The sequence below is a fragment of the Nonomuraea aurantiaca genome (genome assembly GCF_020215705.1).
Taxonomy (GTDB): Bacteria; Actinomycetota; Actinomycetes; order Streptosporangiales; family Streptosporangiaceae; genus Nonomuraea; species Nonomuraea aurantiaca.
On the sequence record NZ_JAIWNB010000048.1, the window covers coordinates 1 to 45,505 of the forward strand.

Annotated in this window: 48 protein-coding genes and 1 tRNA gene; 29 read left to right on the forward strand and 20 right to left on the reverse strand. The window is 69.0% G+C overall.

The annotated features are described in order from the left end of the window. The coding region (locus LDL49_RS52395; RefSeq protein ID WP_225302458.1) for an endo-1,4-beta-xylanase at positions 1 to 754 on the forward strand (754 nt) is incomplete at its 5' end. A gap of 33 nt (positions 755 to 787) precedes the next feature. After that, on the forward strand, positions 788 to 2,221 hold the full coding sequence (locus LDL49_RS52400) for a non-reducing end alpha-L-arabinofuranosidase family hydrolase (RefSeq protein ID WP_225302459.1): 1,434 nt from the start codon (positions 788 to 790) through the stop codon (positions 2,219 to 2,221). Positions 2,222 to 2,321: 100 nt separating this feature from the next. Here the strand turns inward: LDL49_RS52400 and LDL49_RS52405 are convergent, their stop codons facing one another. The 3 genes from LDL49_RS52405 to LDL49_RS58925 form a co-directional block, all read right to left on the reverse strand. Next, positions 2,322 to 4,292: a right-handed parallel beta-helix repeat-containing protein gene (locus LDL49_RS52405; protein ID WP_225302460.1), complete on the reverse strand. Its 1,971-nt coding sequence runs from the start codon at positions 4,290 to 4,292 to the stop codon at positions 2,322 to 2,324. Between the two features lie 317 nt (positions 4,293 to 4,609). Then, positions 4,610 to 5,719, reverse strand: a complete 1,110-nt coding sequence (locus LDL49_RS52410) for an alpha/beta hydrolase family protein (protein ID WP_225302461.1) — start codon at positions 5,717 to 5,719, stop codon at positions 4,610 to 4,612. A gap of 34 nt (positions 5,720 to 5,753) precedes the next feature. After that, positions 5,754 to 6,353 carry a DUF3887 domain-containing protein gene (locus LDL49_RS58925; RefSeq protein ID WP_225302462.1) on the reverse strand — a complete coding sequence of 200 codons (600 nt, stop codon included), beginning with the start codon at positions 6,351 to 6,353 and terminating at the stop codon, positions 5,754 to 5,756. 305 nt (positions 6,354 to 6,658) lie between these two features. Between LDL49_RS58925 and LDL49_RS52420 the strand changes: the two genes are divergently transcribed. The 7 genes from LDL49_RS52420 (at position 6,659) to LDL49_RS52450 (ending at position 13,142) form a co-directional block, all read left to right on the forward strand. Continuing rightward, on the forward strand, positions 6,659 to 6,871 hold the full coding sequence (locus LDL49_RS52420; protein WP_225302463.1) for a hypothetical protein: 213 nt from the start codon (positions 6,659 to 6,661) through the stop codon (positions 6,869 to 6,871). A 205-nt stretch (positions 6,872 to 7,076) separates the two neighbouring features. Further along, entirely contained in the window at positions 7,077 to 8,360 is a 1,284-nt protein-coding gene (gene wecB / locus LDL49_RS52425) for a non-hydrolyzing UDP-N-acetylglucosamine 2-epimerase (protein WP_308016300.1), read from the forward strand. Next, positions 8,357 to 10,192 carry a DUF2334 domain-containing protein gene (locus LDL49_RS52430; RefSeq protein WP_225302464.1) on the forward strand — a complete coding sequence of 612 codons (1,836 nt, stop codon included), beginning with the start codon at positions 8,357 to 8,359 and terminating at the stop codon, positions 10,190 to 10,192. Before wecB ends, LDL49_RS52430 begins: the two co-directional genes overlap by 4 nt. 42 nt (positions 10,193 to 10,234) lie before the next feature. Beyond that, positions 10,235 to 10,384 carry a hypothetical protein gene (locus tag LDL49_RS52435; RefSeq protein WP_225302465.1) on the forward strand — a complete coding sequence of 50 codons (150 nt, stop codon included), beginning with the start codon at positions 10,235 to 10,237 and terminating at the stop codon, positions 10,382 to 10,384. Beyond that, the gene (locus tag LDL49_RS52440; RefSeq protein WP_225302466.1) at positions 10,381 to 11,616 is read left to right on the forward strand and encodes a glycosyltransferase family 2 protein; all 1,236 of its coding nucleotides are present in this window, start codon (positions 10,381 to 10,383) and stop codon (positions 11,614 to 11,616) included. The genes LDL49_RS52435 and LDL49_RS52440 overlap by 4 nt, the downstream gene beginning before the upstream one ends. Next, a complete protein-coding gene (locus tag LDL49_RS52445) occupies positions 11,613 to 12,290 on the forward strand; it encodes a LamG domain-containing protein (protein ID WP_225302467.1) in 678 nt (225 codons plus the stop codon). The genes LDL49_RS52440 and LDL49_RS52445 overlap by 4 nt, the downstream gene beginning before the upstream one ends. 99 nt (positions 12,291 to 12,389) lie before the next feature. After that, complete coding sequence (locus LDL49_RS52450; RefSeq protein ID WP_225302468.1) at positions 12,390 to 13,142, forward strand: response regulator transcription factor; 753 nt, start codon at positions 12,390 to 12,392, stop codon at positions 13,140 to 13,142. A gap of 427 nt (positions 13,143 to 13,569) precedes the next feature. On the opposite strand, the gene LDL49_RS52455 is transcribed toward LDL49_RS52450, so the two are convergent. Both LDL49_RS52455 and LDL49_RS52460 read right to left on the reverse strand, forming a co-directional pair. Continuing rightward, a tRNA-Pro gene (locus LDL49_RS52455) sits at positions 13,570 to 13,643 on the reverse strand. A gap of 63 nt (positions 13,644 to 13,706) precedes the next feature. After that, a complete protein-coding gene (locus tag LDL49_RS52460; protein ID WP_225302469.1) occupies positions 13,707 to 14,600 on the reverse strand; it encodes a metallophosphoesterase in 894 nt (297 codons plus the stop codon). 99 nt (positions 14,601 to 14,699) lie between these two features. Here LDL49_RS52460 and LDL49_RS52465 point away from each other — a divergent pair, with 99 nt between their 5' ends. Next, a complete protein-coding gene (locus LDL49_RS52465; protein ID WP_225302470.1) occupies positions 14,700 to 15,155 on the forward strand; it encodes a GatB/YqeY domain-containing protein in 456 nt (151 codons plus the stop codon). A 48-nt stretch (positions 15,156 to 15,203) separates the two neighbouring features. Here the strand turns inward: LDL49_RS52465 and LDL49_RS52470 are convergent, their stop codons facing one another. Further along, a complete protein-coding gene (locus tag LDL49_RS52470; RefSeq protein WP_308016301.1) occupies positions 15,204 to 17,378 on the reverse strand; it encodes a transglycosylase domain-containing protein in 2,175 nt (724 codons plus the stop codon). A 277-nt stretch (positions 17,379 to 17,655) separates the two neighbouring features. On the opposite strand from LDL49_RS52470, the gene LDL49_RS52475 reads away from it, so the two are divergent. Next, complete coding sequence (locus tag LDL49_RS52475; protein ID WP_148036282.1) at positions 17,656 to 17,952, forward strand: WhiB family transcriptional regulator; 297 nt, start codon at positions 17,656 to 17,658, stop codon at positions 17,950 to 17,952. Positions 17,953 to 17,996: 44 nt separating this feature from the next. Here LDL49_RS52475 and bagB read toward each other — a convergent pair whose 3' ends face one another. Together bagB and bagA are read right to left on the reverse strand one after the other, a co-directional pair. Then, entirely contained in the window at positions 17,997 to 19,127 is a 1,131-nt protein-coding gene (bagB, locus tag LDL49_RS52480) for an ATPase BagB (RefSeq protein ID WP_225302471.1), read from the reverse strand. Then, positions 19,124 to 20,119, reverse strand: a complete 996-nt coding sequence (bagA, locus tag LDL49_RS52485; RefSeq protein WP_225302472.1) for an ATPase BagA — start codon at positions 20,117 to 20,119, stop codon at positions 19,124 to 19,126. The genes bagB and bagA overlap by 4 nt, the downstream gene beginning before the upstream one ends. Before the next feature lie 127 nt (positions 20,120 to 20,246). Between bagA and sp36 the strand changes: the two genes are divergently transcribed. The 4 genes from sp36 (at position 20,247) to LDL49_RS52505 (ending at position 22,523) form a co-directional block, all read left to right on the forward strand. After that, the gene (gene sp36 / locus LDL49_RS52490) at positions 20,247 to 20,402 is read left to right on the forward strand and encodes a Sp36 family protein (RefSeq protein ID WP_165959776.1); all 156 of its coding nucleotides are present in this window, start codon (positions 20,247 to 20,249) and stop codon (positions 20,400 to 20,402) included. Further along, the gene (locus LDL49_RS52495) at positions 20,399 to 20,857 is read left to right on the forward strand and encodes a RidA family protein (RefSeq protein ID WP_225302473.1); all 459 of its coding nucleotides are present in this window, start codon (positions 20,399 to 20,401) and stop codon (positions 20,855 to 20,857) included. Before sp36 ends, LDL49_RS52495 begins: the two co-directional genes overlap by 4 nt. A 68-nt stretch (positions 20,858 to 20,925) precedes the next feature. Further along, positions 20,926 to 21,729 carry an NUDIX hydrolase gene (locus LDL49_RS52500; protein WP_225302474.1) on the forward strand — a complete coding sequence of 268 codons (804 nt, stop codon included), beginning with the start codon at positions 20,926 to 20,928 and terminating at the stop codon, positions 21,727 to 21,729. Beyond that, entirely contained in the window at positions 21,726 to 22,523 is a 798-nt protein-coding gene (locus LDL49_RS52505) for an MBL fold metallo-hydrolase (RefSeq protein ID WP_225302475.1), read from the forward strand. The genes LDL49_RS52500 and LDL49_RS52505 overlap by 4 nt, the downstream gene beginning before the upstream one ends. Here LDL49_RS52505 and LDL49_RS52510 read toward each other — a convergent pair. After that, a complete protein-coding gene (locus LDL49_RS52510) occupies positions 22,505 to 23,185 on the reverse strand; it encodes a Crp/Fnr family transcriptional regulator (RefSeq protein ID WP_185069893.1) in 681 nt (226 codons plus the stop codon). The genes LDL49_RS52505 and LDL49_RS52510 overlap by 19 nt on opposite strands. Positions 23,186 to 23,241: 56 nt before the next feature. On the opposite strand from LDL49_RS52510, the gene nth reads away from it, so the two are divergent. Together nth and LDL49_RS52520 are read left to right on the forward strand one after the other, a co-directional pair. After that, a complete protein-coding gene (gene nth, locus LDL49_RS52515; protein ID WP_225302476.1) occupies positions 23,242 to 23,949 on the forward strand; it encodes an endonuclease III in 708 nt (235 codons plus the stop codon). Between the two features lie 39 nt (positions 23,950 to 23,988). Then, on the forward strand, positions 23,989 to 24,636 hold the full coding sequence (locus LDL49_RS52520) for an NUDIX hydrolase (protein WP_225302477.1): 648 nt from the start codon (positions 23,989 to 23,991) through the stop codon (positions 24,634 to 24,636). A gap of 34 nt (positions 24,637 to 24,670) precedes the next feature. Here LDL49_RS52520 and LDL49_RS52525 read toward each other — a convergent pair whose 3' ends face one another. Next, positions 24,671 to 25,204: a HEAT repeat domain-containing protein gene (locus LDL49_RS52525; protein WP_225302478.1), complete on the reverse strand. Its 534-nt coding sequence runs from the start codon at positions 25,202 to 25,204 to the stop codon at positions 24,671 to 24,673. Positions 25,205 to 25,284: 80 nt separating this feature from the next. On the opposite strand from LDL49_RS52525, the gene LDL49_RS52530 reads away from it, so the two are divergent. Next, positions 25,285 to 26,475, forward strand: a complete 1,191-nt coding sequence (locus tag LDL49_RS52530; protein ID WP_225302479.1) for a MarP family serine protease — start codon at positions 25,285 to 25,287, stop codon at positions 26,473 to 26,475. Positions 26,476 to 26,625: 150 nt separating this feature from the next. Here LDL49_RS52530 and LDL49_RS52535 read toward each other — a convergent pair whose 3' ends face one another. The 5 genes from LDL49_RS52535 to acs all read right to left on the reverse strand — a co-directional run bounded on the left by LDL49_RS52535 (position 26,626) and on the right by acs (position 31,893). After that, complete coding sequence (locus tag LDL49_RS52535; protein WP_225302480.1) at positions 26,626 to 27,069, reverse strand: DUF309 domain-containing protein; 444 nt, start codon at positions 27,067 to 27,069, stop codon at positions 26,626 to 26,628. After that, entirely contained in the window at positions 27,066 to 27,986 is a 921-nt protein-coding gene (locus tag LDL49_RS52540) for an alpha/beta fold hydrolase (protein WP_225302481.1), read from the reverse strand. The genes LDL49_RS52535 and LDL49_RS52540 overlap by 4 nt, the downstream gene beginning before the upstream one ends. Then, positions 27,976 to 28,392, reverse strand: coding sequence for a phage holin family protein (locus LDL49_RS52545; RefSeq protein WP_225302482.1), 417 nt, complete (start codon positions 28,390 to 28,392; stop codon positions 27,976 to 27,978). The genes LDL49_RS52540 and LDL49_RS52545 overlap by 11 nt, the downstream gene beginning before the upstream one ends. A 31-nt stretch (positions 28,393 to 28,423) precedes the next feature. Then, on the reverse strand, positions 28,424 to 29,635 hold the full coding sequence (gene nhaA / locus LDL49_RS52550) for a Na+/H+ antiporter NhaA (protein ID WP_225302483.1): 1,212 nt from the start codon (positions 29,633 to 29,635) through the stop codon (positions 28,424 to 28,426). A gap of 284 nt (positions 29,636 to 29,919) precedes the next feature. Continuing rightward, a complete protein-coding gene (gene acs / locus LDL49_RS52555) occupies positions 29,920 to 31,893 on the reverse strand; it encodes an acetate--CoA ligase (protein ID WP_225302484.1) in 1,974 nt (657 codons plus the stop codon). Positions 31,894 to 32,120: 227 nt separating this feature from the next. Between acs and LDL49_RS52560 the strand changes: the two genes are divergently transcribed. Beyond that, on the forward strand, positions 32,121 to 32,852 hold the full coding sequence (locus LDL49_RS52560; protein WP_225302485.1) for a Fic family protein: 732 nt from the start codon (positions 32,121 to 32,123) through the stop codon (positions 32,850 to 32,852). 981 nt (positions 32,853 to 33,833) lie between these two features. Continuing rightward, on the forward strand, positions 33,834 to 34,874 hold the full coding sequence (gene ssd, locus LDL49_RS52565; protein WP_225302486.1) for a septum site-determining protein Ssd: 1,041 nt from the start codon (positions 33,834 to 33,836) through the stop codon (positions 34,872 to 34,874). 106 nt (positions 34,875 to 34,980) lie between these two features. On the opposite strand, the gene LDL49_RS52570 is transcribed toward ssd, so the two are convergent. Further along, entirely contained in the window at positions 34,981 to 35,136 is a 156-nt protein-coding gene (locus LDL49_RS52570; protein ID WP_225302487.1) for a hypothetical protein, read from the reverse strand. A gap of 123 nt (positions 35,137 to 35,259) precedes the next feature. Here LDL49_RS52570 and LDL49_RS52575 point away from each other — a divergent pair, with 123 nt between their 5' ends. From LDL49_RS52575 to LDL49_RS52590, 4 genes are all read left to right on the forward strand, one after another. Continuing rightward, positions 35,260 to 36,420: a TadA family conjugal transfer-associated ATPase gene (locus tag LDL49_RS52575; RefSeq protein WP_225302488.1), complete on the forward strand. Its 1,161-nt coding sequence runs from the start codon at positions 35,260 to 35,262 to the stop codon at positions 36,418 to 36,420. 72 nt (positions 36,421 to 36,492) lie between these two features. Continuing rightward, on the forward strand, positions 36,493 to 37,203 hold the full coding sequence (locus LDL49_RS52580) for a type II secretion system F family protein (protein WP_225302489.1): 711 nt from the start codon (positions 36,493 to 36,495) through the stop codon (positions 37,201 to 37,203). A 140-nt stretch (positions 37,204 to 37,343) separates the two neighbouring features. Further along, positions 37,344 to 38,159, forward strand: coding sequence for a type II secretion system F family protein (locus tag LDL49_RS52585; RefSeq protein WP_225302490.1), 816 nt, complete (start codon positions 37,344 to 37,346; stop codon positions 38,157 to 38,159). Between the two features lie 180 nt (positions 38,160 to 38,339). Beyond that, a complete protein-coding gene (locus tag LDL49_RS52590; RefSeq protein WP_225302491.1) occupies positions 38,340 to 39,164 on the forward strand; it encodes an alpha/beta fold hydrolase in 825 nt (274 codons plus the stop codon). 64 nt (positions 39,165 to 39,228) lie between these two features. Here the strand turns inward: LDL49_RS52590 and LDL49_RS52595 are convergent, their stop codons facing one another. Beyond that, a complete protein-coding gene (locus LDL49_RS52595; RefSeq protein ID WP_225302492.1) occupies positions 39,229 to 39,804 on the reverse strand; it encodes a TetR/AcrR family transcriptional regulator in 576 nt (191 codons plus the stop codon). Here LDL49_RS52595 and LDL49_RS52600 point away from each other — a divergent pair. After that, on the forward strand, positions 39,803 to 40,891 hold the full coding sequence (locus LDL49_RS52600) for an FAD-dependent monooxygenase (protein WP_225302493.1): 1,089 nt from the start codon (positions 39,803 to 39,805) through the stop codon (positions 40,889 to 40,891). The genes LDL49_RS52595 and LDL49_RS52600 overlap by 2 nt on opposite strands. A 384-nt stretch (positions 40,892 to 41,275) precedes the next feature. Here the strand turns inward: LDL49_RS52600 and LDL49_RS52605 are convergent, their stop codons facing one another. Continuing rightward, positions 41,276 to 41,662 carry a tautomerase family protein gene (locus LDL49_RS52605; protein WP_225302494.1) on the reverse strand — a complete coding sequence of 129 codons (387 nt, stop codon included), beginning with the start codon at positions 41,660 to 41,662 and terminating at the stop codon, positions 41,276 to 41,278. 50 nt (positions 41,663 to 41,712) lie between these two features. Here LDL49_RS52605 and LDL49_RS52610 point away from each other — a divergent pair, with 50 nt between their 5' ends. After that, the gene (locus LDL49_RS52610) at positions 41,713 to 42,192 is read left to right on the forward strand and encodes a MarR family winged helix-turn-helix transcriptional regulator (RefSeq protein WP_225302495.1); all 480 of its coding nucleotides are present in this window, start codon (positions 41,713 to 41,715) and stop codon (positions 42,190 to 42,192) included. A 305-nt stretch (positions 42,193 to 42,497) separates the two neighbouring features. Next, positions 42,498 to 42,836, forward strand: a complete 339-nt coding sequence (locus tag LDL49_RS58930; protein WP_308016302.1) for a DUF4244 domain-containing protein — start codon at positions 42,498 to 42,500, stop codon at positions 42,834 to 42,836. Here LDL49_RS58930 and LDL49_RS52620 read toward each other — a convergent pair. Continuing rightward, positions 42,820 to 43,092, reverse strand: a complete 273-nt coding sequence (locus LDL49_RS52620) for a hypothetical protein (protein ID WP_225302501.1) — start codon at positions 43,090 to 43,092, stop codon at positions 42,820 to 42,822. The two genes, LDL49_RS58930 and LDL49_RS52620, sit on opposite strands and share 17 nt — an antisense overlap. On the opposite strand from LDL49_RS52620, the gene LDL49_RS52625 reads away from it, so the two are divergent. Further along, entirely contained in the window at positions 43,091 to 43,375 is a 285-nt protein-coding gene (locus tag LDL49_RS52625; protein WP_263656646.1) for a TadE family type IV pilus minor pilin, read from the forward strand. The genes LDL49_RS52620 and LDL49_RS52625 overlap by 2 nt on opposite strands. Further along, on the forward strand, positions 43,372 to 43,803 hold the full coding sequence (locus LDL49_RS59595) for an Rv3654c family TadE-like protein (RefSeq protein WP_225302497.1): 432 nt from the start codon (positions 43,372 to 43,374) through the stop codon (positions 43,801 to 43,803). The genes LDL49_RS52625 and LDL49_RS59595 overlap by 4 nt, the downstream gene beginning before the upstream one ends. 575 nt (positions 43,804 to 44,378) lie before the next feature. Here the strand turns inward: LDL49_RS59595 and LDL49_RS52635 are convergent. Then, positions 44,379 to 45,017 carry a class I SAM-dependent methyltransferase gene (locus LDL49_RS52635; RefSeq protein ID WP_225302498.1) on the reverse strand — a complete coding sequence of 213 codons (639 nt, stop codon included), beginning with the start codon at positions 45,015 to 45,017 and terminating at the stop codon, positions 44,379 to 44,381. Between the last annotated feature and the right edge of the window lie 488 nt (positions 45,018 to 45,505).

The window sequence follows — 45,505 nt, forward strand, 5'->3', positions numbered from 1 at the left end:
CATCGACAACTGGTCCTGGGCCAAGACGCAGGGCGTCTACAACATGGTCCGCGACTTCAAGCAGCGCGGCGTGCCGATCGACTGCGTCGGCCTGCAGTCGCACTTCAACAGCGGCAGCCCCTACAACAGCAACTACCGCACCACCATCTCCAGCTTCGCCGCCCTCGGGGTGGACGTGCAGATCACCGAGCTGGACATCCAGGGCGCCTCTGCGCAGACCTACGCCGCCGTGGTGAACGACTGCCTGGCGGTGTCCCGTTGCGCCGGCATCACGGTGTGGGGGGTGCGCGACCAGGACTCCTGGCGGTCGGGTGACACCCCGCTGCTGTTCAGCGGTGGCAACAAGAAGCCCGCCTACGACGCGGTCCTCAACGCCCTGAACACCGTCTCGCCGGACCCCACCCCGACGCCGACGCCGACGCCGACGCCGACGCCCACCCCGACTCCGACACCGATCCCGGACGGGTGCGCGGCGACGATCACCACGACCACCACCTGGCAGGGCGGCTTCCAGTCGACGGTGACCGTCCAGGCGGGCGGCGCGGCGATCAGCGAATGGACCGTGCGGTGGACCTGGCCCGGCGGGCAGAGCATCAGCAACCTGTGGAACGGCCAGCAGAGCGTGTCCGGCTCCAGCGTCACCGTACGCAACGCCGCCTATAACGGCTCCATCGCCGCCGGCGGCTCCACGACCTTCGGGTTCACCGCGAACGGCACCGCGGCCACCCCGACCGCCACCTGCACCAGCCCCTGACGGAGACCGGACATGATGATGAGGAGAATAAAGATGCGCCTGCCCTGGCCAGCGCACCCCTCCGCCGTCACGGCCGCGGCGCCGTCCCGGCGGGTCTCGCGCCGTGGCGTGGTGATCGGTGCCATCGCGGTCCTGCTGGCCGGAGCCGGCCTGCTGACCACGCAGCCCGCCCAGGCCGCCGTGGCCTGCCGGGTCGACTACACCATCAGTTCGAGCTGGCAGGGTGGCTTCGGTGCCGGCGTCACCATCAACAACCTCGGTGACGCGGTCGACGGCTGGCGGCTGACCTGGTCCTTCGGCGCCGGCCAGCAGATCACCCAGATCTGGAACGCCACCCAGACCCAGTCCGGCTCGTCGGTGACCGCCACCAACGTCTCCTACAACGCCTCCATCCCCTCCGGCGGCAGCACCAACTTCGGGTTCAACGGCTCGTGGACCGGCAGCAACCCGGTGCCCACGTCGTTCGCCCTGAACGGCGTGACCTGCGGCAACCCCGGCACCCCCACGCCCGACCCCACCCCCACACCGACTCCGACGCCCACACCGACGCCGACCGGCACGTGCGCACTTCCGTCGACGTACCGCTGGACATCTACGGGTCCGCTGGCGACCCCGAAGTCGGGATGGGTCTCGCTCAAGGACTTCACCAACGTCGTCTACAACGGCAGGCATCTCGTCTACGCGACCACGCACGACACGGGGACGAAGTGGGGTTCGATGAACTTCGGCCTCTTCACCAACTGGTCCGACATGGCCTCGGCCGGCCAGAACACGATGTCCTTCTCCACCGTCGCGCCGACGCTCTTCTACTTCGCCCCGAAGAACATCTGGGTGCTCGCCTACCAGTGGGGTGGGACCGCCTTCTCCTACCGGACCTCCAGCGACCCCACCAATCCGAATGGCTGGTCCTCGCAGCAGGTGCTCTTCTCCGGCAGCATCTCCGGCTCCGGAACAGGCCCCATCGACCAGACGCTCATCGGTGACAGCACGAACATGTATCTGTTCTTCGCCGGGGACAATGGCAAGATCTACCGGGCCAGTATGCCCATCGGGAATTTCCCGGGCAGTTTCGGCGCGACATCGACGACGATCATGAGCGATACGACGAACAATCTGTTCGAAGGAGTTCAGGTCTACCAGCTCCAGGGCCAGAACCGTTACCTCATGCTCGTCGAGGCGATGGGCGCGCAGGGTCGCTACTTCCGCTCGTTCACGGCCACCAGTCTGGGCGGTTCGTGGACACCGCAGGCCGCGACCGAGGGCAATCCCTTCGCCGGCAAGGCCAACAGCGGCGCCACCTGGACCAACGACATCAGCCACGGCGATCTCGTGCGCAGCAACCCCGATCAGACCATGACCGTCGATCCCTGCAATCTGCAGCTGCTCTACCAGGGACGTGCCCCCAGCTCGGGCGGCGACTACGGTCTCCTGCCCTACCGGCCGGGGGTGCTGACACTGCAGCGTTAATGACATGACGCTTTCAGAGCGGCTGCAACACGGGGGTCCGTGTCGCAGCCGCTCTTTCGCGCGTGGCGTCCCAGGAAGGCGTGTTCTTCAGGTCTTTTGCTCAAGCCCTGGGACGGAGAGCCACATCATCGATCTGGAACGCGGGCCCGGCGGTGCTCGCGTTCCAGACAAAGGTCCAGTCGACGCGGGTCGTGCCCGCGGGCGCGGTGAACGTGCCGGCCGCTTCGGTCCAGGCGGTCTTCTGAGCCAGGGAGATGGCGTCGGTACGCAGCACCGTGCCGGACTCGTCGCGCCAGCGCACATTCCACGTGACGGCAGGCATGGTCGCCACCGCCTCCCGGTACCACAGGGACACGTGGTAGCTCGTACCGGCGACCACACCGCTGTATCCGGGGAAGTTGTCGAGCGCCACCGCGCTGCCGGACGACTGGGTGCTGGTCATCTGCAGCGAGCCCGTGCCACCATGCGCGCCGCCGGTCTGGTGCGCCACGCCGGCCCCGTACCACGGGGTGTAGGGCGAGGTCGTCGAGCCGGACTCGAAGTCCTGCTCGGTGATCGCCGGCGGGACGGGCGTGCCGCCGTCGAACGTGCTGCCGGCGTCCTGGCCGTACTGGGGGCCGACCCACTGCCCGGGCGAGATGCGATTGCCCATGTCAGTGACCCTGAACTGCCACGGTCCTGTGTAGGTGTTGTCGTGCCAGGAGTTGTGCGACCCGTTGACGATCGACTGCTGGATCACGGCACCCTTGTACGGGGACCAGTCTGGGTAGGTGCCCCAGTTGGACAGCAGAGCCATGTGCCCGCAGTACTGCGTGGGGCAGCCGCCGTTGACGGCACTGGGGTTGAAGGCGAACGTGTTGTGGTGGACGTCGACGTTCTTCGTCCACCAGCGGCAGTTGGTGTAGAGCGGCTCGCCGGCGATGGCCGGAGCCGAGCACTGTGAGGTGTTGGTCGGCCCGACGATCAGCGTGCAGTCGCCGGTCGTCGAGGCTGGGCTGTTGCAGAACCGGTCGGCGTTCGCCCACGCGGTGATCCCGCCCCAGTTGTTCTCGAGCCGGTTGCCGGTAATCTCGATCTTGCTGGTCCGCGCTTGCACGCGGGGCTCGCCGTCCGCCTCGGACAGATAGATCGCCGCTTCGGGGAACGGGTCGCCCTTCGCCGCCCGCTCGGCACCGGAGGCCCAGGCGTTGCCGCGGATGGTGTTGTTCCGGATCACCACGTTGTAGCTGATCTCGTAGAAGATCGCGAGCGAGTCGTTGCCCTCGATGAGGTTGTCCTCGATGAGGAAGTCGTTGTTGTTGGTGTCCGCCCAGACCCCCGGCCCGTGGTTGCCGTGGATCCAGTTGCCGGTCACGTCGGCGCCGTTCACCGCCCAGAACTTCATGCCACCGGTACATCCGCACCCAGGGATCTGGTGCTCCCAGTCCTCGGTGTTGTTGCCGGTGAACTCGTTGTCCGCCACAACCAGGCCGGTGATGGTGTTGCCGGCCTTGTACGCGTTCAGGCCGTACTGTCCGTTGTCCTTGAGGCAGTTGCCACGGATCTTGTTCGTGGCCCCGGCCATCAGCCCCGCGCCGGAGTTGTTGCGGATCGTGTTGTGCTCCACGACCCAGCCGTCGCCGGAGTCGTGGTTGACCACACCCTCATCGTGTGGCGCGACGAACCCGGTGATGGTCAGGTACTGGATCGTGACGCCGGTCGCGTGCTGAGTGAACGCGTACCGGTTCAGCCCCTGCCCGTCCAGTACCGCGCCGGGCGCGCCGATGAACGTCGCGCCGTTGCCGGGCATGATCTGGGAGTACTGGTCGGTGCCCAGCTTGTGCGTGCCGGTCTGGAAGTAGTACGTGGTGTTCGCCTTGCGTAAGTCCACGCCGCTGTTGTCGCCCGCGGGGACCACGACCGCGCCGGCGGGCGGTGTGGTCGGGCCGTTCAGCGACGAGCTGCCGCAGACCGCTGCCGTCGCTGTCGTCGAATTGGTTGCCTTACCGACCGCGTCGCCACTTGCCGGCGTCGCGCCGCCCATGACGACTGTGGCGAGGGCCACCAGTGCCACTGGCCAGGTTCTTCGCATTCCTGTTCTCCTCCAGGTTTTGACCAGCCGTGGGTGCACTCGACCGCCGGCTGTCGCCGCCGTAGCCAGAGCTCGCGCCTACCCTCAAGATCAAACGCTGAGAGAGTACTGCAGGGCCGATGCCGGCGTCCTGCCGATCAGGGGACAGCGATAGACGTCACTGTCGCTGAGATGCCTCCTCCCGTGGAGCGCACATCCGCATGTCAGGCGGGGATGAGGGACAGCAGATACAGCGGACGTATTTCTGGGCGGTCGAGCGAGAACCACCTGCTTCGCCGAGCGGCACCGAGTTCGACCTTTGAAGGACGACACGGCCCTCAGGAAGCCCGGACGAACGCGGGGAGCGCCTGCTTGAGCTTGGACGAGAACGGCAGGGGGTCTGTGTAGTGGGCTGCGGTCCGGCTGGGGTCCTCCTTGAGTACGTGGTTGATCCCGGTCAGGCGAATGAAGTCGGTGGCGGCGGGGGCTTTCGCCAGCCCGGCGGCCAGGTGCTCGACGTCGTCGCAGCTCACCTGGATGTCCGCATCGCTGCAACTCAGCAGAACCGGGGTGTGCGCCTTGAGCCGGGCCGCCAGTTTGGCCGGGTCCTCGCGGTCGGCCTCCGACAGGAACTTCGCGTTCGCCGGGGAGAACACGTTCGACAGTCCGCCGGGCAGGTTCGCCGCGACCGTTCCGTTGGCGCGCAGCGACGCGACAGCCCTGGCCAGGGCGTCCTCGATCTCGGCCGCCTGAGCGGCGGTGATCTTCCCCGCCTGCTGCTGGGCCTTGATCTGGGCGGTGATCTGACCGCTGAGGATGTCGAGGTATCGGCGGCTCAGCGGTTCGAGCAGGCCGAGGCTGTGGACGTGCGTCTTCGATCTCGATTTCGTGGCGAGCAGAAGAGCGAACAAGGCGCCTTCGCTGTGCCCGATGACCGTGAGCCGCCGCTTGTCGGTCCCGGGCCGTCTGGCCAGGAAGTCCAGCGCCGCCGCGGCCTCGTGCTTGAACGGGGCGATGCCGATGTCGGCGACCTTGGACGCGTACGGCCCGAGGCCGGTCTTGCCGCTCGCGAGCTTGTCGTAGCGCAGGCTTGCCACGCCGCCGGCGGACAGCAGCCCGGCTAGCGTCTTGTACGTGTCCATCCCGCTGAGCCCGGGGCTGTTGCCGTCGCGGTCGGTGGGACCACTGCCCGCGATGATCAGGACCGCCGGAACCTTCGCGCCCGGCCGGGCCGGATGGCGCCAGGTGCCGTAAACGGTCATCCCGTCCACCCGGAAGCTCACCTCCTCCTCGACCCAGGCGGGGGTAGTACGGGAAGCGGGGGAGGCGGTTACGCGGGTGGCCGACCCGCTCCCGCACCCGCTCACCACAAGGGCGAGCGCGCACAGACCGGCGCCCAGACGCGGCGCGCGGTCGTTCCGTGCGCGTACGAACTCAGTTAAGAACATCGCAGGGTCACTTCATCTCTTTGATTCGAGTGGTTTACGCAGTGTCGGGACGCCGGAGGAAAAGCCCGGCGACCTTGCCCTGACCGTCGTAGGCGACGCGGGCGGTCAGGTCGCCCGCCTCGAAGGACAGCGGGATGTCCACGACGGTGTGGTCGCCCGCCTGGTGGGGCACCGGTTCGCCCATGCCTTCGTACGCGCCGACCATGCCGATCGCCTGTGCCCAGGTCGCGGCCAGTTTGGTCGCGCTCAGGCCGGCGGCGACCGTCTCGTCGAAGTCGCGGCGTACTTCCTCCCGGCGACCGTCGGTCAGGTCCGCGACCAGGGCCGCGGCGCGGTCGGCGGCGCCGGGCAGCATCTTGTCGGTCATGGGTGTCCCTGTTCTGGGGTCGAGTGGTCGGCCGAACCGCTGGAACGCCGCCTGGCGGCTGGAGCCGAGCACGTCGCCGATCTCCTGCCAGGTGTGTCCCGTCGCCCGTGCTCTGTCGACCGCTGCCCGCATGGCCCGGTCGACGGCCCGCGCGAGATCCCGGGTGGCGACCACCGAGTCCAGCGGGGACGCTTCCGGAGCGCTCAGTCGCTCCGCCAGCCTCCGGGCTGCGTCCGTCAGGTCGGCCGGCGCCGCCGTTTCCGTCACGTCGTCAATATTTACTTTACGAGGTGAGAATGTCAAGCTTTCATTTACATCTTTGGAGCGGTCGCGGATACGTCGCGCGGCGCTGCGGCAGGTTGAGTCGCAGTACTCCTGCTTGCGTCCGCGTCCTGAACGGGAAGGGAGAGGTTTGCCGCAATGCCGGCAGGCCTCGGTGTCATGCGGTTCCAGCACGCTGGCACTCCTTAATATCGTGCTGTTTCCTTGGCACGTAATAGTACTCCAGGGCAGCACGAAAAACACGACTGCTCGCCCAGCGGCGGGCGAGGCTGGCCCGGGCCGGCAGCTGGGTGCGGACGCTGGCCCTGCTCGTACACCCTCGGGGTCGCCGGCCTGGGAGCGACGCACCTCCGCGCGTCGGGTTGATCCTGCTGCTCGCCACCGCGCTGTCCGGCCAGTCCATGACCTGGACGCCCGTCGTCGCCGTCATCGCCGCGCTCACCATGACGGCGGGCAACCTGTTGGCCCTGCGCCAGCGCTCCGCCGCACGCCTGCTGGCCTGATCGTCGGTCGCGCAGTCGGGGTACATCCTCGCCCCGCTCGCGGTCTCCTGGGTGGGCGTTTGTGAGGAGTCGCCGCCAGAAGGGGTGGGCGAGGAGTTTCCAGGACAACCCGGACGATCCCCAACCCCTGGCATCGCGGACGAATTGAGGTAGTCCTGAGGCAGTCTTGAGGATTGCTGAATGTTTTAGTGCGAATTGTCGTTTTATGCGCTCTTCAACGAGGCTCGTGGGCACCGGGCGTGAGGGGTCGGGCGTACGTCGCGTCATGGTGGTGTACGGCACGCGGCCCGAGGCGATCAAGATGGCTCCCCTGGTCATTGGCCTGACCGAGGCGGCGCTCTTCGAGCCGGTGGTGGTCGTGACAGGGCAGCATCGGGAAATGCTCGACCAGGTCCATGAGACGTTCGGCATCGAACCGGACGTCGATCTCGGGATCATGCGGCCGGGACAGACCCTCGCCGAGCTGACGAGCCGGGCGGTCTGCGGGCTGGACGGTCTCGTGGTCGCGTACCGTCCCGACGCGGTGGTCGTGCAGGGGGACACGACGACCACGCTGGCCGGAGCGCTAGCGGCCTTCTACCACCGGGTGCCGGTCGTGCATCTGGAGGCCGGGTTGCGCAGCGGCGACCTGTACTCGCCGTTCCCGGAGGAGGCGAACCGCAGCCTGACGAGCCGGATCGCCACCCTCCACCTGGCGCCGACCTCGGGCAGCGCGGACAACCTCCTTCGTGAGGGCGTGTCCGCCGAGTCGATCGTCGTCACCGGAAACACGGTGATCGACGCGCTCCTGCAGAGCACCTGTACGGGTCACGGGTACAGGGAACCGAGGCTGGCCGCGCTGGAGCAGGACGGCCGGCGCGTCATCGTGGTCACCGCGCATCGCCGGGAGTCCTGGGGGGACCGGATGGAGGGCATCGCCCGGGCCCTGTCGCGGCTGGCGGCGGCCGGTGAAGGGGACGTGCACCTCGTCTTCCCCATGCATCCGAACCCGGAGGTGAGGCGCGCCCTGCTCCCGCGTCTCGACCGGCATCCGAACATCACGGTCACCGAGCCGCTCCACTACGGCGACTTCGCCCGCCTGCTGCGCCGTTCGTACCTCGTGCTCACCGACAGCGGCGGGATCCAGGAGGAGGCGCCGAGCCTGAACAAGCCGGTGCTCGTGATGCGCGACACCACGGAACGGCCCGAGGCGCTCCGCACCGGGGCGGCACGGCTGGTGGGGACCGAGGAGGACGGCATCGTGGCCGGTGTCAGCGGCCTGCTCCACTCGCCCGAGGACTACCGGCGCATGGCGCGGGCGCGCAATCCCTACGGCGACGGGCGGGCCACCGAGCGGGTGCTGGCGGCGCTGGCCCACCTGTTCGGCCTCGGTCCGCGCCCCGTCCCGTTCGGAGCGCTGCCCGAACAGGACGTGCCCCAACAGGACTACCGGGTCGTGGTCGAGGTCGAGGCGGCGAGCCATGGCGTGAGGCCGGTGATCGTGCGATGAGCGACGGCGAGCGCGCGGGCGGGCTCCGGCGGCACGCCGGGCTCAGGTGGCTGGCGGCTCTGCTGCTGAGCGCTCTCGTCGTGTCGGGCGCCAGCCTGGGGATCTTCTCCAGGAAGGAGCCGGTGACCTTGCCCGCGCCCCGTACGTGGCCGGCGTGCAGCACGAACGGCCCGGACGCGCCGGACGGACGGTCCGCGAACCCGGCGGCGACAGCACGCGCGGGCATGGACCAGAACGGCACGCACCATAACGGCAGGGACCAGAAGAGCACGCCTCAAAACGGCACGGACAAAGGCGGCACGAAGGCGAAAGCGACGCTGATCGCCGTCGACGACGCCGACGGGCCGGCCGCGTTCCAGGTGTACGCGGCCCGCGCCGCCAACCTGGTCTCGCACTTCGGGCCGGTACGGGTGATCCGGACGAGCGCCTACCGGGCCGGCATGCTGGCCGGCCACCGGGCCCTGGTGTACGTGGGCATGTCGAGCGCCCAGCGGCTTCCGGCGGCCCTGCGCGGCGACGTGCTCGCCGGCCGGCGTCCCGTTCTCTGGCTGGGCGGCAACATCGGCACGCTCACCACGGCGGACGACTTCGCGCGGCGCTACGGCTGGCGATGGGGCGGCGAGGGCCTGGCGCCCCGCCGGGTTCCGCGCCAGGGACCCGACGCCCAGCCGCCGATCCCGCAGTCCGGGCAGGTCGTCCAGCGTGGCGCGGGCCTGGAGCGCGTCACTGGCGTCCAGTACAAGGGGGTGCTGCTGAGCCGCGACCCCGCCCAGGGACCGATCAGCACGTTCGCCGCTCTCGACCCCAGCAGAGCCCGGGTGCTGGCCACGGCGGTCACGACGGATCGCCGGACGGGTCCCTGGGCCGTCAGGTCCGGGAACCTCACCTACGTCGCCGAGGTCGCGTTGAACATCGACGAGGACGACGACCGCTTCCTGGCCGTGTCCGACCTGCTGTTCGACCTGCTCGCTCCCGGAACGCCTGCCCGCCACCGCGCCCTGGTCCGCCTGGAGGACCTCGGACCGCAGGCCGATCCCGAGGCCATCCGCGCGGCGGGGGAGACGCTGTCCCGGCTCGGCGTCCCGTTCAGCTTCGGCGTCATCCCGGTCTACCGCGGCCCGCTGAAGGACGGTCAGGAGCGGGCGACCATCCGCCTGCGGGACCGGCCGGAGCTGGTGCGGGCCCTGGTCTACCTTCTGGAGCACGGCGGCACGATGGTCCTGCACGGCTACACCCACCAGTCGGACGGCCCGCCCAATCCCACGAACGGGGAGAGCGGGCAGGACTTCGAGTTCTTCCGCACCCACTTCGACGCCCAGCAGCGGCTCATCTACGACGGAGCGATCCACGGCGACTCGGCCACCTGGATGGAACACCGTCTCGACCAGGCGGTGGCCGAGGTCCGCGCGGCCGGCCTGCCCGAGCCGCACATCTTCGAGGTGCCGCACTACGCCGCCTCGCCGGACGACTACCGCGTCATCGCGCGCAGGTTCGCCGCCCGCTATGACCGCGGGTCCTACTTCACCCCCGGCTGGGAGGGCCACGCGCCGGTGTCGCCGTACCTGGACGAGCAGTTCGCCCCGTACGTGATCCGCGACGTCTATGGCGGCGTCGTCGTCCCAGAGACCCTCGGCATGGTGGAGCTGGACCCGGTCATGGAGGACGAGGGGACCCCAGAGGCGATCGTGGAACACGCCCAGGCGCAGCTCGTGGTACGCGACAACGTCGCGGGGTTCTTCTACCACCCCTTCCTCGGCACCGACCGGCTGAAGAACATCGTCGGCCGGCTCAAGTCGATGGGATACCGCTTCGTGGCGCCCTGTCAGCTATGAGAGTGGCCCCCTGTCAGCTAGGAGAGAGGAAAGGCAAGCGCCATGACTGAGCTCCTCGCGCGGGCCGTGGACGTCGGGGCGACGGCGTTCGGCGTGGCCCGGCTCGCCCTGGCGGTCGCCGGACTGCTGTTCGCGCTGTACGTCGTCGTCCTCGGCACGCTCGTGCTGGCCGCCCACAGGAGGCGTCGATGATCACCGTGCTGGTCCTGTGCGCGCTGTCGGCCGTGCTGCTGGTGTTCACCTACACGCTGGGGATGTACCTGGAATCGGCGGGCATCGCCGAGCACCCCGCCGGCGACGGCGGCGACTTCTCCGTCGTCTTCCTGGTGCCCTGCCTGAACGAGGAGCGGGTCATCGCCGCCACCCTGAGCGCCCTGCCCGGCGGCCAGGTCCTGGTCGTGGACGACGGCTCCGACGACGGGACGGCCGAAGTCGTCCGGCGGGTCGCCGGCCCGCTGGTCCGCCTGCTCAGGCGCGAGCCGCCGGACGCCCGCCAGGGCAAGGGCCGGGCGCTCAACCACGCCCTTCGCCACTTTCCGGAGGAACTGCTGGACGACGCTGACCGTGTCCTCGTCTGCCTGATGGACGCCGACGGCCGGCTCGACCCGCGGGCCCTGGACACGGCGCTGCCGTACTTCGCCGACCCCCGGGTCGGCGCCGTCCAGATGGGGGTGCGGATCGGCAACCGGACGCAGAGCCTCCTGACGCGGATGCAGGACATGGAGTTCGTCGTCTACACCTGGATGTTCCAGCGCACCCGCACCCGCATCGGCTCTGCGGGGCTCGGCGGCAACGGCCAGATCATGCGGCTGAGCGCCCTCCTGGACCTGGGTGACGACCCGTGGTCGCCCAGCCTGACCGAGGACCTGGACCTGGGCGTGCGGATGGTGCTGTCCGGCTGGCGTACCGCCTGCGTCCCGGACGCGACCGTGAGCCAGCAGGGGCTCGTCAGCGTGCGCGCCCTGGCGCGGCAGCGCTCACGCTGGTTCCAGGGGCACCTTCAGGCGCTGCGGCTCGTGCCGTCGGTGGTCGGGCGGGCGTCCGGCCGGGTGGCGACCGACCTGCTGAACGTGCTGCTCAGCCCGTTGCTGATCTTCGTGGGCGCCTTCATGACGATCTCGCTGGTCGCGTCCCTGGTGGGGGTGGCGTTCTCGCCGGTGGCGCGCGAGCAGCTCATCCAGCCGGTGCCGATCGCGTCGTGGTACACGCTGACGTTCGGCGCGGCCTTCCTGCTCGGGCCGCTCTACGCGCGCATCAGCGGTGACATGGGGCGGTTGCGCGGGCTCTGCTACGGTCACCTGTTCATCGTCTACAACCTGGTCTGGCTCGTGGCGGCCTGCCGGGGGCTGTGGCGGGCGGCGCGCGGCCGGCGGGTCTGGATGAAGACCGAACGGCTGGCCGATCCGTCACCGGGACCCGCGTGAGAGCGCCCGCGGGCCCGGCGCTGGCCGCCGTCGCGCTGCTCGCCCTCCCGGTGGCGCCCGCCGCGCCCGCCCCGTGCGTCCCGTGGCCGGAGGGGACCGTCCGGGCGGGGCTGTTCCTGGCCTACGACGGGTACGGCAGGGCGTGCACGTACCAGGCCGGCGGCCGGTGGGTGTGGCGGCTGTCACCGCGGCCCGCGCGAGCCCCGGCCGAGACGCACGCCGCGCTGGCCCTGACCGCCGGCCGCTACACGGACGTCCGGATCCGCGTACGGGCGAGGACCCTGCACCAGCTACGGCGCCCCACGCCCAACGCCTGGGAGGTCGCCTGGGTCGTGTGGCACTACACGGACGACGACCACTTCTACTACCTCGTGCCCAAACCCAACGGCTGGGAGCTCGGCAAGGTCACCCCCGGCTACCCGGGCAACCAGCGTTACCTCGCCACGGGCGCCCGGTCCTACGCGCTCGGCGTGTGGCACACGATCGAGATCCACCAGGTGGGCGCCATGATCACGGCCAAGGTGGACGGCCGTCACCTGGTCCGCTTCCACGACCGTGAACGGCCCTATCGGGGCGGCCACGCCGGCCTCTACAACGAGGACGCCACGACCTGCTTCACCGACCTGCGCGTCGCATCTGCGGCACGGCGGTTTCGCGGCGGCTCGCTGCGGTAAGTGAGGCATTGAACGGGGGAGGGATCGCCGGGGTCACGGTCGTGCGACCGCGCCGCCACCGCGCTCGCCGGCGATCGGTGGCTGACTCGAGGTGATGGCGTGGTGGAACGGCCGGGGGCACTGGTCATCGAGGACACCGCGGAAATGCGCAGGCTGTTGTGCGAGGTCCTGCGGATGGCCGGTTTCGAGGTGTCGGAGGCGGCCACCGGGGCCGAGGGGCTGGACCTGGTCGCGCAGAGGCGGCCCGACCTGGTGACGCTCGACCTCATGCTGTCGGACATGGACGGCATCGAGGTGTGCCGGCGGCTGCGGGGGATGACGAGCGCGTACGTGATCATGGTGTCGGGCCGTACGGAGGAGGCCGACCGGCTCATCGGCCTGGAGGTGGGCGCCGACGACTACATGACCAAGCCGTTCTCGCCCCGGGAGCTGGCGGCGCGCGTCGCGGCGATGTTCCGGCGGCCCCGCCGCGAGCCGGAGAGCGCCTTCCCCGAACGGGCGGGGGTCCACGAGTTCGGCGACCTGGTCGTGGACGAGGAGAGCCGCGAGGTGCACCTGGCGGGCCGGCTTGTGCCGCTGACCCGCATCGAGTTCGACCTGCTGGCGCTGTTCGCCTCCAACCCGAGGCGGGTATGGCCTCGCGAGACGTTGACCCGGGCGATCTGGCACACCGACTGGCCGGGCAACGCCCACGTGATAGACGTCCACATCGCCAACCTGCGGCGCAAACTCGGTGACGACGCCCGGTCCGGCCACTGGGTGCGCACGGTGCACGGTGTGGGCTACAGGTTCGGAGACGGAGGGGACATGCGCGATGGTCCCGATTCACGTTCTGCTGTGCGGGAGCGGTGAGCTGGCCTCCGGGCCGGGCCGCGGCACCAGCGTCCACATGCACCTGCCCACGATGTTCACCGGGTTCCGGGCCGACTTCCGAGGCTGGCCCGGCAGCGGGCGATCTAGCCGGATTTGGGAGATCGCTGGGCCCGTGAAGGGCGTGTAGGTAGGCGCTGATGGCGTCGACGACGGTCTGCCGATGATCGGGGCAGATCCGGTGGAGACGCTCGAGCGCGTACAGCCCGGCAAGGCACACGGGAGCCAGCTCATTTGAACTCAGCACCTGATCCGCGTGCGGCGGTTGATGGATCAAGGTGATCAGGAAAACTCATTTGAACCCGTCAGTGACCTCCGGAGGCTTTCAGATGGACGGTCAATTGACGGTCGAATGATCAAGGGCCTGGCTCTCGATCTTGAGAACCAGGCCCCTATCTCGGGAAACCTGTCGGGGTGGCGGGATTTGAACCCACGGCCTCTTCGTCCCGAACGAAGCGCGCTGCCAAGCTGCGCTACACCCCGGTGCACGCCCTCTTGCGCGTGCTTGAGAAGTCTAGCTGACTTCGCGGGTGCTTGTGACCGCGTTTACCGGCGCGGGACCAGCGTGAGCAACGAGGCCTCCGGGAAGCAGGCGAAGCGGACCGGGGCGTACGGCGAGGTGCCGAGGCCGGCCGAGACGTGCAGCCAGGCGTTGTCGTGGCGGTTGAGGCCCTTGACGCGCGGCCGGTCGATGCCGCAGTTGGTGACCAGGGCGCCGTAGAACGGGATGCACAGCTGGCCGCCGTGCGTGTGGCCGGCCAGGAGGAGCTGGTAGCCGTCGGCGGCGAAGCGGGTCATGTTGCGGGGCTCGGGGGAGTGCATGACGCCGAGGCGGAGGTCCGCGTCGGCCGGGGCGGGGCCGGCGACCAGGTCGTAGCGGTCGCGGTCGATGTGGGAGTCGTGGATGCCCGCCACCGCTACGTCGAGGTCGCCGACCTTGAGGCGGGCGGTGGTGTTGTTCATGTCGAGCCAGCCCTCGGCCGCCATGCCGGCGCCGAGCTCCTCCCAGGGAAGGGTCGGCACGTGCTGGCGGCGCTCGTTCTTGGAGGTGCGCCAGAGGTAGCGGGCCGGGTTCTTGGGCTTGGGGGCGTAGAGGTCGTTGGAGCCGTACACGAACATGCCGGGACGGGCCAGCAGGGGCTCCAGGGCGTGCAGGAGCGCGGGTACGGCCTCAGGGTGGGCGATCGAGTCGCCCGTGTTGACGACCAGGTCGGGCTCCAGGGAGCCGAGCGAGCGGACCCAGTTGATCAGCATCCTGCGGCCCGGCGTCAGGTGCAGGTCGGACAGGTGGAGGATGCGTACGGGCCGCTGCCCGCGCTCCAGCACGGGCACGTCGAAGCGGCGCAGCCGGAACCAGTTGCGTTCGACGACGGAGGCGTAACCCAGACCGGCCAGGCCGAGGCCGAGGATGGACAGTGGTATGGCGGCAGCTTTCCTCACCCATTCATGATGCCCGACATCCGGCCCCAGGCGTCCCGAGTACGTGAGATGGGGCTCCGTGAGCGCGTAGCCGTCCGTACACGCGGCAAGATGGACCGCATGAGCGCATTGAAGGACAAGCTGAAGGCCGATCTCACGGCCTCGCTGAAGAGCCGGGACGAGGTACGTCTCCGGACGATTCGTATGGCACTGGCCGCGGTCAACGTCGAGGAGGTCGCCGGCAAGGCGGCCAGAGAGCTCTCCGACGACGAGATCGTCAAGGTGCTGACCAAGGAGGCCAAGAAGCGCCGGGAGGCGGCCGAGGCGTTCGGCAACGCCGGGCGGGCGGAGCAGGCGCAGGCGGAGCTGGACGAGCAGGCGGTGCTGGAGGAATACCTGCCGGCCCAGCTCTCCGACGAGGAGCTCGGCCGCCTCGTCGACGAGGCCGTCGCCGAGACCGGCGCCGCCGGCCCCCAGGCGATGGGCCAGGTCATGAAGGTCGTCAACCCGAAGGTCGCCGGTCGTGCGGAGGGGGGACGGGTCGCCGCGGCCGTTCGCGCGCGGCTGTCCGCCTGACCATGTCTCGGGTGCCCGCCACGAACGCGGGCACCCAGGGCACTCAGGTCAGTTGCGCCCGCGCCCGCGTCCCCGGTCGTTGTCGTCGCGGTTGAACTGGTCGAACTGGTCGAAGAAGTCGTCCGGAGGGCCGCCCTGGTCGTCCTTCTTCTCCTTCTTGGGCTTGGGGGCGCAGTTGTCGCTGCAGCCGCCGAACCGATCGTGGTTGACCGGCGCGAACTCGGTGGGTTCGACGCCCTTGAGCGCCCCCATCATCGCCTGCTTCCAGATGCGGCCCGAGATCGAGGCCCCGTACACGTAGCTGTAGTAGCGGCCCCCGATGGTGACGCCGATCAGGTTGTGAGTGAAGGCGCCGCGCGGGTCGCCGAGGCTGACGGCGGAGGCCAGGTTCGGGGTGTAACCGGCGAACCAGGCGGCCGTGTAGCCGTCGGTGGTGCCCGTCTTGCCCGCCGCGTCCCGGCCGATGCCGCCGACCTCACGCATCGTGCCCTTGGTGAACACGCCCGAGAGGATGCCGCTGACGGCGTCGGCGACCTCCTCCTCCATGACCTTGGAGCACTTGGGCTTGTACTGGGTGGCCTTGCCGTTGCGGTCCTTGATCTCGGTGATCGCCAGCGGCTTGCAGTATTGGCCGCGTGAGGCGAAGACCGCGTAGGTGCTGGCCACGGTGACCGGGTCCACCTCGTTGATGCCGAGGGTGAACGTCTCGAACTCGCGCAGCTTCGTGCCGTCGGCCCGCTTGAGCCCGATCCGCTTGGCCAGCTTGACGACCTTGCAGAGCGTGACGCGCTCCTCCAGCCGCATGAAGAAGGTGTTGACGGAGCCCCAGGTGCCGGTCTGCAGCGTCTTGAAGCCGCCGCCGCCCTCGCTGGAGTTGCGTACCTCATGGGTGGGGTCGCCGACCCGCTTGCCGTCGCAGTTCTTGAACGCGCCGTAGCCGGACGCGGTGAAGCCGGCGGGCGCCGGGTAGCCGTCCCCGTACTTCAGGCCCTCCTCGAGCGCTGTGGCGAGCGTGTAGGCCTTCGCCGTCGAGCCCTGCTGGAAGCCGCCGCCACCGCCGTGCTTGGCGTCGGCGACGACGTTGTAGCTCATCTCGTTCTTCTTCTTGCTGCCGCCGAACTTGCGCGAGGCCGCCATCGCCTTGATCTCGCCGGTGCCCGGCACCACCATCGCCTGCGAGGCCACCGGCTTGTCCTTGGTGCTGACGTACTCCTTGATGGCCTTCTCAGCGGCTTTCTGCATCTTCGGGTCGATCGTGGTCTTGATGGTGAGACCGCCGCGCTGGAGCAGTTTGAGGCGCTCCTTGGGGGTCTTGCCGAAATCCTCGTCGTTGAGGATCTCGTTCTGGACGTAGAGGCAGAAGTACGGGTACTTGCTCTCCTCGCAACCGCCGGTGACCTTGGTGTCCTTGAAGACGAGCTTCTTGGCCTTGGCCTCGGCGGCCTCCTGCGGCGTGATCTTGCCGAGTTCGGCCATCCGGTCGAGGACGACATTGCGGCGGGCCTTCAGGAGCTCCCTGGAGGCCTTGCTGACATTCGGGTCGGTCCTGTTGGGGTTCTGGACGGCGCCCGCGAGTGTGGCCGCCTCGACGAGGTTGAGCTCGGAGGCCGGCTTGCCGAAGAAGCGCTTGGCGGCGGCCTGGATGCCGTGCGCGCCGGCGCCGAAGTAGGCGATGTTCAGATATTTCTCAAGGATCTGGTCCTTGGAGTACTTCTTCTCGACGGCCATGGCGTAGCGCAGTTCGTTGAGCTTGCGTCCGACGCTGGCCTCGATGGCCGCGGCCTGCTCCTCTTTGGTCTCGGCCGAGTTGAGGAGCACCTGCTTGACGTACTGCTGCGTGATCGACGAGCCACCCTGGGTCACGCCGCCCTGGGTGAGGTTCTTGACGAGGGCTCGGGCCGTTCCCTCCACGTCGATCGGGCCGTGCTGGTAGAACCGGAAGTCCTCGATCGAGATCAGCGCTGTCCGCATGATGGGGGCGACCTTGTCGAGACTCACCGATTCGCGGTTCTCGTAGAAGAACTGGGCTATCTTCTTGCCGTTGGCGTCCATCAGCTCCGTGCGCTCGGGCAACGGCGGTTCGGCCAGGTCCTCGGGCTTCAGGTTGATCCCCGTCATCGCGGACTTGGCGGATATCCCCGCCCCACCGACCGCGGGAAGGGCTATGGCGGCCGTGAGCACGCCCGCGACCGCGCCCGCGGCGATCAGCCGCGCGATGTTCAAGATCGGCGAGGAACGATCTTTGCCCTGAGCTTGCACAAGTCCAAGAGTACGTCGAATGAGTGACCTTATCGGTAACTCGGCACCATTTCGCCTTGACTGACGGGGGTGACTAGTCATTCCCGGTCAAGACTCCAGCGAGAAATTGGTCCTCTGGGGTCTGTCGGCCCGAACGTCTAGTTGCGTACGTTCTCCTCTGCGGCAACTGAATACGGAGGCTCGGCGCCCGCGCCCGTCGGCCCCAAATGACGACTGACCACCTAAGGGGAGTGGGGTCGAAATGTGGATCACGGATTGGACCTCCCGTGCCGCCTGTCGAGGAGCGGACCCGGACGCACTGTTCGTCCAGGGAGCCGCCCAGAACAGGGCGAAGCTGATCTGCCGAGGATGCCCGGTCCGTACCGAATGCCTCGCCGATGCGCTGGACAACCGCATCGAGTTTGGCGTGTGGGGCGGCATGACGGAACGGGAACGACGGGCTCTGCTACGGCGGCGTCCTGACGTGGACTCATGGCGAGAGCTGCTCGAGTCTGCCAAGGAAGAGTACGAACGGACTAACGAGCTGATCGCAGGCTGACCCTGGCCTCGGGCGTACGGCCGGTGCTCGCACCGGCCGTACTCTCATGTACTCGTTGCGAGGAGTTCCCCGATCCGGCGCAGACCCGCTAGATCGTGGACATCCTCCGACATCGCACGTACCTGGACGACCGGCACTGTGGGGTGGGCCGAGAGGAAATGGTCCTGCTCCCGGTGTTCGCGGGCGGCGAGTTGCATCCTGCCGGTGTGCAGCCGCAGTACGGCGGCGGTCAACTCGTGTTCGCCCCGCGACTCCAGGTCTTCCGCCGCGGCGGCGCTGCGCGCGGCCGAGAGCGCCGCTGCGGTGGGTTCGTGCACCCGGTTGACCACCAGACCGGCCAGGGGCATGCGCTCCTCAGCGAGCCGCTCGACGAAGTAGGAGGCCTCCCGCATCGCGTCGCGCTCCGGCGCGGCCACGACCACGAAGGCGGTGCCCGGCGCCTGGAGCAGCCGGTAGGTCATCTCCGCGCGCTGCCTGAACCCGCCGAAGACCGCGTCCAGCGCCGACACGAACGTCTGCAGGTCCTTGATGACCTGCGCGCCCAGCAGCTTGGTCATCGCGCCCGCCATGAGCCCGAACCCGGCGTTGAGCAGCCGGAACGCGCTCCGCCCTCCCGCCTTGGCCGGCGCGGTCAGCAGCCGGATGAACCTGCCGTCGAGGAAGCGGCCGAGCCGCTCCGGGGCGTCGAGGAAGTCGAGCGCGGACCGCGAGGGCGGCGTGTCGACGATGATCAGATCCCACTCGTCCGAGCGGCGCAGCTGGCCCAGCTTCTCCATCGCCATGTACTCCTGGGTGCCGGCGAAGCTGGAGGACAGCGACTGGTAGAAGGGGTTCGACAGGATCTGCCGAGCTCGCTCGGGGTCGGCGTGCGCCTCGATGATCTCGTCGAACGTACGCTTCATGTCCAGCATCATCGCGAACAGCTGGCCACCGCCCTCGGGTGAGCTGATCAGGCGCGGGGTGTTGTCGAGCTCGGTGAGTCCCATCGACTGCGCCAGCCGCCGCGCGGGGTCCACGGTCAGCACGACCGCGCACCTGCCGCGCTCGGCGGCCCGCAGCCCCAGCGCGGCGGCCGTGGTGGTCTTGCCCACGCCGCCGGCGCCGCAGCAGACGATGATCCGGGTGCCCTGGTCGTCGAGGATGGCGTCGACGTCGAGTACGGGGGGCTTCTTCACGCTGCTCCCTGGGTGCGGATGGCCTCGGCCAGCTCGTACAGGCCGCTCAGATCGACTCCGTCGGTCAGCAGCGGCAACTCGTAGGACGGCAGCGTCGCCTGCGCCAGCGAGGCGCGCTCGGCCCGCTCCAGCTCGGTACGGCGAGCGTGCTCGGCGACCTCTTCCGCCAGGGCCTCCGCCACCGTGGAGGCGCCGTCGGAGAGACCGGCCGCCTTGAGCCCGAGCGTGAGCTCGGCGACGTCGAATCGGCCCTTGACAGCACTGTCAAGTGCGGCCTGTGGAAGCAGTGATTCACGGACCATGTTGATGAAGATTCCGCCGGGCGGCAGCCCCGCCGACCGCAATTCGGCGATGCCGTCGAGCGTCTCCTGAACCGGCATCTCCTCCAGCAAGGTGATGAAGTGCACCGCCGTTTCCGGAGATTTCACGACCTTGCTCACCAGATCGGAGTGGTTCTTGATCGGGCCGACTCTGGCCAGCCCGGCGACCTCCTGAGTGACGTTCAGGAAGCGCGAGATGCGGCCGGTGGGCGGCGCGTCGAGCACGACGGCGTCATAGATCCGCTTGCCGTTCTTGCCGCGCCTGCGTACGGCCTCGGAGGTCTTGCCGGTGACGAGGACGTCGCGGAAACCGGGGGCGACGGTGGTCGCGAAGTCGACGATGCCCATCTTGGTCAGCGCCCGCCCCGCCCTGCGCATGCCGTAGAACATCTCCATGTATTCGAGCATGGCCTCCTCAGGGTCTATGGCCAGCGCGTAGACGTCGCCGCCTGATGGGGCCACGGCGATCCGGCGCTCCTCGTACGGCAGCGGTGGCAGGTCGAAGATCTGCGCGATGCCCTGCCTGCCCTCCACCTCGACGAGCAGCACCTTGCGCCCGCCCGAGGCCAGTGCCAGGGCGAGGGCCGCGGCGACCGTGGTCTTGCCTGTGCCGCCCTTGCCGGTGACCACGTGCAGCCGCACGCCGTCCCAATCGGTGTCCCGAGAGTCCACGTTTCGAGGCTACCGAACGGTCACTTGCCGGAAGCCGACGACCACCCTTTGAGATTGCTCACACTGTGGTGCGCCGCGTCCAGTGGTGCGCCACAGGTTGCTGGTTACAGCCCCTACGCTGGCCTCCATGAAGAAATGGGAGTACCTGACGGCTCCGGTGCTGATCCACAACACCAAGATGATCCTGGACAACTTCGGGGCCGACGGCTGGGAGCTGGTCCAGATCCTGCAGGGTGCCACGCCCGAGCAGCTCGTCGCCTACTTCAAGAGGGAGAAGCAGTGACGCCCGAAGAGAAGATCGCCGAGCTCGGGCTGACGCTGCCCGAGGTCGTCGCGCCGCTGGCCGCCTACGTGCCGGCCGTACGGACCGGTGACCTCGTCTACACCTCGGGCCAGGTGCCCATGGTCGACGGCAAGCTCGCGCAGACCGGCAAGGTCGGCGCCGAGGTCGGCCTCGACGACGCCCGTGAGCTGGCCCGGATCTGCGCGCTCAACGCGCTGGCCGCGCTGAAGTCCGAGATCGGCGACCTGCGGAAGGTCGTGCGGATCGTCAAGGTCGTGGTGTTCGTGGCCAGCGACCCGGCCTTCACGCAGCAGCCCCAGGTCGCCAACGGGGCGAGTGAGCTGCTCGCCGAGGTGCTGGGGGAGGCGGGCAAGCACGCCCGCAGCGCGGTGGGCGTCGCGTCCCTGCCGCTCGACGCTCCGGTCGAGGTGGAGCTGATCGCCGAGGTCTCCTGAGAGTTCGGATATGTCACCATGACCCGAGTGATGTTCTAGAAGCCCGAGTTGTTCTAGAAGGAGGTCATGTGACTGGTCTTCAACTCCCAGACGAGCTCGCCGAGCGGGCGAGGGACATCCTCGCCGGCCGCGTCCAGCCGGTCCCCGCGCGGGACGCCGCCACGGTGGTCATCCTGCGTGAGGGGCCGGAGGTCTACCTGCTCCGGCGCAAGGCCACGATGGCCTTCGCCGCGGGCGCGTACGTCTTCCCCGGCGGCTCGGTCGATCCCCGTGACACCGACCACGCCGTCGCCTGGGCCGGGCCGTCTCCGGCGGACTGGGGCGCGGTCTTCGGCGCGGAGGAGGGGGTCGCGCGCGGCCTGGTCTGCGCGGCCGTACGAGAGACGTTCGAGGAGTCGGGAGTACTCCTCGCGGGGCCGGGGCCCGATTCGGTGGTCGACGACACCACAGGAGACGACTGGGAGGCCGACCGGCTCGCGCTGATCGACAGGAGCCTGTCCTTCGCCGACTTCCTCGCCAAGCGCGGCCTGGTGCTCCGCTCGGACCTGCTCAAGCCGTGGGCGCACTGGATCACGCCGGAGATCGAGACCCGGCGCTTCGACACCCGCTTCTTCACCGCCGTGCTCCCCGAGGGGCAGCGGACCCGTGACGTCGGCGGCGAGGCCGACCAGGTCGCCTGGAAGCGCCCGGCCGACGCCGTGGAGCTGGCGCACGAGGGCAAGATCTTCCTGATGCCACCCACCTACCGCACGCTGACCGAGCTGGCCGCCTGCGACTCCGTCGCGGACGTCCTGGCCGCGCGGCGGGAGATCGTCACGATCCTGCCCAGGGTCGTGGAGGTCGACGGCGAGTTCCAGTTGGTGACGACGTGAGCGGCCTGTATATCCCGGCCGGCTCACCCGACGGATCCCGTACGACCCACGCCGAGAACCTGCTCGCCCCCAACCCGTCTCCGATGACCCTCGACGGCACCAACACCTGGATCATCGGCGACCGGGACACCATCGTCATAGACCCGGGCCCCGACGACGAGGGGCACCTGCGCCGGGTCGCCGACCACCTGGCCGGGCGCCGGGTGAGCTGGATCCTGCTCACCCACGGCCACCACGACCACAGCGGCGGCGCCCGGCGCTTCGCCGAGCTGGTCGGCGCGCCCGTGCGGGCGCTCGACCCCAAGCACCGGCTCGGCGACGAGGGCTTGGGGGACGGCGACGTGGTGACCGCCGGTGACGTCGAGGTACGTGTGTACGGCACGCCGGGGCACTCGTTCGACTCGCTCTGCTTCTGGCTGCCCCAGGACGAGGCCATGCTGACCGGCGACACGGTGCTCGGCCGCGGCACCACGGTGATCGCCCCCGACGGCGACCTTGCCGACTACCTGCGCAGCCTCGACCGGCTCAGGGCCATGGCCGGCGAGCTGGGCGTGGCGGCGCTGCTGCCGGGCCACGGCCCGGTGCTGGCCGACCCGATCGGCGTACTGGACGGCTATATCGCGCACCGGCGCGAGCGCCTCGACCAGATCAGGGCGGCCCTGCGCCAGGGCGCCAAGACGCCCCGCCAGATCGTGGAGATCGTCTACAGCGACGTCGACACGTCGCTCTGGCCCGCGGCCGAGATGTCGGTGCGGGCCCAGCTGGACTACCTCGACTACCTGGAGCGGTTGTAGAGGCGGTCCATGTCGAGGATGACCACGGCCTTGGCCTCGATGCGCAGCCAGCCGCGCTGCGCGAAGTCGGCGAGGGCCTTGTTGACCGTCTCGCGCGAGGCGCCGACGAGCTGGGCCAGCTCCTCCTGGGTGAGATCGTGGTGGACGCGCAGCCCGTCGTCGGTCTTGGTACCGAACCGCTCGGCCAGGTCGAGCAGCTGCTTGGCCACCCGGCCGGGCACGTCGGTGAAGACCAGGTCGGCCAGCACGTCGTTGGTGCGCCGCAGTCGCTGGGCCAGCGCCCGCAGCAGGTGGAGCGCCACCTCGGGACGGCCGGTGAGCCAGGGGCGCAGGTCGTCGTGGCCCAGCCCGGCCAGGCGCACGTCGGTCAGCGCGGTCGCGGAGGCCGTACGGGGGCGCGGATCGAACAGCGACAGCTCGCCGAACATCTCGCTCGGGCCGAGCACGCTGAGCAGGTTCTCGCGACCGTCGGGCGAGGTGCGCGACAGTTTGATCTTGCCTTCGAGCACGACATAGAGCCGGTCGCCCGTCTCGTTCTCGTGGAAGAGCGTCTGCCCCTTGGACAGCTGGACTTCGGTGATGCTCGTCCGCAGCGCCGCAGCGCTCTCGCGGTCAAGCGCGGCGAACAGGGGGGCCTTGCCCAGCACATCTTCGGTGTTCACTCTGCCTCCTCTGCTGCCATTGTGACGCACCCCACTCCAGGCGGCGCACGTAGGCTATGGGAATGCCCACTGAGTCCAGGCTCGCCCTCGTGCGTCGCGCACGCCGGATGAATCGCATCCTGGCGGAAACCTACCCTGAGGCCCATTGCGAGCTCGACTTCGGTACCCCGCTCGAACTGCTGGTCGCGACGATCCTCTCGGCGCAGTGTACGGACAAGAGGGTCAACATGGTTACTCCCATCCTCTTCGCCAAGTACCCGACAGTGGATGACTATGCGGGCGCCGACCGAGCCGAGATGGAAGAGATCATCCGCTCGACGGGGTTCTTCCGGGCCAAGACCAACAGCATCATCGGCATGGCCCAGGCCGTGTGCGAGCGCCACGGCGGGGTGGTGCCCGGCAAGCTGAAGGACCTGGTCAAGCTGCCCGGCGTGGGCCGCAAGACCGCCAACGTGGTGCTCGGCAACGCCTTCGACGTGCCCGGCCTCACCGTCGACACCCACTTCCAGCGGCTGGTCCGGCGCTTCGGCTGGACCGACGAGACCGACCCGGTCAAGATCGAGCACGTGGTAGGGGAGCTGATCCCCAAGCGGGAGTGGACGATCTTCTCGCACCGGGTCATCTGGCACGGGCGCCGCATCTGCCACGCGCGTACGCCGGCCTGCGGCGTCTGCCCGCTGGCCGCCCTCTGCCCCTCGTACGGCACCGGCCCCACGGACGCCGTCAAGGCCCAGAAGCTCGTCAGACCGGGCCCCTTTTCCTAAGTGGGGAAGTCCCCGAACCCCTGGTGTGTTGGAGATTGCGTGACTCAGGTGCCCGACTGGCTCGACGCGCTCGCAGCGCGGGCCGTACAAACTTCGGTGCCCGCCGGGCTGCGCCCGCCCGCTGAGGGTGGGCGGCCCGCGGCGGTCCTGCTGCTGTTCGGCGAGGGGCCGCTCGGCCCCGACGTGCTGCTCATCCAGCGCAGCTCGCGCGGGCGCAGGCACGCGGGCCAGCCGGCCTTCCCCGGCGGCGGCGTGGACCCGGAGGACGGCGGGCCCGTCGGGGCGGCGCTGCGCGAGGCGGAGGAGGAGACCGGTCTCGATCCGCGGGGCGTGACCGTGCTCTGCACGATGCCCGAGCTCTACATCTGGCGCAGCGACAACCGGGTCACGCCGGTCGTCGGCTGGTGGCGTACACCGTCGGCGGTGCACGCGGCCTCGCCCGCCGAGGTCGAGTCCGTGGAGCGGGTGCCGATCGCCGAGCTGGTCGATCCGGGCAACCGGTTCACGCTGCGGCATCCGGGCGGCTACGCCGGGCCCGCCTTCCGGGTGCGCGGGATGCTGGTGTGGGGGTTCACCGCGATGGTGCTCGACGGGGTGCTGCGCGAAGGCGGGCTGGAGCGGCCGTGGGATCCCGGGCGGGTGGAGGAGATGCCGCCCGACGTCCTGGACATGGCCTCACGGGGCTGAAGCACCGCATTAGGCGGAAATCTCAGGACCCGCTTCAAACGACCGGGCCCAGGCGGTCCTGGTCGCCCGTGGCCAGGGCCACGCCGAGCGCGGCCCAGTCGGCCACGTCGGCGTCGCTGTCGGCCGCCAGCGCCCGCAGCGCGTTCAGCCCGGCCCGGTCCGGCGGATCGCCCAGCACGTGCTGGAGCGCGTACGCGGCGCCGTACCTGACCCGGGGGTCCTCGTGCCCGGCCAGATCCATCACGGACGGTAGCGACCGGGGGTCGGCCAGGTGGCCGAAGGCGATGAGCACCGAGTAGAGCACCATGACGTCGTCCTCGCTGGCCGCCAGGTAGCGCAGGACGGGCAGGATCCGGTCCACGTACGCCTCGAGCATGCCCAGGATGTCCACCCCGAGCAGGCGCTGGGTGACGTCGTCCGCCGCGCAGAGCCGCCGCGCCTCGATGAAGGACTCAAGATCGCCACGCTGCCGTAGTACGGAGATCACGTGCCAGCGCACCTCCCCGTCGGGATCGTCGTCGAGAGCTGCTTCGATGAGGCCGCGCACTGTTTCGTCGATCGGCGGCATGCCGCCCAAGGTAACCAGCGCGTGTCGCCGTCCTGAGGAAGACGTGCACACTTGACCGAATCGCTGGTTACCTTTGAGACGTGCGCGGTGATCTGCTTGACCTCATATTGATCGGCCTCGTGATCGCCTTCGGCGTCTCGGGTTACCGGCAGGGCTTCATCATCGGTGCCATGAGCTTCGTCGGCTTCATCGGCGGAGCGGTGCTCGGGGTCTTCATCGCGCCTCCCATCTCCAAGGCCGTCGTCGACGGTGACACGCCGCAGGCGCTGCTGGCCATCGTGATCGTGTTCCTGGCCGCGACGATCGGGCAGTTCGCCTCCTCGACGATCGGCGCAGTGGTACGCAGCCATGTCACCTGGGAGCCGGCCAAGGTCGCGGACGCGGTCGGCGGCACGTTCGCCAGCGCGCTGTCGGTGCTGGTGATCGCCTGGCTGATCGGCTCACTGATCGTGTCGACGGCGTTCACCCCGCTCGTCGACCAGGTGAAGAACTCCATGCTGCTCACCACGGTCGACGACTCCATCCCGCAGACCGCGCGCAACTGGCAGCAGCCGTTCAAGAAGTTCATCGACCGGTCGGAGTTCCCGCCGGTGTTCGACGCCATCGGCGCGGGGCAGCTCGTCGACGTGCCGCCGCCGGCGCGCAGCATCCTGCAGGGCGCCAAGCTCGAACGGGCGCAACGGGCCATCGTCAAGGTCCAGGGCAACGCCGAGAGCTGCAACAAGCTCATCGAGGGCACCGGGTTCGTCTACGCCAAGGACCGGATCATGACCAACGCGCACGTGGTCGCCGGCGTGACGCGTGACCTGCAGATCCTCGCCTACGACAACAAGCGCCACCCGGCCACCGTCGTGCGCTACAACCCGCAGCGCGACATCGCCATCCTGTACGTGCCAGGGCTGGGCCTGCCGCAGCTCTCCTTCGACGGCGAGGCGGAAAAGGGCGAGAACGCCATCGTCGCCGGGTTCCCCAAGGGCCAGGGCTTCACGGCCGAACCCGCCCGCATCCGCAGCCAGCTCAACGCCGAGGGCCCCGACATCTACCGCAGCCGGAACGTCACCAGGAAGGTCTACGCGATCCGCGGCAAGGTCCTGCCCGGCAACTCCGGCGGCCCCCTCCTGACCGTCAACGGACAGGTGTTCGGCGTCGTCTTCGCCGCCGCGGTCAGCCAGGAGGACACCGGCTACGTGCTGACGGCCAACGAGGTCAGACCCGACGCCGACCAGGGCCGAAACGACACCACCCCGGCCGGCACACAGGAATGCGACTAGCCTTCTTCTTCCGCTCTCCCCTGGGGGGACACCACCACAACGGGCCGGCTTCTTCCGCTCCCCCGAAGGGGGTATCCCCCCAAAGGGACACCAGCCACCACGGACCGTCACACAGACTGAGACGGTCGTGGGACGAACCGGGAAACCGAGCTAGCCAGGCAGCTGACTGAGGATCAGCTCGATGGCCTGCGCCGGGTCGCTGTCGTCGCTCAGGCCCGACGCCGCCCGTCCCACCGAGTCGTACGGCGTCCCGTACGACTGCACGCGGGCGGCGCCGCGGCTGAAGAGGGTCAGCGCCCCGCGCCCGTTGCCGCGTTGCAGGTGCGTCAGCCCGACGCAGATCTGCGCCAGCCCCTGCCACAGCTCGCGCTCGTCGTCGGGGGCGCACTTCCAGCGGCCCTCGAACACCTCGTGGGCGTTGAACGGCAGGCCCTCGCTCAGGAAGCGGCGCCCGTCGGACAGGGCCTGCGGCGTGGTGGGCGCGTAGTCGTCGGGCACCCTGTCCACGCCGGTCGAGCCGTAGGGCAACGGCCGGCCGTAGGCGTCGCGTGGCCGGGCATTGCGCGGCTTGCCCTCGGGGTCGCGGTCTCTCATCGGCCAGGCTCCGGATCGGACAGCCAGCCGATCAGCTCGGCGTCGAACACGTCGGGGGTCTCCTCATGGGGGAAGTGGCCTGCGCCCTCGATCAGCCGCCACCGGTATGGGGCGGCCACGTAGCGGCCCGAACCGAGGGCCGTGCGCGGCAGCACCCGGCGGTCGAGGGCGCCGTGCAGGTGCAGGGTGGGGGCCTCGATCTCGGCGCGCATCGCCCTGGCGAAACGCAGGCCGTCGGGCCGGAACTGGGAGCGGCCGAACCAGCGGTGGTACTCCAGCGCGCAGTGGGCGACGGTCGGGATGCGGATCGCCTCGCGATAGACGCGGGCGGTCTGCTCGTCCGGCCAGTCAGGCCCCGACCAGGCGTCGAGCATCTTGCCGACCAGCGAGCCGCCGTTACGGGTGAGCCGGCGCTCGGGCAGAAACGGCACCTGGTAGCCGATCGCCGGGCTGGTCGCCCTCAGCTGGCCGAACGGGTCGGTCAGCAGTGAGCGGCGCAGCCGCAGCGGGTGCGGCGCGGACACGGTGACCAGCCGGTGTACGCACTTCGGGTCGAGCACCGCCATCGTCCAGGCGAGCAGCCCGCCCCAGTCGTGGCCGACCACGATGGCCCCGGTCTCGCCGAGCGCCCGGATCAGGCCGCTCGCGTCGCCGGCCAGTGTGGGCAGGTCGTAGCCGCGCGGCGGCTTGTCGCTGCCGCCGTAACCACGCAGGTCCACCGCGGCCGCGCGGTATCCCGCCGCCGCCAGCGTTCGCAGCTGGTTGCGCCATGTCCACCAGAACTGCGGGAACCCGTGCATCAGCAGGACCAGCGGCCCCTCACCTGCCTCCACGACGTGGAAACGGGTGCCGCCGGCGTGCACCGCCCGGTGCTTCCATGGTCCCTCGATCTGGACGACCGACTCGTCAGGCGCCATCACTGGTCACCGGCTCTATCTCCTTCTCCGGACGGGCGATCTCCTTGAGTCCCTTGATCGACCTGGCCGTGCGCTTCATCCCGGCCAGCCCCTTAAGCCTACGGATCCCGATGAACACCAGCAGCCCGGCCACCAGCAGATAGAAGACGGTGACGATGAGGAAGGCCACCCAGTTCGGCAACCATTGGGCGAGCACGTAGGCGATCGTGAACGAGGCCAGGATCAGGCACAGGTGCGCCATGAAGGCGGCCGCGGCGAACAGGCCGCCGGCCGTGCCGACCCGCTTGGCGTCGAACCTGAACTCGGCCTTGGCCAGCTCGATCTCCGAGCGGATCAGGGTCGAGATGTGATCGCTCGCCTGGGCGACCAGCGAGCCCAGGGATTCTTCCTCGGGAGTCTGCGGCATGAACGTCTCCTATCGAGGCCTGGTGGCCGTGTCAAACATCATCCAGCGCGATGCGCCGCTTGCGCATCCGTACGTGAAGCAGTAGTGCCGCCAGGACGGACGCCGTGAGGCTGGCAACAAGGATCCCGGTCGTCACGGAGTCGACCCGCTCCTGGTCGGCGCCGAAAGCCAGATGGCCGATCAGCAGCGACACCGTGAACCCGATCCCGGCCAGCAGCGACACCGCCGCCATGTCCCGCCAGTGGAGCTCTTTGGACAGTTTCGCCAGGCCAAGCCGTACGGACAGCCAGGCACCGCCGAACACACCCACAAACTTCCCGATCACGAGCCCGGCTATCACTCCCAGAACTACCCGATCGGAGAAGATACCGCCGATGCTGGAGCCGTCGAGCTTCACCCCCGCCGACAGGAACGCGAAGACCGGCACCGCGAAGCCCGCGGAGATGGGGCGGAGATAGTGGTCGGCGGCCTCCGCCGGGGAGCGGGTCTCGTGCTCTCGCGTCGTCACGCGGGTGAGCAGGCCGAGCGCCACTCCCGCCACGGTGGCGTGTACGCCGCTGGCCTCCACGGCGTACCAGGCGCCCACGGCCAGCGGCAGGTACATCCACAGCCGCCCGGCGCCCGAGCGCTGCAGGATCCAGTAGACGGTGATCAGGGCGGCGCCGGCCAGCAGCATGAGGAGGTTCAGGTGGGCGGTGTAGAAGGCGGCGATGATGGTGATGGCGCCGAGGTCGTCGACGACCGCGCTGGTCAGCAGGAACGCCCGCAGCGCCGGAGGCATCGAGCTCGCGGTCACGGCCAGCACGGCGAGCGCGAAGGCGATGTCGGTGGCGGTGGGAATCGCCCAGCCCCGCGCCGCGTCCGGCGCTCCCCAGCTCACCGCGAGGTACACCAGCGCAGGCACGGCCATGCCACAGAGGGCGGCGACGATGGGCAGCGCGGCCTTACGCAGGTTGGCCAGCTCCCCGTGGACGAACTCCTCCTTGACCTCCAGCCCGGCCACGAAGAAGAAGATCGTCAGGAGGCCGTGCTGCGCCCACTCGTAGAGCTCCATCGGGCCGAGGGCGGTGTGCTGGAGCGCGGTGTAGCCCGCATGAGAGACGTTCGCCCAGATCAGCGCGGCGACGGTGGCCGCCAGCATGACGATGCCGCCGATCGTCTCGGCACGCAACGCCTCGGCCACGGTACGGGCGTAGCGGACAGTGGGTTCGAAAGGCCACATTTCGGTGGTTGGGCTACGCACGGGGTCTCCTCTGGCGGCTGTCGCGGGGATCGCTTCCCCGCGACGCCGACCCGACTTCCCGGCACACCGATATCCACCCTAACCCGGTAACCGGCCAAGAACGCGCACGTCACGGCGGCCGACCCCGCGCGGGCTCAGCGTACGTTCCCCTGGAGGCCGCCCACCACGTGCGGTGGGCGGCATTAGGTCGGCCACCCTCCCCCCAAAGGCCGCCCGCCACGTGCGGCGGGCAGCATTAGATCACCGTGCTCAAGGGGACCGGGTGTCGCTTTTCGTTCGGCCCGTCAGTCTTCGCTCTTCGCCGACGGCAGTTTCTCCGAGATCAGGTCCATCACAGTGCTGTCGGCCAGCGTCGTGACATCGCCCACGCTCCGGTTCTCCGCGACGTCCCTGAGCAGCCGTCGCATGATCTTCCCCGAGCGGGTCTTGGGCAGCTCCGGCACCACCAGGATCTGGCGCGGCTTGGCGATGGGCCCGAGCGCCTTGGCCACGTGGTTGCGCAGCTCAGAGGCGATGTCCGCGCCCTCCTCCGCGGCACCGCGCAGGATCACGAACGACACGATGGCCTGCCCGGTCACCGGGTCGGTCGCGCCCACCACGGCCGCCTCGGCGACCTTCGGGTGGCTCACCAGCGCGCTCTCCACCTCCGTAGTGGAGATGTTGTGGCCCGAGACGAGCATGACGTCGTCGACGCGGCCGAGCAGCCACAGGTCGCCGTCCGAGTCCCTCTTGGCGCCGTCGCCGGGGAAGTACATGCCCTCGAACCGGCTCCAGTACGTGTCGATGTAGCGCTGGTCGTCGCCCCAGATCGTCCGGAGCATGGCCGGCCACGGCTCGCGGACCACGAGGAAGCCGCCGCCTCCGTCGGGCACGCTGTTGCCCTGGTCGTCGACCACGTCGGCGCTGATGCCCGGCAGCGGGCGCATCGCCGCGCCCGGCTTGCCGCTGGTGACGCCCGGCAGCGGGCTGATCATGATGGCGCCGGTCTCGGTCTGCCACCAGGTGTCGACGACCGGGCAGCGGTTGTCGCCGATGTGCTCGCGGTACCAGACGTACGCCTCGGGGTTGATCGGCTCGCCGACCGAGCCAAGGATGCGCAGGCTGGACATGTCGTACTTAGCGGGGATGTCGTCGCCCCACTTCATGAACGTCCGGATCGCCGTGGGGGCGGTGTAGAGAATCGTGATCTTGTACTTCTGCACGATCTCCCAGAACCGGCCCCGGTGCGGGGTGTCCGGGGTGCCCTCGTAGATGACGCTGGTCGCGCCGTTGGCGAGCGGGCCGTACACGATGTAGGAGTGTCCCGTCACCCAGCCGATGTCGGCGGTGCACCAGTAGATGTCGGTCTCCGGCTTGAGGTCGAAGACCGCGTGGTGCGTCCAGGCCGTCTGGGTCAGGTATCCGCCCGAGGTGTGCAGGATGCCCTTGGGTCGGCCGGTGGTGCCGCTGGTGTACAGGATGTAGAGGGGGTCCTCGGCGTCGTGCGGCTCGGCGGTGTGCTGGTCGCTCTGCCGCTCGACCAGGTCGTGCCACCACACATCCTTGTCGTTCGTCGCCACGTCCTGGCCGGTACGCCGTACGACAAGCACGTGCTCGACCTGCGGGCACTCGGCGACGGCCTCGTCCACGGTCGGCTTGAGCGCCGAGGGGGCGCCGCGGCGGTAGCCGCCGTCGGCCGTGATGACCACCTTGGCGTCGGCGTCGTCGATGCGGCTCTTCAGCGCGGTCGCCGAGAACCCGCCGAACACCACCGAGTGCACCGCGCCGATCCTGGCACAGGCCAGCATCGCGATCGGCAGCTCGGGGATCATCGGCATGTAGACGGCGACCCGGTCGCCCTTGCGCACGCCGAGCTCCAGCAGGGCGTTGGCGGCCTTGCTGACCTCGGACTTCAGGTCGTTGTACGTCAGGGTGCGGGTGTCGCCGTCGGGCTCACCCTCCCAGTGGTAGGCGACCTTGTCGCCGCGTCCCTCTTCGACGTGGCGGTCCACGCAGTTGTAGGCGACGTTCAGCTCGCCGCCGACGAACCATTTGGCGAACGGCGCGTTCCACTCAAGGGTGGTCTCCCACCGCTTGGTCCAGGTCAGGCGGTCGGCCGCACTCTCCCAGAACGCGAGCGGGTCGGCCGACGCCTCGGCGTACGCGGCGGAGGTCACGTTCGCCGCGGCCGCCAGGTCGGCCGGCGGTGCGAACCGGCGGTTCTCCTGCAGCAGGTTCGACAACGCCTGGGGCTCGTTGCCAGGGGTTTCCGGGGCCACCTCGTGCTCCTTCAAGGACCAGATCGGACAGGTCGAGTCCCACTCCACCAGCTCACGTGCTTCGCACACAAGAGGTCTAGACAGGTCTGTACATGTGGCGCCGCTTGGGTGATCCGGTTATCAACGGGACTTACAAGTGCTATTGAACTGTTGCCATTTTGGCACCCCACCAATATGGAACGGGCCAATGGGTGGGTTTATTGGGTCCCCCACTAGGGTGGAATGTCGTGAGTGATCCACTGGCTGTCATCGCGGCACTTCCCGGCGTACCCGAGGCGGTGGAGGAGGCCAGGCAGGCCGTCGACGGGCTCTATCGCCATCGCGTCCTGCGCCGCGCGAGCCCGGCGGTCTCGGCCGAGTCGTCCCTGCGTGGGGCGCGGGCGTCCGCGGCCATCGAGGGCGTCGACGTGCCCCTGGACGAACTGCGACGGGGCTCGATCGAGGACCCCGTCGTCCAGGGTGCCCTGCGAGCGTCGGCGGAGCTGGGCCGGTTGGGCGCCACCTGGCGCAAGGCCCCCCGCCAGGTGCTCGCCCGCCTGCACACGGTCGCCGCGGCGGGCCTCACGGACGCACTCGGCCGCCCGCGCACCCAGGATCCGGAGCTGGCGGCGCGTCTGGAGAGCCTGTTCGGGCTGCTCGAAGCGCCCACGAAGGCGCCCGCGCTCGTGCTGGCCGCCGTCGTCCACGCGGAGCTGGCCGTGCTGCGTCCTTTCGGTACGGCCGACGGCGTCGTCGCGCGCTCGGCTGAACGGCTCACATTGGTGGAGTACGGGCTCGACCCGAAGTCGCTGGTGGCCGTCGAGGTGGGGCATCTGGAGCTGTCCTATGCCGATGGCCTGCGGGCCTACCTGACGGGCTCACCCGACGGGGTGGCGGAGTGGGTACGACATTGTGCCGCCGCGGTCACCCTCGGCGTACGCGAGACGACCGCGATCTGCGAGGCACTGCAGAGGGGCTGATCGGCGAGGCCCCGCAGAGGGGCTGAGCTGCGAGGCGCTGACCTGCGCTGACCTGCGCGGCCCTGCAGCTGACCTGCGCGGCGCCGAAGAGGAGCTGATCTGGGAGACGCTGCAAGGTCCTGACATAGCTGACGGCGTCTCAGTCATGAGACGCCGTCTGCCGATACGTCACACCGGGTTACCAAGCGTGCACCTCTATTCGTCGGAGCGGGACAAGCCCGTCACGACGCGCCTCCCGCGGCTGGTCGCGCGTGGGTGCCTGGTTGACGCACCCGGACAAGTGGTCCGTGTCCCCTTTGTACGACGGATCCGCCCTGATGGGAACCCCTAGGACCAAGACCTTTACCCGCGCGGGGCTCTCCGGGGGTGAAGATTTCGGGGGGTCGTGGGTTTTGTTACGGTTACCAACCTGTGATGATCACGCAGAGTGATCTGCTTTATGTGATCGTTATGGGGGCGCGAAAAAAACTTGGCGAAAATGCGAGATTGCTCCTCGACGAAACTCGAGTCGATCGGGCAGCATACGGGGGTATCTCCGGAAACTGGGGCGACTGTGCATGGGTTTGCTTTGCAAGTCTCTTGCCATGCTCCGGTCAAGTGATGAAAGCTTTCTTCTGAAACGGGACCGGCTCTACCCCCCCGGAGCCGGACCGATCAGGCGACCCCCGCTCTCCCCCCCGGCGGGGGTCGCCCCTTTTCCGCCCGGGGTAGGTCTCCGCACCTGAAGTCGCATGGCTTCGGGGTCGCGCGTCGTCCCACGGGGACTCCCGCCCCCAAGCCCCGCCTTCCCGCAGAGGCTTTCCCCCACTCCCGTCGTCCCACGGGGGCTCCTGGGGGTTCTTGCCCCGCGTCCGCCGTCCCACGGTTATCCACAGGGACTCCCCTTCCACCCTCGTCATCCACAGAACCACGTTCGGTGACCCGCCGCCCCACCCTCGCGACGCATGGTGTACCTCCCGATCCCAGATCAGGAGGCCCCTCATGCACCGCCCACTGGTCATCACCGAAGACCGCGACCTGCTCGACGACCTCGTCCGCGTGGCCGCCGCAGCCGGAGCCCAGCTCGACGTGGCCCACGCCCCCGCTCACGCGCGCCCTTTCTGGAACCTCGCGCCCCTGGTGGTGATCGGCGGCGACCTGGCCGACGCGGTGGCCGCCACCTCGCCCCCCGCCCGAGATGGCGTGCTCCTGGTCACCCGCGACCCGGAAGACCCCGACAGCTGGCGCCGATGTGTGGCCGTGGGCGCCCAGGCCGTCGTCGACCTGCCGGGAGGTGAGCGGCGCCTGGTGGAGGAGTTCGCCGACGCCATGGAGCCCGATCCCCGCTCCGGCGTCGTGCTCTGCGTCATCGGTGGCCGGGGCGGGGTGGGAGCGAGCGTCCTGGCGGCCTGCCTGGCCCTGCGTGCCTCCGGCGATCGCCTGCGCACCCTGCTGATCGACGCCGACCCGCTGGGCGGCGGCATCGACGCGCTGCTGGGGCAGGAGGAGGCCACCGGCGCGCGCTGGGGAGACCTGGTGGCCCGCGAGGGCCGGGTCGGCTCGGCAGCCCTGCGGGCCGCACTGCCCGCGTTCGGCGACCTGACGGTCCTGTCCTTCCATCGTGGAGAGGTACGGGCGATCCCGGCCCAGGCCATGCGCTCGGTGCTGGAAGCCGGACGCCGTGGCTTCGACGTGGTGGTCGTCGACCTCCCACGCCACCTCGACCCCGCCGCCGTCGAGGCACTGACCAGGGCGAGCGGCACGCTGCTCGTGGCCACGGCCGACGTACGCGGCGTGCTGGCGGCCGCCCAGGTCCTCACGGAGGTGAACCGGCACACCTCGGACATCCGCGCGGTGATCCGTCCGGGCGTCCTCGACGACGCCGTGGTGGCCAACTCCCTCGGCATCCCCTCCGCCGGCCACCTACCTGACCAGCCCCGACTCCCCACCACGCTCAACCGCGGCGAACTCCCCAGGCTCGGCCCCCGCACCGTCCTCGGCGCCCTCTGCACCTCCCTCCTACGCGACCTACTCCCATCGTGACCAGCCAGCCGAACTTCCAGCATCCACTGCGCCCTGACCCGTCCGCTGTGCACGGTCCTCAGCCGTCCCTAACGAGGAGTGCGGTGGCGTCGGCTGTCCACGGCCCTCAGCCGTCTCCCATGAGGAGCGCGGTGGAGCTCGCATCCGTGCCCATGCCGACGCCGCCCCCGACGCCGTCCCCGCCCCCGACGCCGCCCGCGACGCCGACACCGCCCGCGACGCCGACGCCGACGCCGTTGTCGACGTGGGCGTCTGGGTCCATACCCGCATCCGTACCTGGGTCTGTGCCCGAGTCCCCATCCGCGTTCGTGCCTGTACCCGCATCAATAACCTCTGCGCTCGCGCTGGGGCTGCCGGAGCTGCCAGGACGGCTGGAGATGACCACATGAACCCAGGCGTGTCACCCGAGCTGATCGAGGCCGTCCGCGTACGGCTGGCCCGGACCGGCGTCGAGCCCAGCGCCGCCCAGGTGGCAGTAGCTCTACGAGCCGAAAAATCCGTATACGGCGACGCGGAGATCCTCGCCGTAGCCCGATCCCTCTGCGCGGACCTCATAGGAGCCGGCCCCCTGGAGCCCCTCCTGGCGGAGCCCGACGTCACCGACGTCCTGGTCAACGGCTCTCGCGAGGTCTGGGTCGACGACGGCCACGGTTTGCGCAGAACCTCGGTGACGTTCGCCGACGACGGCGCCGTCCGCAGGCTGGCCCAACGCCTGGCGGCCGCCGCGGGCAGACGCCTGGACGACGCCTCGCCGTACGTGGACGCCAGGCTGGCCGGAGGCGTACGCCTTCACGCCGTGCTCCCACCGATCGCTTCAGGCGGCACCTGCGTGTCGCTGCGCCTGCCACCGAGACGTACGTTCACGCTGCCCGACCTGGTAGCAGCGGGCACGATCCCACCGTCGGCGGTGCCGCTGCTGACGGCCATCGTGACGGCCAGGCTGGCGTTCCTGGTCACCGGTGGCACCGGCACGGGCAAGACAACGCTTCTGTCCGCCCTGCTGTCACTGGCCGACCCGGGCGAACGCCTGCTGCTCGTAGAAGACTCGGCCGAGCTCCGCCCGCTCCACCCGCACGTCGTACGCCTGGAGTCCCGTCCGTCGAACCTCGAAGGCGCCGGCGGTGTCGGCCTACGAGACCTGGTACGCCAGGCCCTGCGCATGCGTCCCGACCGAGTCGTGGTCGGAGAGGTCAGGGGCGCAGAAGTGGTGGACCTGCTGGCCGCCCTGAACACCGGCCACGAGGGCGGCTGTGGCACTCTGCACGCCAACGCGGCCGCCGACGTACCACCCCGGCTGGAGGCGCTGGGCTGCGCGGCGGGCTTGAGCAGGGAGGCCGTGCACAGCCAACTCGCCGCCGCCCTCGACGTGGTCATCCACCTGGCCCGCAACCGCTCCGACGGCCGCCGCCGCGTAGCGGAGATCTGTCTCCTGTCGAGAACTTCGACCGGCTTCGTCGAATCCTTGCCCGCCCTGACCTTCGACGCGCACGGCCGGTCACAAACCGGCCCGGGATACGCCACCCTGGCGCGGAGAGCGCCTCCGTGACCCGATCCGTGCCGCAGCCATCGGTGAGCTTCACCCGAGCAGACCCGCGACGAGCGAACGGAGGCCAAACCCGTGATCACAGCCTTGATGGCCGCATTGTCCACAGCAGCCGCCGTATGGCACTGGACCGGCCCGAACACCGCCACAGCCCGCCTCGACAGACTGACCTCTATCCGCGAGCCGTTCGAGCATCGATCCCTGAAAGACCTGCTCACCCGCCCCAGCCCAGCCCGTCGTGCCGACGCCTGGCGCCAGGCGTCCATCGAACTCTGCCAAGCCCTCTCAGCCGAGCTGACCGCGGGCCGTACCCCAGGCGAAGCCCTCACCAGAGCTCTCGCCGCAGTCGACTTCCCCGACCCGGAGGCCCTGCGTCCGGTGACGGCGGCGGCAAGAGACGGCGGCGACGTGTCCACAGCCCTCCTGTCCGTGGCCCCGCAGCAGGGCGGCGAGGGACTACGCCGCCTGGCCGCCTGCTGGAACGTCAGCGTGACCGTGGGCGCGGGACTGGCAGCCCTCGTCGAACGCGTCGGCAGCACGTTACGTTCGGCCCAAGCCCACCGCCGGGACGTCACGGCACAACTGGCAGGCCCTCGCACCACCGCGAGAATGCTGGCCGCACTCCCTGCCCTGGGCCTCCTCATGGGAAGCGCGCTGGGCATGCGCCCGCTCGCCTTCCTCTTCGGCAACCTCCCCGGCCTCGCCTGCCTCACAGCCGGAATCGCTCTCGACGCCTGCGGCCTGTGGTGGACCCACCAGATGGCAACCCGCGCCGAGAACTCATAGCGCCGCCCGCTTGGATCTCCCTTGGACAATCACGCCGCTCCGTCGGTTGATCGCATGGCTTTCTCGGACGATCGCGCGGTGCAACCAACCAGAACGGACCCCAGCCGATGTACAAGCTGCTCTCCGCAGTCTGCGCCTGCGTGGCAACCTGGCTGTGGATCTCCCCGACAACTCCAGCCGAACGCCTGACCCGCCTGCTCTCCCCAGGAGCCGCCACGCACCTCAGGCCGGGGGCGGCCAAACCCCCACACCCACCCAGAACACACCGACTCCCGAACTCCGGCTCCACAGACCCGGATGCCGACACATTCGCCCCGCCGACCTGGCTCGATCACCCCGCGACGTCGCCCCGCCGCATCAACCGCCGCACGCTGGCCGGAGCACTCGGGGCTGCCCTCATCACCGCCCTACTCGTCGGCGGGGGAGCCGGACTGATAGCCGCCCTACTCGTCGCCCCCATCGTCGGCGTGGTCCTGCACAGACAGGACGACCCGGAAACCCGCCAAGACAGCAAACAGATCACCACCGACCTGCCGTTCGCCGCCGACCTGATGGCAGCTTGCCTCCTCGCCGGACAGCCGGTCAGCGCAGCCACCGAGATGGCGGCAGGCGCGCTGGCCGGCCCGCTCGGCCAACGCCTGTCGTGGGTCAGCCGCCAACTCCGACTGGGCGCCGATCCCGACCCCACCTGGGCCTTTCTCGCCCAAGAACCCGCCACCGCACAACTGTCACGAGCTATGAGCAGAGCGGCTCAGACCGGCGCCCCAGTGGCCGACGTCCTGACACGGCTGGCCGACGACGCCCGCCAATCCACCCGCGCCACGTCTGTGGCCGCGGCCAAGAGCGTCGGCGTGAAGGCGGTGGCACCCCTCGGCCTCTGCTTCCTCCCGGCCTTCGTCCTCCTCGGCATCATCCCCGTCGTCGCAGGCCTCGCCACCGCCATCTCCGTTCCCTGATACCTGGTGATGGGTAACACGGGCAAGCCACTTGCGTCAGGTGCCAAGGGGGAGAAGGTCCGCCAAGCCCTGTGCGGGCGAAGCCAGCGGACTCCCGCGACGCGATCACTTACTTGACGGCCGGTTAGCAGACCAGCTTGCCTTAACGGCAGGCAACCGGCTGGGGAAAGGATCATCGCCATGCCCGTTAAGCAGACCCACACCTTGGACGTGCCCGGCGCCCGCCTCCACTACCAGGTACGCGGGCAAGGCCCCGCCCTCCTACTGATCCCTGGAAGCAACGGCGACGCCGACCTGTTCGACACCCTCGCGGACTTACTCGCCCCTCGTCACACCGTCATCAGCTACGACCGGCGCGGGTTCTCCAGGAGCACCTTCGACGGATCACTCGACAACAGCACCTGGGACGAGATTCACGTCAACGACGCGCGTTGCCTACTACAGGCAGTTGCAGGGGGACCGGCGTATGTCTTCGGCAGCAGTGCGGGCGCGGTCATCGGACTCGCTCTGATCAGCCAGAGCCCCGACCTGGTCACCAGGCTGATCGCCCATGAGCCACCGCTGGCGGAGGTGCTGGCCGATGCCGCCAGGTGGCGGGCGTTCTTCCAGGAGGTGTACGACACGTACCAGCGTGACGGCGTAGCCTCGGCGATGCAGATGTTCATGACCGGCATCGGCTTGGACGAGCTCCATCGACCGGCTGCCATCGACCCCGAACTGATCCGCCGCTTGTCGGCCAATGTCGGCTTCTTTCTTGATCACGAAGTACGGCAGGCACCCGGCTATCGTCCCGATCTGGCGACCCTGGACGCCCAGCGGGAGCGGATCGTGCCGGCCGGCGGCCGGGACTCCCGCCGGCACTTTCCCTACCGTCCCAGCCTTGCCCTTGCCGATCGCTGGGGGAAATCCGTGACCGATTTCCCGGGCGACCACACCGGCTACTGGTCCCAGCCGGGCGAGTTCGCCGCCACGCTCATCAACGCCCTGACCGGGCCGGTGACCTAGAGGGCGCTGTATGGAGTTCGGATCTTCAGAGGGCTGGAGATCCCCTGCGGTTCACCGGCGGACGTCACAGGGGGCGGAGCGACCGGAGCTCGGTGATCACATCTGCTCCGGTGGGTGCGTGGTCCGGATCCACCAGCCACTGCAGCATCAGACCGGTCAGCAAGGCGAGCGGCACGGAACCGCCTAGCCCTTCTCGTCCCTGGCGTTGTCCTTTGGCGAGGTGTTCACGTACCTCTGGTGATCGCTCGGCTTGCACCGCGGCCTCGAGTTGGGCCACCCACAACGCCCGATGAGTGGTGAAGCTGTCGATCAGCGTCTGCCAGCGCTGTTCCGGCTTGTCGGACGGGGTGCGACGGGCGAGTTCGTCGCCGAGTTCGTCGACCGCTTCCACCAGGGCTTGGGTGAGCAGGGCATCTTTGGAGCCGAAGTGGTAGCCGATGGCGGCGTGACTCACTCCAGCGGCCGAGGCGATGTCCCGGACGGTCGTGCGAGCCCAGCCGCGTTCGATCAGGCACCGCTTGGCTCCGGCCAGCAGATCCTCTCGGTTTCCCATGCAGCTCAGCATACTGAAAAACTTAACCAAACGGTCTATCCATATGGTTTGATCAAATGGACAAGACGCGATTATGGTCATCGCCATGACCAAGACGACGGTTCTGATCTCGGGCGCCAGCGTGGCCGGGCCCGCCCTCGCCTACTTCCTGCACCGCGACGGGTACGACGTGACCGTGATCGAGCGCGCCCCTCACCTGCGCGACAGCGGCTACGCGGTGGACTTCCGCGGCCAGGCACTCGGCGTACTGGAGGAGATGGGCATCCTCGCCGAGGTCCGGACGCACGACACGAAGATGCGCGGCACCACGCTGGTGGACGAAAACGGCGCCGAGATCAAGCAGCTGCCCTCGGAGGCATTCGCCGGCGAGCTGGAGGTGCCCAAGCAGGAACTGACCCGAATCCTGCACCGCATCACCGCGGACAACGTGGCGTACGTGTTCGACGACTCCATCAGCGCGCTGACTCAACACGAGTCCGGCGTCACGGTCGATTTCGAGCGCGGCACCACCCGCGACTTCGACCTCGTGATCGGCGCCGACGGCGTCTACTCCAAGGTCCGACTGCTGACCTTCGGCCCGCACGCCGACGCGCTGCGGCACCTAGGCCTTTCCGGAGTCGGCTTCAGCACCCCCAACTACCTCGGCCTCGACCGCAGCGGACTGCTCCAGCCAACCCCGAACACGGCGATCTACCTGTTCAGCCTCGACGCGGCGGCCCCTCTCACGGTCAGCCTTTCCTTCGCCACGGCCTCCCCCGCGCTGGACCGCCGCGACCGCCAGGAGCAGGAACAGGCCGTGCGGGCCGCCTTCGCCGGGCACGCCTGGGAAGCACCCCGGCTGCTGGAGGCGATGAGCGAGGCGGACGACTTCTACTTCGGCTCCTCCTGCCAGGTCCACTTGGACCGCTGGTCCCACGGCCGGATCACGCTGGTCGGCGACGCGGGCTACTGCGCCGCGCCTACCAGCGGTATGGGCACCTCGCAGGCGCTGATCGGAGCGTGGACGCTCGCCCGCAGCCTGGCTGAGGCGGACGGCGACTTCACGACCGCCTTCGCCGCATACGAGGCGGAACTGCGGCCCTATGTCACGGAGAACCAGGCGAAAGGCCAGCAAGCCGCGACAATGTTCGGAGGGCAAGCCACCCCGGTGGGCTCGCAAGGCACCACCTCATAGCGTCGCCATAACACGGCAGACGACAGCGCGGCCAAGGTCTCGACCTGCCCACGGGCAGCGGCCTCTGCCTGCCCCGCTCACCTTCTGTCTGGTCGAATGCCAGGTCCGCCAAGCGCTGGCGGCACGAGGCGTCACCAATGCCGAGGGCTTGTATGCCGGTCAGGCTGCTATCCCCACCGGTCGGCTCATTCTGGACGCGCCGACCGACATCCGTCAGATCCCGGAGACCGACCAGTCACCACCGACCATCCCGCAGCGAGGACGAGCCGGGGAAGCCCGACAGGCGCAGTATGGGCCAGACCGGCCTCCAACTTCACCTTCTGGCCTCCTCGACATCGACCCACGAGACCTCCGCTGAAGATCACTCACATGCGCGAAACGGGGCTAGCTGTCGACGATCACACCTCCGACCGCAGTGCGACCGGCCGGGGCGGCGATGAGCTCGACCGTGATGGTGTCCCGTAAGTGCGCTCCGAGGACGTCGGCGGCGGCGTCGGTGACGGTTCGTACAAGCTTGGCAATGAGCTCGCTGCTGTCGGGACGGGTGAACGCCGCCTCGCGGATACCGAACATGATCGCGGGTGGCGCCTCGTCAGCCGGCTTGCCCCGCAGGCCCAACCGCCCGGCGGGTACGCCGTCGAGGTGGATGACCGCGACGTCGCGCGCCCACTCGCCGTATACGGCGACCACCGCCTCCGTCAGCGCGGCAATGAGAGCCGTTTCGTTGCCCTGCAGCTGCGGCTCCAGGACCCGGACTGTCAGATGTGGCACTATGAGCCTCCTGTTTGTCTCCAAATTAGCTTTAATGTCAAAGGTAATTGGTGAAGTACCCGATGGTCAACAACGCGGACGGCATGACCACAGACCAGGCGGTGCGGTCGATGCTGCTCCTGATGCCGAGGATGGTCGGCAGAGCCAAACGGCTGCCTGTCCCGGAGGCGCTGCGGATGCTCGATCTCGCCCCCCGCCACCTGTCACTGCTGGCCTATCTGCAGTACGACGGTTCGCTCACGGTGAGCCAACTGGCGGAGCGGCTGGAGATCGCTCCGACGACCGTCAGCCTCATGGTGGGTGACCTGTCCCGCCGCGGTGTCCTGACGCGGGAAGAGGATGATGCCGACCGGCGACGGCGGGTCGTCGCAATCGCACCGCAGTACGTCGAGCCCATCCGCGAGTGGCTGTCAGGCAGCGCGCTGGCGTGGGCTGAGGTCCTGGCCGACCTCACGCCGGCCGAACGCGCCACGATCGTGCGGACGATGCGCGCCTACGAGACCGCCTTGGGCAAGCGGATGCACGGCTGAGCTGAAGATCGCGCATGGGTGGAACGGGGCGAGCGCCTCGTCAGCCGTGCAACCACATAGCTCTAACAGGACGATCTTCACTGATCGGACCGGCGGCGCCTCGAAGCCGCGCCAAGGCACCCCCCACCGTCAACGGCGACCTCGAGTCCTACTGAGGCCATCGCATCGCGTAAGAGCGCCCCGTGTGCTTGTGGGGCAGCCCAAGTTTTCCACAGAACGGTGTTCGGGTCATCCGCCACATGCAGCCTTGAGCCACTGTTGGACCCACGCCGGACAACACCCGGCTCCAACCACCTGGAGGCACCATGCATCATGCGGCAACCACCCCGAATGCCGCCGCCACACCGCCACAAGACCCGCCGATCGCGACACCTCCGCAAGACCTGCCGATCCCCAAAGCGCCGCAAGACCCGCCGGTCGCCAAGGTGGCCAGCCCAGCCATCCGCCACTTTGGCTGGCTCGCCGACAGGTGGGCCCGTTGTTCGGGACCACACCGCGAGCGCGGCATGTCAACAGCCGAATATGCCGTAGGCACGATCGCCGCGTGCGCCTTCGCGGCGCTGCTGTTCAAGGTGGTCAACAGCCCTGAGGTGCAAGAGATGCTCTCAAAACTCATCGACAAGGCGCTCAACACACCCGGATGACCCCGCCCCAGGCCGCGACCTCCAAGCGCGCGAAGCGGCCGACATCACGTCCGAGGCGATCGGCCTGGCACATGAAGCGATCCGTATGGCGTCGCAAACGGCCGACATCACGTCCGAGGCGATCGATCTGGCTCAGGAGGCGATCCGTATCCGTATTCGTATGGCATCGCAGGCGGCCGACATCGCGGGTGAAGCGGTGGCCGATGTCGCGCGGCTCCGTGACCGCCGAGACCGCCATGGTCCTGCCCGCGCTCATGGTCGTCTTGGCCGCCGCATTGTGGGCGATCCAAGCAGTCGGGATCCAATTGGAATGCGTCGACGCGGCCCGCGCGGCAGCCCGGGCCGCAGCCAGAGGCGAGCCACTGGACAAAGTCCGCGAACTCGTACGATCCGCCACCCGCCCCAACGCACAGGTGGACATCAGCCGCAGTCCAGAGAGCACAAAAGTAGAGATCTCGGTGGAGGTACGACCAGCATGGGGAGCGTCCCTGCCCGCAGTACAAGTAGCCGCCACCGCGACAGCCGACACGGAATCATGACCCGCTGGCGCATTTCGGCGAAGAAGCATCGAGCGACAACGCTCGTCACGCGAGCAGACCGGGGCTCCGCGACACTGTGGGGCGTCGCGCTCATGGGCCTGCTCATGGCGGTCGCGACGGCCCTCGCCACTGTGGGCTCCGTACGCGTCGCCCGCCATCACGTACACGACGCAGCCGACCTGAGCGCACTTGCGGCGGCAAGGCTGGCAATCCTCGACCCCCGAGCAGCCTGCGACAGAGCGAAGACCGTAGCCGCGAAAAACGGCGCCCACCTCCTCGAATGCACGCTCACAGGTGAAATCGCGGATGTCCGGACTTCACTGACCATCACCCTGCCCGTCTTGGGAACCCGAACCCTGACCGGCAGGGCCCGCGCCGGCCCAAGCGGGTCCGGGACCTCGGAAGACCACGCCCACAGACCGCAGTAGGGATGCGTCCACACCGAACAGCCCACGGACCAGAGACGGATGCGTCCACACCGAGCACCCCCGGCCCAGAGAAAGGACGCGTTCATACCGCGCCCCCTACGGGCCGGAGAAGGAATGCATCCACGCCGCGCCCCCACGGGCCGGAGAAGGGGGCGCGAGCCATGGCAGGGCGCAATAAGCGGAAATAGGAACGCAGGCCAGGCAGAGCAGGCAAAGCCGAAGCGGGGGCGTGGACCCAGATAGAGCAGTCACGACCGGAGTAGCCGGGCAGGCCCGGTAGAACGTGCCGGCCTGCGACGGAGCGAATCTGGTGGGGTGCGCACAAGCCAAGGCCGACAGGCCAAGTGAACGAAGAGCGGGCGAGTAGGTGAGGAGCGGCGAGCCGGGCACAGTTCGGTCGGGATAGGGTCCCTGCCCGCTGGGTCGGGGTAGGGTCCGTGCCCGCTCGGTCGGGATGGGGATGTCCTACCCGCTCGGCTGGGGCAGGGAGGTCCGTACCGCTCGGATAGGCGACCTCCTTGGTGGCCCCGTGCATACGCGAGGGGAAGACCTTGTCCGGCCGTTTTCCTGAGCGGTCAGATCCTCGTGCCACTGAGCAACAGGAAGAGCGGCACCCGGCGGCGGCGCGCCAACTCGGCCAAGTCGCCGTCGAACCGCTCCTCCTGAGGACCGCACTCACGCAGAGCCGACAGTGCAAACCCGGCGTTCATCAGCGCATCTACATAGTCCTCAACAGTCCGGTGAAACCAGATGACACTGCCGCCCAACCAGTTCCGCCGCCGTGGCCCCTTGAGGAAGTAGTCATCGACGATCCAGTTCGTGCGCGGCTCCCTCGTCCCGGCGTCATATGAGCTGAGAACGGGATGAACAACCGAAAGAATGATCCGCCCACCTGGCGAAAGGCATGCCTGGCAAGCTGTCATCACCGCCTCCAGATCCTCGACGTAGTGCAGGGCCAGGCGAGAAATGATCAGATCAAATGAAGACGGGGGAGCGGAAAAGTCCTCCATGTCCGCCCGCTCAACGCGGCCACGGGTGCCCCAAAGGGTCGCGCTGGCCGCCTCCACCATGGCTGCCGAGCCATCCAGGCCCAGGTAGCTATGGCAGCCGGCGTCCAGCAAAGTCCGCCCGATGGCCGCATCCCCGCATCCGAGATCCAAAACCCGCAGACCGGTGACCGGGCCGAGGACATCCAGTAGCGCTGGCTCCTCCATGACGTGGTTTGGGCTCATTGCCCCACTGTGCCGATGGTCGCGATACCTCTGGGAGATCATGGGCGAGTCGTAGAAGGAACCACCACGCTGGGATGCAGCTGCCACGATGCGGAGTGTAGATCGATCGGCTGGTCTGACGACATGCCGATGCGGGGAGCGGCACTGAAGGCGGCCCCAAAGGCCGCGCTGAAGGCGGTGCTGAAGGCAGCCCCAAAGGCGGTGCTGAAGGCGCGGCTCTCAGTGCTGGGCTGAGGGCGGCACTGAGGTGGGCGAAGGCGTGAGTGTGCTTCGTTCTGGCCCTGGCTTCGACTCGTTCCTGGCCCTGGGTCCCGATCCCGGAAGTCCCTTCCTGGCCCGTGGCCCGAGCAATCGTCAAGAGTTGTGGATCGATTGAGAGCAGGATTCTCAGGACTGGTCTGTCATGTCGGTGGCGACGAGTTCGACCTCGAACCCGTCCGTGTCCTCCAGATAGGCGGCGTAATGCTGTT

Coding starts and splice junctions, on each gene's coding strand:
- LDL49_RS52400 (WP_225302459.1), top strand. CDS start 788: ATGCGCCTGCCCTGGCCAGCGCACCCCTCCGCCGTCACGGCCGCGGCG.
- LDL49_RS52405 (WP_225302460.1), bottom strand. CDS start 4,292: ATGCGAAGAACCTGGCCAGTGGCACTGGTGGCCCTCGCCACAGTCGTC.
- LDL49_RS52410 (WP_225302461.1), bottom strand. CDS start 5,719: ATGTTCTTAACTGAGTTCGTACGCGCACGGAACGACCGCGCGCCGCGT.
- wecB (WP_308016300.1), top strand. CDS start 7,077: ATGCGCTCTTCAACGAGGCTCGTGGGCACCGGGCGTGAGGGGTCGGGC.
- LDL49_RS52430 (WP_225302464.1), top strand. CDS start 8,357: ATGAGCGACGGCGAGCGCGCGGGCGGGCTCCGGCGGCACGCCGGGCTC.
- LDL49_RS52435 (WP_225302465.1), top strand. CDS start 10,235: ATGACTGAGCTCCTCGCGCGGGCCGTGGACGTCGGGGCGACGGCGTTC.
- LDL49_RS52440 (WP_225302466.1), top strand. CDS start 10,381: ATGATCACCGTGCTGGTCCTGTGCGCGCTGTCGGCCGTGCTGCTGGTG.
- LDL49_RS52465 (WP_225302470.1), top strand. CDS start 14,700: ATGAGCGCATTGAAGGACAAGCTGAAGGCCGATCTCACGGCCTCGCTG.
- LDL49_RS52475 (WP_148036282.1), top strand. CDS start 17,656: ATGTGGATCACGGATTGGACCTCCCGTGCCGCCTGTCGAGGAGCGGAC.
- sp36 (WP_165959776.1), top strand. CDS start 20,247: ATGAAGAAATGGGAGTACCTGACGGCTCCGGTGCTGATCCACAACACC.
- nth (WP_225302476.1), top strand. CDS start 23,242: ATGGGAATGCCCACTGAGTCCAGGCTCGCCCTCGTGCGTCGCGCACGC.
- LDL49_RS52525 (WP_225302478.1), bottom strand. CDS start 25,204: ATGCCGCCGATCGACGAAACAGTGCGCGGCCTCATCGAAGCAGCTCTC.
- LDL49_RS52535 (WP_225302480.1), bottom strand. CDS start 27,069: ATGAGAGACCGCGACCCCGAGGGCAAGCCGCGCAATGCCCGGCCACGC.
- LDL49_RS52540 (WP_225302481.1), bottom strand. CDS start 27,986: ATGGCGCCTGACGAGTCGGTCGTCCAGATCGAGGGACCATGGAAGCAC.
- LDL49_RS52545 (WP_225302482.1), bottom strand. CDS start 28,392: ATGCCGCAGACTCCCGAGGAAGAATCCCTGGGCTCGCTGGTCGCCCAG.
- ssd (WP_225302486.1), top strand. CDS start 33,834: ATGCACCGCCCACTGGTCATCACCGAAGACCGCGACCTGCTCGACGAC.
- LDL49_RS52570 (WP_225302487.1), bottom strand. CDS start 35,136: ATGGACCCAGACGCCCACGTCGACAACGGCGTCGGCGTCGGCGTCGCG.
- LDL49_RS52575 (WP_225302488.1), top strand. CDS start 35,260: ATGAACCCAGGCGTGTCACCCGAGCTGATCGAGGCCGTCCGCGTACGG.
- LDL49_RS52590 (WP_225302491.1), top strand. CDS start 38,340: ATGCCCGTTAAGCAGACCCACACCTTGGACGTGCCCGGCGCCCGCCTC.
- LDL49_RS52600 (WP_225302493.1), top strand. CDS start 39,803: ATGACCAAGACGACGGTTCTGATCTCGGGCGCCAGCGTGGCCGGGCCC.
- LDL49_RS52595 (WP_225302492.1), bottom strand. CDS start 39,804: ATGGCGATGACCATAATCGCGTCTTGTCCATTTGATCAAACCATATGG.
- LDL49_RS58930 (WP_308016302.1), top strand. CDS start 42,498: ATGCATCATGCGGCAACCACCCCGAATGCCGCCGCCACACCGCCACAA.
- LDL49_RS52625 (WP_263656646.1), top strand. CDS start 43,091: ATGGTCGTCTTGGCCGCCGCATTGTGGGCGATCCAAGCAGTCGGGATC.
- LDL49_RS52620 (WP_225302501.1), bottom strand. CDS start 43,092: ATGAGCGCGGGCAGGACCATGGCGGTCTCGGCGGTCACGGAGCCGCGC.
- LDL49_RS59595 (WP_225302497.1), top strand. CDS start 43,372: ATGACCCGCTGGCGCATTTCGGCGAAGAAGCATCGAGCGACAACGCTC.
- LDL49_RS52635 (WP_225302498.1), bottom strand. CDS start 45,017: ATGGAGGAGCCAGCGCTACTGGATGTCCTCGGCCCGGTCACCGGTCTG.